Raw genomic sequence first — 55,628 nt, 5'->3', positions numbered from 1 at the left:
GTCGACAACCGCGACCTCGCCGCCCTGGACGCCCTGGTCGCCGACGACGCCGTGTTCTCGTCCCCCGCGGTCTTCACTCCGCAGGAAGGCAAGTCGAAGGTCCTGGCGTACCTCGGCGCCGCCCTCACCGTCTTCGACGGCACCGGGTTCCGGTACGTCGAGGAGTGGTACGGCGACCGTTCGGCGGTGCTGGAATTCGCCACCGAACTCGACGGCATCCACGTCAACGGCGTCGATCTGATCCACTGGAACGACCGCGACCAGATCACGTCGTTCAAGGTGATGATTCGACCCGTGAAAGGCCTGCAGGCGCTCATTCCCCGGATGGCCGCCCAGCTTTCCCAGTCGTAAAGCACTGCATTGCAATCAGATACCGCACCGAGGAGAAATTCATGAGCCTGCCCCCCATTCTGCAAGACCGGCTTCGCCTGCCCGTGGTCGCGTCGCCGATGTTCATCGTCTCCGGACCCGACCTGGTGATCGCCCAGTCGACCGCCGGCATCGTCGGGTCGTTCCCCTCCCTCAACGCGCGACCGCAGCCCGTCCTGCGCGAGTGGCTCACCCGGATCACCGAGGAACTCGCCAAGCACGACGCCAACAACCCCGAGACCCCGTCCGCCCCTTACGCGGTCAACCTGATCGTCCACAAGAGCAACGACCGCCTCGACGAGGACCTCGCCACCATCGTCGAATTCCAGGTGCCCATCGTCATCACCTCCCTCGGCGCCCGCGCCGACGTCAACGACGCCGTCCACTCCTACGGCGGCATCGTCCTCCACGACGTCATCAACAACAAGTTCGCGAAGAAGGCCGTCGAGAAGGGCGCCGACGGGCTCATCGCCGTCGCCGCCGGTGCGGGCGGGCACGCGGGCACCCTGTCCCCGTTCGCGTTGATCCAGGAGATCCGCGAATGGTTCGACGGCCCCCTGCTGCTGTCGGGCTCGATCGCGCACGGCCGCTCCGTCCTCGCCGCCCGCGCCGCCGGCGCCGACCTCGCCTACATCGGCTCCGCGTTCATCGCCACCGAAGAGGCCAACGCCGATCAGGGCTACAAGCAGATGATCGTCGACTCCACCGCCTCCGACATCGTCTACTCCAACCTGTTCACCGGCGTGCACGGCAACTACCTGCGCGGCAGCATCGAGGCCGCCGGACTCGACCCGCACAACCTCGCCGTGTCCGACCCGTCCGCCATGGACTTCGGCGTCGGTGAGGACGCCGACACCGCGGCGAAGTCGGAAGCCAAGCCGTGGCGCGACATCTGGGGCGCCGGGCAGGGCATCGGCGCCGTCGACGCGGTCGTCCCCGTCGCGGACATCGTCGAACGCCTCAGCCGCGAGTACGCCGACGCGAAGTCGTCCCTGGGGTAGGCGCTTCGCGCCCGTGCGCCTTTCTGGTTGTTCCAGCTACCAAAAAGGCGCACGGGCGGCGGAGCCGCCTACCCTGCCGCGATGTCGCGACCGATGATTTCCTTCATGATCTCGGTGGTTCCGCCGTAGATGGTCTGGATGCGACTGTCGACGTAGGCGCGGCCGATGGGGTACTCCATCATGTAGCCGTAGCCGCCGTGCAACTGGACGCAGCGGTCGACGACGCGCTTCTGCAGCTCACTGGCCCACCACTTCGCCTTGGACGCGTCGACGGCGGTGAGTTCGTCCGCGTTCAAGGCGAGTACGCACCGGTCGATGTGCGATTCGGTCACCTCGATCTCGGTGAGCATCTCCGCCAACGCGAACCGCGTGTTCTGCAGATCGCCGATCGGCTTGCCGAACGCCTTCCGCTCGAACACGTAGTCCCGGGTCCACCGGTATGCGGCCTTCGCCGCGGCGATCGCGTTGACCGCGATCGAAATACGTTCGAGAGGCAGGTTTTCCATGAGATGGACGAAGCCTCGCCCCTCGGTGCCGAGCAGATTGGCCGCGGGCACCCGGACGTCCTCGAACACGAGCTCGGCCGTGTCCTGGCCGGCGAGACCGACCTTGTGCAGCTTGCGGCCCCGGCTGAAGCCCGGCATACCCCGCTCCACGATGAGGAGCGAGAATCCCTTGGACCCGGCGTTCGGGTCGGTGCGCGCGACGACGATGATCAGGTCGGAGTGAATGCCGTTGGTGATGAACGTCTTCTGACCATTGATCACCCACTCGTCGCCGTCCCGCACCGCCGTGGTCTTGATGCCCTGCAGGTCGCTTCCGGTGCCGGGTTCGGTCATCGCGATCGCGCCGATCACCTCGCCGGCCGCCATGCCGGGCAGCCACCGCTGCTTCTGCTCGGCGGTTCCGAGCCCCACGATGTACGGGATGACGATGTCGTCGTGCACGCTGAGCCCGGACCCGAACGACGTCGTCGCGGTCCGCGCGATCTCCTCGGCGACGACGTACCGGAATCGGAAGTCGGTGACGCCGGAGCCGCCGAACTCCTCCGGCACGGCGAGCCCGACGATCCCGGACTTTCCGGCCGCCAGCCACGCCGAGCGGTCGATCAGCCGGTCGGCTTCCCACTGTTCGTAGTTCGGCTCGATCTCGCGGGCGAGGAACTCGCGCACCGTGTCCCGATACGCTTCGTGATCCTGTTCGAAGATGTTGCGCTGCATGGTTTCTCTCCTACCGAAGGGTCACGCGCTGACGGGCACGGTCAGGCCGGCGAGACGTTCTGCGATCAGCGCCTCCGCCTCGCCGACGATGCGTTCGACGAGTTCACCGGCCGTGGGGATGTCGTGGATGAGGCCCTGGACGGTGCCGACGGTCCAGATGCCCGCGTCGGGGTCGCCGTTCTCGAACACCGTGCGCCCGCGGGCACCGGCGACGAGGTCGCGGACGTCCTCGAACTTGCCGCCCCGATCGAGGATTTCCACCACCTCGCGGCTGACGGTGTTGCTCGCGACCCGCGCCGTGTTGCGCAGCGGCCGGAAGATCAACTCGGTGTCGGTCTCCGTGCCGGCGACGATGGCTTCCTTGATGTTCTGGTGAATCGGCGATTCGGCGGTGCACATGAAGCGGGTACCCATGTTGATGCCGTCGGCGCCGAGCGCCAGCGCCGCGACCAGCCCGCGTCCGTCCGCGAACCCGCCCGACGCGACCATCGGGATGGTGATCTGCTCGGCGGCGGCCGCGATGAGCACCAGGCCGGGGATGTCGTCCTCGCCGGGGTGTCCGGCGCATTCGAAGCCGTCGATGCTGATGCCGTCGACGCCGCTGTCCTGGGCCTTGATCGCGTGCCGCACGCTGGTGCACTTGTGCAGCACCTTCACGCCGGCGGCGTGGAAGTCGGGCAGGTGCGGCGCGGGGTTGGAGCCGGCCGTCTCGACGATCTTGACGCCGGACTCGATGATGACCTGCCGGTACTCCTCGTACGGGGGCGGTGTGATCGCCGGCAGGATCGTCAGGTTCACGCCGAAGGGCTGATCGGTGAGCTCGCGGGTGCGGGCGATCTCCTTGGCGAGGTCCTCGGGGGTGGGCTGGGTCAGTGCGGTGATCAGGCCGAGCGCACCGGCGTTGGCGACGGCGGCGACGAGTTCGGCGCGACCGACCCACTGCATGCCGCCTTGCACGATCGGGTGGCGGACGCCGAAGGTCTGGGTGAACGCTGTGGAGAGCATGGGACGGCTCCTCTGGGGCAACAGTCAGTGAGCGGGTAGGTACCCGACGGTGTGGAGGGCGATGTCGACGTAGCGTTCGGCGACTTGCCCGGGGGTCAGCGCCCCGCCGAGCTGGTACCACCGCGGAATCGACTGGAACATCCCGAGGAGAGCGCGCACGGTCTCGGGGACGTTCCGGCTGTGGAACACGTCGCGGTGGACGCCGTCGCCGACGAGGTCGATCATCATCAGCTCGAGCCGCTTTCGGGTCGCGGCGTAGCGACTGCGGCTGTCGGCCGAGACGTGCCGCAACTCGGTGTCGAGGGAGACGTGCCGCACCCGGTGCGTCATGTACAGGACGATCGCCTCGACGACGTTGACGAATTGCGCCACCACGTCGTCGCCGGCGTCGCGGGCGGCCGCCTCGGCGCGCTCGTTCAGCTCGCGCATCTGCAGTTCGAACAGCGCCACGAGAACGGCTTCCTTGCTCTCGTGGTGGTAGTACAGGGCGGGGACGGTCACCCCGACACGACGGGCGATCTGACGCACCGTCGTGCCGTGGTAGCCGTTCTCGTTGAACAGTTCCAGCGCCTGCTCGAGGATGGGCGTCAGCGGCAGGGCCTCGAAATTCCGCCAGTCGGCGTATGCCGATTCCGTGGTCGTCGGCCCGTCCTCGTGCAGAGTCACAGGTCGCCGATCAGCGCGGTGCCATGCGGATGGCGCCGTCGAGACGGATGGTCTCGCCGTTGAGCATCGGGTTCGACACGATGTGCGCGGCGAGTGCACCGTACTCGGACGGGTCACCGAGACGCGAGGGGTGCGGCACCTGGCCACCGAGGGACTGCTGGGCGGCCTCCGGCAGGGAGCCGAGCAGCGGCGTCTTGAACAGGCCGGGCGCGATCGTGTTGACGCGGATCAGCAGCGACGCGAGGTCGCGGGCGATCGGCAGGGTCATGCCGACGACGCCGCCCTTGGACGCGGAGTACGCGGCCTGACCGATCTGGCCCTCGTAGGCGGCGACGGAGGCGGTGTTGATGATGACGCCGCGCTCGCCGTCGATCGGCTCGTTCTTCGAGATGCGCTCGGCGGCAAGACGGATCACGTTGAACGTGCCGATCAGGTTGACGGTGACGATCTTGGTGAAGTCGGCCAGCGGGAACGCACCGTTCTTGCTGACGGTCTTGATGGCGTTGCCGATGCCGGCGCAGTTCACGGCGACCCGCAGCGGTCCGAGGGACTCCGCGACGTCGAGCGCGGCGGCCACGTCGGCCTCGCTGGTGACGTCGCCCGCGGCGAAGCGGACGCGGTCGCCGAGTTCCTTGGCGACGGTCTCACCGTTGGACGAGGGCAGGTCGACGATGACGACGCTGGCGCCGTCGGCGAGCAGGGCCTTGGTGGTGGCCAGGCCGAGGCCCGAGGCGCCACCGGTGACGAGGGCGACGCTGTCGTTGACGATCATGTGTATACCTTTCGAAGACAGTCTTTTTCGAGTGTGGGTGTCAGATGCGTTCGATGATGGTGGCGTTGGCCATGCCCGCGCCCTCGCACATCGTCTGCAGGCCGTAGCGTCCGCCGGTGGCCTCCAGGTTGTTCACCAGGGTGCTCAGCAGTCGGGTGCCCGACGAGCCGAGCGCGTGGCCCAGCGCGATGGCACCGCCCCACGGGTTGAGCTTGGCCGGGTCGGCGCCGAACTCGTGCGCCCACGCCAGCGGCACCGGTGCGAACGCCTCGTTGACCTCGTATGCGTCGATGTCGTCGATGCTCAGCCCCGACTTGGCGAGGATCTTCTTCGTCGCCGGGATCGGCGCGGTGAGCATGAAGACCGGGTCGTCACCGGCCACGGCGAACGAGTGGAACCGGGCCCGCGGGGTCAGACCCAGCTTCGACGCCATCTCCTCGCTCATGATCAGCGCCGCGGACGCGCCGTCGGTCAGCGGCGACGAGTTGCCCGGGGTGATGTGCCACTGCGCCTCCGGGAACCGGGCCGCGTACTTCTCGGAGTAGAACGAGGACTTCAGGCCCGACAGTCCCTCGGCGGTGGTGGAGGCGCGCACCGTCTCGTCGACCGTGTGCGTCACCGTCTCACCGGCAGCGTTGGTGACCGAGATCGGGACGATCTCCTTGTCGAACAACCCCTTCGACAGGGCGTCGGCGGCGCGCTGGTGCGACTGCGCGGAGAAACTGTCGAGGGTGTCGCGGTCGAACTTCCACTTCGCGGCGATCAGTTCCGCCGAGATGCCCTGGTTGACAAGGCCTTCGGGATAGCGGGCGGCGATGCTCGGGCCGGACGCGTCCTGGCCCATCGGCGAGGTGCCCATCGGGATGCGGGACATCGACTCCACACCGCAGGCGATGACCATGTCGTAGGCGCCGGCGATCACGCCCTGCGCGGCGAAGTGTGCCGCCTGCTGGCTCGAACCGCACTGACGGTCGACGGTGGTGGCCGGCACCGACTCCGGGAATCCGGCCGCCAGCAGCGCCGTCCGGGAGATGTTGAGGGCCTGCTCGCCGACCTGCTGAACGCACCCGCCGATGACGTCGTCGACCTGTGCGGGGTCGATGCCGTTGCGTTCGACGATGCTGCGCAGCACGTGCGCGAGCAGTTCCACCGGGTGCGTGCCGGACAGCGCACCGCCCGGCTTGCCCTTACCGGAGGCGAGGCGGACGACGTCCACGATGACAGCGTTGGTCATGATGTTCCCTTTCGATTATGTGTGTGCGGCTACGCCGCCCGTGAGTACTTGTCAACCGCCCGCGGTTAAGAAGTACTCACGGGTCAGCGGCCTTGCCAGACCGGTTCGCGCTTCTCGGCGAACGCCGTCGGCCCTTCTTTGGCGTCTGCACTGGAGAAGACGGTCTTGAATGCGGCGGTGTTCGCCGCCCATGCACCGTCTTCCCAGTCGGGCTCGGTGGCGGTGCGGTGGATCATGGCCTTCGATTCGCGCACCGACAGCGGGGCGTTCGCCGCGATCTGCTCGGCGAGTTCGAGTGCGACGGCCAACGCGGTGCCGGATGGCGCGACCCGGTTGACGAGGCCCAGTTCCTTCCCCTGCGCGGCCGTGATCGGCTCACCGGTCAACGCGATCTCCAACGCGACCTTCTTGGGAATCTGCTGCTGCAGGCGGATCACCCCGCCCGCGGCGGCGAAGAGTCCGCGCTTGACCTCGGGCAACCCGAGTTTCGCCTCCTCGTCCACGACCGCGAGGTCGCTGGCGAGGACGAGTTCGGTGCCGCCGCCCAGGGCGAATCCGTTGACCGCGGCGATGGTCGGCTTACTGATCCAGTGCTGCGCGTAGCCGGCGAATCCCCATTCGGGGTGGCCGTCCGCGGTGAGGTTCTGCCCGGTGGCGAGGGCCTTGAGGTCGGCGCCGGCGCAGAAGGCGCGGCCCGATCCGGTCACGACGACCACCCGCACGTCGGGGTCGTTCTCGGCCTGCTCGAGCAGATTGCCGACTGCGGTCGACAACGCACCGTTCACCGCGTTGAGCGCCTTGGGACGGTTCAGCGTGATGATGCCGATGCCTCCGCGCCGCTCCCACAGTGCGGCTGCCTCCGTCGTCTCCGTATGTTCTGGCACGTCTCATCCTCCGACTCGGCCTGATTACTGATCGCTCGTTAAAGTTAGTACCACGCCGCCGCCGACACGGTCAATGGCCGACTTTATCTAGCGCCCGTTCAGTAGCGTCTGGTATGGATAGTCAGGGACCGACGGAGGAGATCACCACGTGTATGCCCAGCAATTGACCGCAGTGTCCGGCCCTGCCGGAGTGCAGCTCGTCGAGATCGACGAACCCGACGGAACCGGTCTCGTGGTCGTCGACCTCCACGCCGCCGGTGTGTCGTTCCCTGATCTGCTGCAGACCACCGGCAGCTACCAGCTGGTCCGCGAACTGCCGTTCGTGCTCGGCGTCGAGGGCGCCGGAATCGTGCGCAGCGCACCCGCGGGCAGCGGCATCTCCGCCGGTCAGCGGGTGGCCGTCCTCGCGACGGACGGCGCGTGGCAGCAGACCGTCGCGGTGAAACCGGACTCGGTGTTCCCGCTCCCCGACTCGGTGTCCCTCGAGGCCGGCGCCGGTTTCCTGATGAACTACCTCACCGTGCACTTCGCGCTCGACGAACGCGCCCGGTACCGCGCCGGTGAGACCGTGCTGGTGCACGGCGCCGCCGGCGGTGTCGGAGTCGCCGCGCTGCAGGTGGCCGCCGCGCTGGGTCTCGAGACGATCGCCGTCGTCAGCACCGAGGAGAAGGCCGAGATCGCGAGGTCCCACCGCGCGACTCACGTCCTCATGGACGGCTGGAAGGACCGGGTCCGCGACCTCACCGGCGGCCGCGGGGTCGACATCATCCTCGACCCGGTGGGCGGCGATCGCTTCACCGACAGTCTGCGGAGCCTCGCACCCAACGGCCGGCTCGTGGTCCTCGGTTTCACCGGCGGCGAGATCCCCACCGTCAAGGTCAATCGGCTTCTGCTGCGTAACATCTCGGTCCTCGGCGCCGGCTGGGGTGAGTACGTGCGCACCCACCCCGGTTACACGGCCCGGCAGTGGTCGACGCTGGGCCCGCTCCTCGAGTCGGGCGCACTCCGGATCGCCGAACCGACCACCTACTCGTTCGAACACGCCGGCGACGCTCTGCGAACACTCGAAACCCGGTCCGCCACCGGCAAGATCGCCCTTTCCGTCCGCCCTTCCTGACAAAGGATCCTCATGAGTTCCGACCTTCCCGGCGTGGACACGACCGTCGACGACGGCGTCCTGCGCGTCACGCTGAACCGTCCCACCCGCATGAACGCGGTCACCACCGAAACCCTCGACGCCGTCGCCGACAGTTTCGACAAGTACGCGGGCGACGCCGCGGTCCGCGTCGCAATCCTCACCGGCACCGGCCGTGCCTTCTGCACGGGCGCGGACCTGGGTGGTGAGAACATTTCCGGGCCGCCGGACTCCGCGACCATCGATGCGGCGAACCGCACCGCCGCCGCGATCCGCGCGTTCCCGCGACCCGTGATCGGCGCGGTCAACGGTCCCGCCGCCGGAGTCGGCGTCTCCCTCGCGCTGGCCTGCGACCTCACCGTCGCCACCGAATCGAGCTACTTCCTGCTCGCGTTCGCGAAGGTGGGCCTGATGCCGGACGGCGGCGCCACCGCGCTCGTCGCGGCGTCGGTCGGTCGCGCCCGTGCACTGCGGCTGGCGCTGCTGGCCGAACGACTCCCCGCTCGTGAGGCACTCGCGTCCGGGTTGATCGCCGACGTGTTCTCCGACGACGAGTTCGCCGCATCCGTCGCCGCGCTCACCCGCCGCCTCGCCGACGGACCGTCGGAGGCGTTCCACCTCACCAAGGACGCCGTCAACGACGCGACCCTCATCGAACTCGACAACGCATTCGACCGTGAACGCACGGGGCAACTCGAACTCCTCGCCGCCGAGGACTACCGGGAGGGCGTCGCGGCGTTCCTGGAGAAGCGGCCCGCAGTGTTCGGCCGGGGATGAGCGCCCCGATGTCGGCGGCGTCACACGCGCAACCGTTCGCGTCCCGGCGCGCACACTGGGCCAATCATGTTGCCCGGCACGCCTTCGCGAAACCCGATGCGGTGGCGTTGCGGTTCCGGGGCGCCTCGACCACGTGGCGTGAGCTCGAGGACCGCAGCGCCCGGACGGCCGCGGTCCTCGCCGCCCGCGGTGTCGGCCCCGGCGACCGGGTGGTGCTGCTGCTGACCAACCGCCCGGAGTTCCTCGAGGTGATGCTGGCCGCCAATCGCCTCGGCGCGATCGCCGTTCCGGTCAATTTCCGGCTCAGTCCCGGCGAGGTGCGGTTCATCGTCGCCGACAGCGACGCCACCGTGGTGGTCGTCGAGGATTCGCTCGTCGACCTCGCCGCCGAGGTCGACGGCACGGTGCCGGTCCTGGTGGTCGGGGACGCCGCCGACGACGTCGCGCTCGAGACACTGCTGCGTGCCGCCGATCCCGGACTTCCCATCGCGGACGTGGCGGAAGACTCCCCCGCCGCCATTATGTACACCTCCGGCACCACCGGACGCCCCAAAGGCGCGGTGCTGTCGCATCTCAATCTCCAGGCACAGGCGCTGACCCTCATCCGCGGGTGGCGACTGTTCGACACCGAGTCCGAGGTCAACCTCGTGTCGTCGCCGCTGTTCCACATCGCCGCCCTCGGCAGTGTCGGGCCGTTCCTCCTGATCGGCGCCACCGTCGTGATCCACCCGACGGGCGCGTTCGACGCGACCGACGTGCTCGACTCGCTCGAGCGGGAGCGGGTGACCAGCGTGTTCATGGTCCCCACCCAGTGGCAGGCCATCCTCGACGGCATCGGCGCGGGCGGCCGGGACCTGGCGCTGCGGGTGCTGGGATGGGGCGCCGCGCCGGCCACCCCCACCCTGCTCGACCGCCTGTACGCCGCCTTCCCCGACGCCGCGATCGTCGCGTTCTTCGGCCAGACCGAGATGTCGCCCGTGACCTGCGTTCTCGACGGCAAGGACGCCGTGCGCAAGATCGGGTCGGTCGGGAAACCGATCGACACCGTGGCGATGCGCGTGGTCGACGAGGCGATGAACGACGTCGCCCCCGGCGAGATCGGTGAGATCGTCTACCGCGGACCGGGACTCATGGAGGGGTACTGGCGGAACCCGGAGGCCACCGCCGACGCGTTCGACGGCGGCTGGTTCCACTCCGGCGATCTCGTGCGGGTCGACTCCGAGGGCTTCGTGTACGTGGTGGATCGCAAGAAGGACATGATCATCTCGGGCGGGGAGAACATCTACTGCGCCGAGGTCGAGAATGCCCTGGCCGCCCACCCGGACATCGTCGACGTCGCCGTGATCGGGCGGTCCGACGAACGCTGGGGCGAGGTTCCCGTCGCCGTCGTCGTCCCGCGGGCCGGGACGGCGCTCGACGTAGAGGTGCTCGCGGAGTGGCTCGACGGCCGGGTCGCCCGCTACAAGCGGCCCAAGTTCGTCGAGATTCTGCCGCAACTGCCCCGCAACGCCAGCGGCAAGGTGGTCAAAGGTGTTCTGCGCGAACAGTTCGGCACCGTGACCCGCTAGAGCATCTCACGCCTCGCCGGCGGCAGGGTGCTCGACACCTGCACCCCCCCGAGTTTCGGCGGCCGCTCCGATACTCGGGTGGGTGGACTGACGAGTTCCTACGCGGTCGGTGACGGAAGCAGGTCGCGCACGTAGAGACCGGGTGCGTCGCCCAGGACGGTGTGCTCGTCGCTGCCCAGGCGTGCACTCGCGGCGATTCGCTCGCCGGCACGCTCCGAGACCCAGTCGGCCCACGGTTCCCACCAACTCCCGGTCTTCTTCGTCGCCGCGTCGAGCCACGCCTGCGGATCGGGTCCCGGCTCACCGCCTTCCCAGTAGTGGGACTTCGGGTTGCCGGGCGGGTTGACGAGGCTGGCGATGTGCCCGGAGAAGCTGAGCACGAACTTGCTGTCACCCGACAGCAACTGGGTTGTGCGGTAGCAGTTCTTCCAGTCCGTGAGGTGGTCGGCGATCGCGCCGGACACGAAGGTGGGCACGGTGATCCGGCCGAGGTCGACGGGCGTTCCCAGTACGGTCATCGCGTCCGGCGTCGCCAGGGTGTTGTCCTCGAAGATGTCCAGGAACTGGACGTGCAGCGCCCCGGGCAGGTTGGTGCCGTCGGCGTTCCAGGCGAGGATGTCGAAGGCCGGTGGCGTCCGCCCCATCAGGTAGTTGTTGACCAGGTAGTTGAAGACCAGATCGTTCGGCCGCATCCAGGTGAAGGCGCTGCCCATGTCCCGGGCGGAGATGATGCCGTTGCGCCGGGACCGGCCCTTGACCATCTTCAGCAGACCCGGTGCCGAGAACGCTGCGAGTCCCGCCGGGTTCGCGAAGTCGAGCATCGTCACGGCGTACGACATGCTGTGCACACGGGTGTCCCCGGTCGCGGCGAGGTGATTGAGCAGGGTGGTGGTGATGAGACCGCCGGCGCAGAACCCGATCACGTTGACGTCGTCGCTGCCGGTGATCTCCCGAACCTCGTCGATCGCGTCCGACACGCGTTGCGCATATGTGTCGAGGTCCCAATCTCCCTGTTCTGCTTCTGGATTGCGCCACGCCAGCATGAACGTCTGCAGTCCGCGGGAGACGGCGTGCTCGACGAAGCTGCGTCCGGGGCGCAGGTCGAGGAAGTAGTAGCGGCCGATCGGCGGCGGCACCACGAGCACCGGCCGCTCGTACACCGTCTCCGTGGTCGGCGTGTACTGCAGCACCTCGGCGACCTCGTCGCGGGCGACGACGGCGCCCGGCGTCACGGCGAGATCGACACCGACGGTGAAGGCGTCGGGATCGACCATCTGCGGCATCCCGCCGTTGCGGCGCAGGTCGGACACGTAGTTGCGGGCGCCGCGCACCAGGCTCATGCCGCCGGTGTCGAAGGCCTCTTTCACGGCCGCCGGGTTGGTGAGCAGGTAGTTCGTCGGTGCGAGCGCGCTGGTGAGGATGGTGGACGCGAACGCCGCTTCCTGCGCGTGGCGGTGGTCGACCCGTCGGCCCCACTCCTCGACGACGCCGTCGATCGCGTCGACGGACGCGAGATAGGTTTGCTGCACGCGGCGGTAGAACGGATTGCTCGTCCACGCCTGGTCGGTGAATCGCCGATCGCCCTCGGCCGACGCCACATCCGAGCTGCCCACCGCGATCTTCGTCAGCTCGCGCCCGAAACGGAGGGACTCGCGCAGGACCACCCGGCCCTGCCCGACGGCGCCCGTCAATGCGCTCACCGCGTCCCGCGCACCGAACCCGTCGGCGCGACCCTCCCCTTCTGGGGTGGCATCGGGTGTCACGAGTGCCATCTTCGTCTCCGCAGTCTTGGTCAACGGTTCTCCTCTGTCAGCACCTGGACCAGACACCCCCGTCGCGGGGATTCGTCCCTGTGTTGATCGGAGCATAAACACCAAGAATGGTTACTCGCGCGTAATGAATATTTCGAGCAAGATCATTTTCGACAGCGTGGGCGTCCGTGTCGAAAATGGAAACACGAGACGCATTTCTGATCGACATTCATTCAGCGGTAACTTTTTTCGGGTCGCGTGCCACGTGCATGCAACACCGTGGCGTTCCGGAGAAGGGTGCGGGATCAATGCGCGTGAAGCACTTCCCCGACCGGGGCAGTGTGCGTTACTGTGCGATTTCCAAGGGTGATGACGGAAGAAATTCGCCCATCATCGACGGGGGACCATGAACGCATCCAATTCGACGACGGGTGTCACCACCCACACACCGGCACGCAGTGTCACGATGGCGGAACTGCCGACGTTGGTCGGTACCCGGCTGGGCTCGTCCGGGACGTTCGTGGTCACGCAGGATCGCATCGACACCTTCGCCGAGGCCACCGACGATCGCCAGTGGATTCACGTCGACCGCGATCGTGCGCGGACCGGACCGTTCGGCACCACGATCGCGCACGGTTACCTCACGCTCTCGCTCGCGGTTCCCCTGCTGTGGGAGATCTTCGAGGTCTCCGACTGCGACCAGGTCGTCAACTACGGGCTGAACAAGGTGCGGTTTCCGGCACCCGTTCCCGTGGATTCGACACTCAGCGCGGTCGCCGACCTCGTGGCCGTCGAACCGTGCACCGGCGGATATCAGGCCACCATCGCCCTCACCTTCGACGTGGCGGGCGGCAGCCGTCCGGTCTGCGTCGCGGAGATACTGCTGCGATTCCTCACCGGTTAACCTGATGGAGTGGTCGACGAGGAAGCACGCTATCGCACCCTGGGGGAATTGATCCGGCGACAGCGGGAGCTGGCCGAGCTCCCGATGCGGCAGTTCGCTGCGATGGTCGGCATCTCCAATCCCTATCTCTCCCAGATCGAGCGCAACCTCCGCGAGCCGAGCGAACGCGTCCTCGACGCGATCGCCGAGCATCTGCAGATGTCGACCGACATGCTGCTCGGGCAGGTCCGGAACGAACCGCGAGCCGTGTCCGGGGTCGTCACCGCGATCGATCGGGACCCCGACCTGACGAACGCACAGCGCAAGGCCCTCACGGAAATGTACGAGGCGTTCCGTGAGGTCACCCGCGGCAAGCGCAAGCGAGGAAGGCCGGCCGCGGGCGACGACTCGAACGTCGACGACTGACCGGCCCCCGGCATCCGGCCTACTTCAGCAGTTCACGAGCCGCCGAGGTCGCCGCACCGCTCACCTTCCGCACCAGCGTGGCCTGAGCACCGGTGACGGTGCCGATCCACTCGAAGCTGCTGGCTTCGCCGAGGGTGGTGTGGAAGTCGAGGCCGCTGTCGAGGGCCTTCTCGTATACGTCGAGTGACAGGTTGCCCGCCTTCTTCGCGGCATCGACGAACTGCGAGCCGACGGACGAGATCTCCGTCTTTGCGCTGGCGGACTTGGGATTCGGGGTGGGCGTGGTCATGGCGGTCTCCTTCGCGACTGATTCGTTAGCAAAATAGCATGACGATTGCTAACGCGCCAGGCTCGGCGACGGACCGCCCGTCGGCTAGCCCGCCGGTGGACCGAGGTGACGGACGAGGAATTCGGTCTCGTCCGCGACAACCCGCTCGAACAGGGCGTCGAAGTAAGGGTCGAAATGACCGCCCGGATACAGGTGCACCTCGGCGCCGGGGGTCCTGGCCGCGGCCTTCTGCGCACTGCGGGTGAACGTGACGACGTCGTGATCGGCGATGGCGAAGAAGACCGGGCACGCGATCTTCTTCACCGTCGTCGTCGGCCGGTACAGCGCCGCCTGCAACGCCACCCGCCCGGGGGTTTCGTTGCGCCACGTCGACCCTGGCGGGTCCATCCCGTGATATCCGGCCTCCGCGTCGGGCGTGGTCATGGCCGCGAACGATCCCGGCGGACCGACGACGGGGAACATGTACGGCGGACGACGGCGCAACTGGGCGTACCGGTCTCGCAGGTAGGCGACGGCCATGTGGCCCAGTCCGGCCACGCCGAGGCGCGGAAGGTTCGTCAGACCGTCGACGTACGGGACCTGCGACACGACCGCGGCCACCCGCCGGTCCCGCGCGGCCGCCGTCAGAACCAGCCCGCCGGACAGCGACGTCCCCCAGAGCGCGACCCGGCCGGAGTCGAGGTCCGGGCGACTCCGGACGTAGGAGATCGCGCTCTGCCAGTCGTCGAGCTGACGGTCGATGTCGAGGAGTTGCCGGGGCTCTCCCTCGCTGGCACCGAAGTAGCGGTAGTCGAACACCAGCGCCGCGATTCCCGCGGCGGCGAACCGCTCCGCGAAGGCGTCCAGACGCTGTTCGCGGACTCCGCTCCAGCCGTGGGCGAGCACCACACATGCTGTCGGCGTCGAGGTGTCGGACGCTCGGTGGTACAACCAGGCGGCGAGCCGCTGTCCGCGGGAGGAGAACCAGACGTCTTCGCGGCGGACGTCGGGACACGACCGATCGGCGTCGACGGGTGTCGGCGAAGGATTCATGGGGGGCGCTTCCGAGAGGTGTGGGCACCGTCCAGTCTGGCGTCCTCGGCTCGGCGTCGGCAGCCACCCTAGGGTGACGAATCATCACCCTAGGGGTGAAAATCAGCCCTCGAGAGCAACTTTCATGCGCTCGAGGGTCTGCCGCATTCCATTCTGCATGAGCTGGTCCCGGTTGCTGCCCAGCACCTTCGACTTCTGCACCAGCCGCACCCACCAGACGGGCGTCGCGTAGATCTCCCGGGTCTCCGTGACGCGGGTGCCGGTTCCGGAGGGTTCGAGGTGATACGTCCACCGCGACTTCGGCTCGTCCGCCTCGAACGAAAACTTCTGTTCCGGAATCACGTCCACGACGGTGCAGTGGGTCTTCCAGCGCACCGGCCCGTGCCGGTTGGCGCCGACGAACCGCGCCCCCACCGTCGCCGGGGTGCCGGACCGCCACCGAGCCCCGGTGTTCTCGGGGCTGAAGCGGCCCATGCCTTCCACGTCGGTGACCACATCCCACACGGTCGCAGGCGGGACGTTGATCAGGATGCTCGCGCTGTCCACGGCTACCGTCCCGGGATCCACTGCAGCGCCTTCACGAACGGCGGCATGATCTTGGCCCACACCTTCGGCGACAATCCGCGCGGACCGCCGAGGTTGAGGATGCGGGTGGTCGCGATGGTCTGCGGTTCGGTGTACTTGAGCAGTCCGTCGTCGCCGTGGCGGCGGCCGACGCCGGACACTCCCATGCCGCCCATCGGCGCGCCGGTGCTGCCCCACGCCGGGGCGTACCCCTCGTCGACGTTGACGGTGCCGGCGTGGATCCGCGCGGCGATGGCCTCGCCCTCCGCCTTGGTGCCTGCCCACACGCTGGCGTTCAGGCCGTATTCGGTGTCGTTGGCGCGGTCGATCGCCTCGTCCACGTCGGCGACGGGGTAGATGGAGACCAGCGGCCCGAACGTCTCGTCGCGGTAGCACTCGGCGTCCTCGGGAACCCCGGTCAGCACGGTCGGCTCGTAGAACAGGGGCCCGAGGTCGGGGCGCGCCTTGCCGCCTGCGACTACGGTGGCGCCCTTGACGACGGCGTCGTCGACATGGCTGGAGACGGCCTTGACCTGCGCCTCGGAGACGAGGCTGCCCATTTCGATGCCGAAGTCGTAGCCGGCGCCGAGCTTCATGTTGCGGACGCGTTCGCCGAACATGCGGGTGAATTCGGGGGCGATGGATTCCTCGACGTAGATCCGCTCGATCGAGATGCACAGCTGCCCGGAGTTGGAGTAGCAGGCGCGGATGGCGGCGTCGGTGACCTCGCGAAGGTTCGCTCCGGCGGTGACGATCATCGGGTTCTTGCCGCCGAGTTCCGCGGAGAAGCCGATGAGGCGGCGCCCGGCCTGCTCGGCGAGCAGCTGACCGGTCGCGGACGACCCGGTGAACATCAGATACTCGGTGTTCTCGACGAGGGCGGTGCCGACCACCGACCCCGGTCCCGGGACCACGGCGAATAGGTCGCGGGGCAGACCCGCCTGGTACAGCAGGTCGACGCAGGCCAGGGCACAGTACGGGGTCTGGCTGTCGGGCTTGAGGACCACGGCGTTGCCGGCGAGGAGCGCGGCGACGGCGTCGGACACCGCGAGGGTCATGGGGTAGTTCCACGGCGAAATGACGCCGACGACGCCCTTCGGCTGGTACCGCACCACCGTCTTGGTGAGGCCGGGGAGCATGCCGGAGATGCGGCGCGGACGCAGCAGCTTGGGGGCGACGCGCGCGTAGTGGCGGGCGGTCATCGAGATGTCGAGGACCTCCTCCTGCGCGGCGGCACGGGACTTGCCCGTCTCGGCCTGGGCCATGTCCATCAGGGCGTCGCGGTTCTCCAGCACCAGGTCGCGGTAGCGGTGGAAGATCGCGGCGCGTTCGGTGACCGGGCGCTTGGCCCATTCCTTCTGCGCCACCCGGGCACGCGCGACGGCGTCCTTGGCGTCCTGAGCCGTGCCGACCGGGACGGTGGCCAGTTCCTTGCCCGTGAACGCCTCGACGACGGACCGCGTCGGGCGATCCGCCGCGTCCGGGATGGCGATGAGATCGGCGAGCCGCGCGAACGTGGCGGCGGTCGGAACAGGCATGTCGTACCCCTACTGGTTAGTAGTTTTTGCGGTTACACATAACTTACCCGCTCGGTGGGCTGTGTCACAGGGGCGGACGGATCAATGACGCTCCTCGAGCCCGACCGCGTCCCGCAGCTTCTCCTCCGCTTTCCTCAGCTCGGGGTCGTCCTGAGCGGACGAGTCGAGCAGGGCGGCGAGGGCCTCGGCGATGACGTTGAGTTTCTCCTGCAGCGCCTCGGCCGAGCGCCGGCCCGCGTTCTCGAGCAGAACCACGAGCAGCAACGTGAACACGGCGCCGATGGTGTGGATGGCGATCTGCCACTCGTGGAGGTCCTTCCACAGCGGAATGCTGACGACCCACAGGACCACGACGCCGGCGCAGATCCCGAAGAACGGCGCCTGGCTGACCCGGAGTTCGATCTGCTCGACGAACTTGTCGAACGTCGACCGTTGATCGGTGCGCTGCTCGCGTGCAGCCTTCGCACTGCGTTCCATCTTCGGAGTCTAGGCTCAGCCACTACTCCCGATATGCCCGTTTCAGCACATATGCCCGTTTTCAGCACATCACGACGTTGAGCGCGAGACCTCCCGTCGATGTCTCCTTGTATTTGGCGGACATGTCGAGGCCCGTCTGCCTCATCGTCTCGATGACGGTGTCGAGGGAGACGACATGGCTGCCGTCGCTGCCCAGGGCCATCCGGGCCGCGCTGAGTGCCGTGACCGCCGCGATGCCGTTGCGTTCGATGCAGGGGATCTGCACGAGCCCGCCGACGGGGTCGCACGTGAGTCCGAGGTGGTGTTCCATCGCGATCTCGGCGGCGTACTCCACCTGCGCCGGCCGCCCGCCGAGCACCGCGCACAGTGCCCCGGCCGCCATGGTGCACGCCGATCCGACCTCACCCTGACAGCCTGCCTCCGCTCCCGAGATGGACGCGTTCGCCTTGACCAGCGATCCGATGGCCGTGGCGGTGAGCAGGAACGCGCGGATGTCCGGCCTGCCGTCGGCGAGGAACTGCTCGTAGTACCGGCCGACGGCGGGGACGATCCCGGCGGCCCCGTTGGTGGGTGCGGTGACGACGCGCCCGCCGGCGGCGTTCTCCTCGTTGACGGCCATCGCGTACGTCTGCAGCCAGTCGATGGCATCGTGGCCCCCGGATCCGAGTCGCCGGAACAGGCCGGGCGCCCGCCTCGCGACGTCCAGTCCGCCCGGCAGCCGGCCCTCGGTGGACACCCCGGCGTCGATGCACGACACCATGGCCGACCAGATGCGGTCGACCGCCTCCGGAATCCGCTCGGCACCGATCAGCGCGGCCTCGTTCGCGTCCGCGACGTCGGCGATGCTCGTCCCGGTCTCGTCGCAGATCGCCAGCAGCTCACCCGCGGTCGTGAACGGGAACGGAACGGCGGGCCGGTCCCTGATCACGGGCTCGGCATCCTCCGGGACGACGAACCCGCCGCCGACCGAGTAGTACACCCGGTCGGCGACGGCATTACGGTCCGCGTCGAACGCCCGCAGCCGCAAGGCATTGGGGTGCAACGACATCCGGGTCAGCGGCGCGAACACGACGTCGCGTTCCCGCACGACCACCGGGTGCCGCCCGCCGAGGAGAACGGTGGCCCCGTCGCCGAGCCGTCGCCACGCACCCCGGACCTCGGCGGGGTCGCACGTCTCCGGCCGGGAGCCGGCCCACCCGGCGACGACGGCATCGGGCGTTCCGTGCCCGATGCCGGTCGCCGCCAGGGCGCCGTAGAGGACGCATTCCACCGACTCGATCCGGCCGAGTCGACCGGACCCGTGCAGTTCGTCGACGAAATCCGCTGCCGCGCGCATCGGGCCGACGGTGTGCGAACTGCTGGGACCGATGCCGAGCGAGAAGAGATCCGTCAGGGAGACGTACGCGCTCATGCCCAGTTCGCGGTCTGCGTGAATCCCGCGGGCCGTTCCGCCTGCAGGCGCAGCAGCTCACCGCGGACCTCGGTGTCGAGCGCGACGTCGAGGACCGTCCACGCGAGGGCCGTCGCACCGTCCAGGATCGCCGCGTCGGCCGCGGGAGTGGCTGCGGCGTCGGCGAAGTCGGCGTTGTGCGGGACGGCGGTGCTGCCGAGGACGGCGATCGCGGGATGGATGGCCGGCATCACCTGGGACACGTTGCCCATGTCGCTGGAACCGCCACCCAGCGAGGCGGACGTCAGCTCGCGACCGGTGGCCTGCAGGTTCCGGTCCCAGATCGCCGCGAGCACCGGGTCCTGGACCATCGGCGCGTACGGCGGTTCCGTTGCCGCGTAGGTCCATTCGCATCCCGTCGCGAGTGCGCCCGCCTCGAAGCAGGCGAGGACGCGTTCCTTCACCTCGCGCCATTCCGCGATCTCCGGTGCACGCACCTCGACCTGCACGACCGTCCGGGCCGGGATGATGTTGGTGACCTCGCCGCCGTGCGACACGAACGCGTTGACGCGCGTCTTCGCCCGGAACTGCTGACGGACCAGTCCGAGGGCGTTCAGTGCGATCGTCGCGGCGGCACCGGCGTTGATCCCGTGCTCGGGTGCGCCGGCGGCATGGGCGGCGCGGCCGGTGAACGTGACCTCGAACCGGTCGACCGCCTGCATCCACAGCGAGGCGCATGGCATGTCCGTTCCCGACGCGCCGTGGACCATCAGGGACAGCGTGGCATCCTCCCACGCACCGGCTTCGAGCATGGGGATCTTGCCGCCGCCGTGCTCCTCGGCGGGCGTGCCGAGGAGCTTGATCCGGAGACCGGCGTCGTCCGCGACCGCCGCGAGCGCGAGGGCCGCGCCGACACCGGCAGCGGCGATCATGTTGTGCCCGCACGCGTGTCCGACCTCGGGCAGTGCGTCGTACTCGGCGCAGATCGCGACGGTGAGGTCGCCGCTGCCGTAAGTCGCTTCGACGGCCGTGTCGAGCCCGTACACCCCGACCGTGGTGTCGAAACCGGCGTCCCGGAGAGCGTCACCGACGAGCGCCGCGGCGCGATGCTCCTCGAACGCGATCTCGGGCGCGTCGTGGATGCGGTGGCTGAGTTCGAGCAGGCCGGCCTCGTGGCTCCGGAGTACCTGCGCCGCAGTCTCCTTCAGCGATCCGGTACGCGCGTCGGTGATGTCGCCTGCGGAGGTGGCGAGAGTCATGGGTGGGTTCCTTCCTGGAAGTTGAGAACGACGATCACGGAGCGACGACAGCGCCACGCAGGGGCGGGGCGACGATGTCGCCGGGAAGCGGTGAGTCGTACGGGGTCTCGGACGTGCGGGTGGTGAACTCCTTGCGCGCCGAGGCCAGCAGTTCGGCGTCCGTCAGGAGGTCGACGGCGGTCGCGGCCATGATCTTCGCGGCGTGGATCATTCCCTTGTGCGCGGCGGGAAGCTTGCCCTGTGCGACCATCTGCCACGAGTGGGCGGCGGTGCCGACGCCGACGCACGCGGTGGCGCACTGCACGAGCGGTGTCACCCAGCTGACGTCGCCGAGGTCGCTGGAACCGGTCATCGTCGGCCGCGGCGAGCGCGCGTCGAACGTGGCGATCCCGGTGTGCAGAGCGCTGCCGTCGCCCTCGAATTCACCGCCGAGCGTGCTCGCCGTGCGCCCCGACGCCGTCTTCGTGACGAACGCTTCGGCGGACGCGAGGTCGCCGGCGTCGAAGGGGACCGGCCCGAGTTCGCGGAGCCGCTCCTGCATCGAGTCCTCGAGCACGACGTTGGGCAGGATGTCGGAGCAGCCGCCGTCGATCTCGATCTCGACGGACGTCTCGGTCATCAGCGCGGCACCTTCGGCGATCTTCGTCACGCGGGCGAACAGCTCGCGCATGCCGGCCACGTCGGGCGACCGCACCAGGTAGTACGCCTCGGCGGTCGCCTGGACGACGTTGGGTGAGCGGCCGCCGGTGTCGAGGATCGCGTAGTGGATCCGGCAGTCGGACGGCATGTGCTCCCGCAGGAAGTTGGTGCCCACGTTCATCAGTTCGAGGGCGTCGAGTGCGCTGCGTCCCCGTTCGGGGGACACCCCGGCGTGCGCGGCGATGCCGGTGAACCGGACGTACGCCTGGATGTAGGCGAGCGTCCGGATCCGTTGCACGGTAGTGGTGTCACCGGGGTGCCACGACACGGCCGCGTCGACGTCGGCGAATCCACCCTCCTTGACCATGAACGTCTTTCCCGCTGCCGCCTCTTCCGCAGGACAGCCGTAGTAGCGGACGGTTCCCGGGAGCCCGTTCGCCGCGAGGTACCGCTTGACCGCGGTCGCGGCGAGGAGGGAACCGCCGCCCAGAAGGTGGTGCCCACAACCCTGCCCGTTTCCGGACTCGTTGCCGGGATCCGGTTCCGGCACCGCGCTTCCCGACTTCTGGCTGAGCCCGGCGAGGGCGTCGTACTCGCCGACGATCGCGATCACCGGCGCACCGCTGCCGGCCTCGGCGCTGAACGCGGTCGGGATACCGGCGACCGACCGGGTGATCGTGAACCCCTCCGATTCGGCGACGGCGATCTGCGCGTCGACGGATGCGTGTTCCTCCCACCGCAATTCGGGGTCGTCCCAGATGGCGTCGCTCAGCGCGGAGTACTGCGGGCCGAGTTCGTCGATGGCAGCGAGGAGATTCGGGTCGATTGACACGGGTGGTCCTTTCGTTCGGGGTAATGGGGGATGTCAGGCGCGCACTTGCTCGTCGCCGGCAACCGGCGCGGTGTCGTTCTCGGTGGCCGGCGCGGGTGTCCGCAGTTTCCGCGCCAGGAGGGCCGTGGCGACGCACAGCGCCGCGCACACTCCCCACACCACGTGATACGCACCCAGCGAGGGGATCTGCTTGCCGGCGGCGGTGAGCGACGGGGTGACCATCGACGACATCAGGAGCGCGAACACGGCGCCGGCCACCGCTCCCGCGGCGGTCCGGGACGTGTTGTAGAGGCCGGACGCGATGCCGACGGAATCCGGCGGGGCCTGCTGCACGATGACGGTGGGCAGCACCCCGACCACTACTCCGCCGCCGAGCCCCGCGACGACCAGCCACAGGGCGAACGTCACGGGGGTCCCCGGCACGAAGATCATCAGCACGTAGGCGACCGCCGCCAGGACCGCGCCCAGTGCGAGCGATCCGGGCACGGTGAGCGCCGATCGGGCGAGCCGGTCGCTCGCCGACGCGCCGACGAACATGGCGAGCGCGAACAGCGCCAGGATCAGCCCGGTGATCGACGCGGTGACGCCCATCCCGTAGCCGTTGGTCGCCGGGGTGGCGCGGAGGAACAGGGCGCTGGGGGTCTGGACGCCGAACAACTGTGCGCCGAACAGCAACGCCATCAGCATCGGTATCCGCATCCCACCTCCGACGACCTCGAGATCCACGAGGGGGTGCCGGACTCGTCGTTCCACGAACACCCACAGGACGAGAACCGCGGTCCCGACCCCGATGGCAGACCAGGTCAGGGCGCTCGTCCAACCCCAGGTGCTCGCGTTGGACACCCCGCCCAGCACACCGAGCAGACCCACCGTGAGCAGTACCGCACCTGCCCAGTCGACGGTGCCCGCCTTGCGTACGGTCGTTTCCGGGACGAGGAAGTACACCACGGCCAGGCAGATCGTCATGAGGACGGCGGGAACGAGGAGCACGACCTTCACGTCGTCGATCACGGAGTCCAGGAGGAACCCGGACAGCAGACCGCCGACGGCGGCGCCCAGCGTCAGCGACCCGACGAGGCGGCCGATGCTCCGGCCCGCCGTGGCGGCGTTGCGGTCCCGCACGATCGCGAACTCGAGCGGAAGAAACGCCGCGAGGGGTGCCTGCAGGGCCCGGCCGACGAGCAGCCAGGCGAACGACGGCGCCAGCGCGACAACGAACGAACCGAGCGCCACGGACGTGGTGGCGACGACGAGAAGACGCTTGTGCCCGAAGAGATCACCGAGTTTCGCGATCAGCGGGACGCAGGCGGCCGTTCCCAGCAGATACATCGCGCTCACCCAGTTCAATGCTGCGGACGACGCGTCGAAGCGTTCGCCGATGGCGGGGAGCAGCGGGGAGAACCACCCCTGCAACAGACCGCTGGCGAACTCCATGACCACGAGGAATCCGACCGCTGCCGTGGCCGCGTCGCCTCCCCGGATGTGTCGCGAAGAACTCATGTCGACTCCAAGAGGATGAGTGGAAAGTGACTGGTGGAAGAGTGACGCCCCCTGGATTCCGTCGTGTAAATTTGCAGCATTCTCGGCAATGAAGGACAGGACATGCAGGATTACGAGCCAGATGACGTCGATTTCGCGCTCATGCATGCATTGCAGATCGAACCGCGGGCATCCTGGAAGGCGCTGGCACCGATCCTCGCCGTCGACCCGGTGACGCTGTCGCGGCGGTATCAACGGCTCCGTGACGCCGGTCTGATCTGGATCACCGGCTACGACGCGGGGGTGCCGGGGCGCGGCGCCCTGATCGAAATCGACTGCGCACCCGGTCGATCCGTCAGCACAGCGCAGGCGATGGCGGACGATCCCATGGTCTCCGGCATCGACTTCACCGCGGGTGGGCGCGACCTCCTGCTCACGTTGATGGCGGAGGATTCGGCGGACACCTCGCGATTTCTGCTGCATCGGCTCGGGGAGTACCCGGCGATCCGGCGGGCCCGCACCCACCTCATCACCGAGGTGCTGTTCGAGGCCGGGAACTGGCGCTTGCGCACCCTGTCCGCGGCGCAGGCCGCGCAGGTTCCCGGCGCCAGAGCGCCGCGCCCCCGCGCCGCGCGGACGGTCTCCCCCGCCCTGAAACGCGTGATCCACCACGAACTCGGCCTCGACGGCCGCGCACCGGCCACGGCGATCGCCGAGCGCGCCGGCGTCAGCAACCAGCGCATCACCGACGCGATCGCGACGATGCGGCGGGACGGTTCCCTCCGGCTGCGCACCGACATCGCCCGGGCGTACTCCGAGTGGCCGATCTACGCGTGGTACTTCATGCAGGTTCCCGCTCCGCTGGTCGAACGGCTGCGCACGTCGCTCGGCAGGATCGAGGAGGTGCGGTTGGCGGTGCTCGTGGCCAGCGAATACAACCTCATCATGGCCGTGTGGTTGCGCACCCTGAACGACGTCCACCGGTTCGAACTGCTACTCGAGAAGCTCCTGCCCGGGGCACGGGTGGCGGATCGATCGGTGGTCATGCAGATCGGGAAGCACCTGGGACACATCCTGGACGACCAGGGACGCGCCACGGGTCCCGTCGTGTCCATGACGCCGCCGACCGAAGCCTGACGGATTCTCAGACGGTCCTCAGAAACGTCACAACTCGACGTCCTATCGTTGCCGCGGCAAACAACCCCACGGGAGGACACGACATGAACGTTTCACGAGCACGTCTGCACTTCGGCATCGCAGCGGTCGGCGCAATCTCCGCCACCCTCCTGCTCCCCGCTCTCGCCTCCGCCGATCCGGTCGACTCCGATTCCGGCCGCCTCGTGAACTCCACCTGCAGCTTCGCGCAGATCGATGCGGCGATGCACGACGTGACCCCGCAGCTCGCCGCACGCCTGGACCAGGCGCCCGAGCGGAAGGCGCAGCTCGCGGACTTCTTCTCGAAGTCGCCTGCCGACCGCCAGGCCGTCCTCGACGCGCATCCGCAGCTGAAGAGCCGCCTCGAGACGGTGCCGACGGAGGGACCGGCGGTCGAGTGGCGCGCGAAGGCGCTGACGATCGCCGACACCTGCGGCAACTACTGACGCACCCTCAGCCGGGGCGGACCACCCGCAGGACCGTCCGCCCCGTGTCGAGGCGGCGGATGTTGTCGGTGATGTCGCCGACGCGTCCGACGAACGTGTGGTCGGTGACGCCCGACGAGTGCGGCGTCATCAGGACGTTCGGCAGGTCGCGGAAGGGCAGCGCACTGGGCGCACCGGCACCGTCGGCGTCGGGGTACGAGTACCAGACGTCGATGGCCGCAGCCGAAATGCCGCGTGCGGCCAGCGCGTCGAACAGCGGCTGTTCCTGCACGAGCGGTCCGCGTCCGACGTTGATCAGCACGCCGTCGGGCCCGAGCGCCCCGAGTTCCGCGGCGCCGATCATGCCGCGGGTGTGGTCGTTGAGCGGCGCCGACACCACCACCACGTCGGATTCCGACATCAGGCGGGTGAGCGACGTGTTGTCCCCCGCCCACGCGAGCCCCTCGGCGCCCGCGTCGAGGGTGCCGCGACCGGTCACCGCGCAGCCGTCGGCGCCGAACGCGCGCAGCAGGTTCCACGCCCGACTGCCGATGTGGCCGAAGCCGACGAATCCGACGCGGGCACCGCGCATCGACCGGGACTGCGCGAGGCCGTCGTCGTACACCGAGGTGGCCCATCGGTCACCGCGCAGCGCACGATCCTGAGCCAGGAACCCGCGGCGCAGCATCAGCGCCGCCGACACGATGTACTCGGCGATGGAATCCTCGTGGTGAAAGGTGTTGGCCACCACGGTGTCGGCGGGGAGGGCGGCGAATTCCACCTTGTCCGTTCCCGCGCCCGCCACGTGCAGCAGGCGGAGTTTCGGCGCAGCCGCCGCCATCGCGGCGGTGAACCGGCCGCCCACATAGACGTCGGCGTCGCTCAGGTCGGCGACGATCGCCGCCTCGTCGAACGCCCGATGCCAGGACACCACAGCCCCCGACGGCAGACCGGATTCGAACAGGTCCCGGTGCGGCAGCAGGTTCCGGTCGCCGACGACGACCTTCATCAGGCGCGCACCAGCGCGGGCTTCTTGCTGTCGAACGTCCAGTTCGGCACCAGGAACTGCATGCCGACCGAATCGTCGCGGGCGCCGAGACCCTTCTGCCGGTACAGCTCGTGGGCGGCCTCGACGCGGTCCATGTCGAGTTCCACACCGAGACCCGGCGTCGTCGGCACCGTGAGGTAGCCGCCGTCGATCTCGTAGGGCGCCTTCGTGATCCGCTGACCGTCCTGCCAGATCCAGTGCGTGTCGATGGCGGTGATGTCGCCGGGCGCCGCCGCCGCGACGTGGGTGAACATGGCGAGGGACACGTCGAAGTGGTTGTTGGAATGCGAACCCCACGTGAGGCCCCACGCGTCGCACAGCTGCGCCACCCGGACGGAACCGTTCATCGTCCAGAAGTGCGGGTCGGCGAGCGGGATGTCGACGGCGCCGGAGCGGATGGTGTGCCCCATCTCGCGCCAGTCGGTGGCGATCATGTTGGTGGCCGTGGGCAGTCCGGTGGCGCGCTTGAACTCGCTCATCACCTCGCGGCCGGAGAAGCTGCCCTCGGGACCGACGGGGTCTTCGGCATACGCGAGAACGTCTTTCAGGCCGCGGCACGTCTCGATGGCCTCGGACAGCAGCCAGCCGCCGTTCGGGTCGAGGGTGACCCGCGCGTCGGGGAACCGTTCGGCCAGTGCCGTGACCGCGGCCGCCTCGTCGCGGGGTGCGAGCACACCGCCCTTGAGCTTGAAGTCCGCGAACCCGTACCGGGCGTGGGCCGCCTCGGCGAGTCGCACGACGGCATCGGGGGTGAGGGCCTCCTCGTGCCGCAGGCGCAGCCAGTCGTCCGACTCCCCTTCGCCCGACTGGTAGTCGAGGTCGGTCTTGTTCCGGTCGCCGACGAAGAACAGGTAGCCGAGCGCCTGCACCTTCTCGCGCTGCTGTCCGTCGCCCAGGAGGGCCGCGACGGGGACGCCGAGGTGCTGCCCGAGAACGTCGAGGAGCGCCGACTCGACCGCGGTGACCGCGTGGATCGCGATCCGGAGGTCGAACGTCTGGTTCCCGCGGCCGGCGGCGTCCCGGTCGGCGAACGCGCGGCGCAGGTCGGCGAGCACGCCGTTGTACTCGCCGATGCTGCGCCCGGTCACGATCGCGCGGGCGTCCTCGAGGGTGCGGCGGATCGGCTCACCGCCGGGCACCTCACCGACACCGGTGTTGCCGTCGGAGTCGGTGAGGATCACCAGGTTCCGGGTGAAGTAGGGGGCATGCGCGCCGGACAGGTTCAGGAGCATGCTGTCGTGGCCCGCGATCGGGACCACGCGCATGTCGGTGACCACCGGGGTGCTCGATGTACTCATTTCCGAAAACCTTCCTTCACAGCGCAGCGCCGCCCGTGAGGCGCCTCACAACGAAAACTCTAAGTGGCTCGATTGATACATGTCCAAGACTTGTTGAGCATCGACCGATGCAGACTCTGCATCACAGAAGTTGTTGCCCGATCAGCATCACCGCACCCACACAGGACACGGCGATGGACGCCCGGCGCAGGCGAGCCGCGTCCAGGTGACGGTTCACGAACCGTGACGCCACGTAGCCGAGCACCGTCGCCGGGATCAGCATCAGGAACGCCACCGCCGACTCGCGGTGCACCGACCCGGTGACCGCGAGAACGGCAACCGACAGCGACGAGCCCACCAGGAAGAACGCGCTCATGTTGCCGCGCAACTGGGCGCCCTTCGCCCCCTGCATCACCAGGGCCATCGGTGGACCGCCGATCGACGTGGCCGTGCCCAGCAGACCCGACGCCGCGCCCGCGACCGCGAGGTTCCGGCGTCGGGGCGGCGGCGCCCAGCCCAGCGACGCGAACACCACCCCCGCCAGCACCACGGCCGCCAGCAGCAGCGACAGCCCCCGTTCCGGCAACGACACCAGGAGCAGCGCCCCCGCGATCGTGCCCGGCACCCGACCGGCGAGGGCCCACCCGGTGCCGGTCAGATCCAGGGCCTCGCGCTCCCGCCACACCACCATCACGGTGACGACCGTCGCCGTCATGATCAGCGTCCCCGGCAGCAGACTCGGATCGACGAGCGCGACGACGGGTGCCGCGAGCATGCCCATCCCGAACCCGATCGACGCCTGCATGCAGGACGCGAGGAACACCGCCGACGCGATGATCGCGAACTCGGCCCCGCTCACCCGACCATGACCGGGACGCCGAGTGCGACCGGGCGTCGTGGGTGATGGCATTCGGCGACGTGGCCGCTCTCGCGCTCGTCGACCGCCGCCGGCGGAACGGTGCTCGCGCAGATGTCCGTCGCGTGGGCGCAGCGGGTGCGGAACCGGCAACCCGACGGCGGGTCGAGCGGGGAGGGCACCTCACCGTCGAGAATGATGCGCCTGCCCCGGGATTCGGCGTCCAGTTTCGGCGCCGCCGACATCAACGCCTCGGTGTACGGGTGGGCGGGGCGGTCGAACACGGCGTCCGTCGCACCCGTCTCCACGATCCGGCCGAGATACATCACGGCGACGCGGTCGGCGACGTGCCGGACCACGGACAGGTCGTGGGAGATGAACACGTACGAGATGCCGAGTTGCTTCTGCAGGTCGTTGAGCAGGTTGAGCACCTGCGCCTGCACCGACAGGTCGAGCGCCGACACGGGTTCGTCGCAGATGACGACGCTCGGGTTCAACGCCAGCGCGCGGGCGATGCCGAGACGCTGACGCTGACCGCCGGAGAACTCCTGCGGGTACCGGTGCTCGTCGCTGGGCCGCAGACCCACCAGGTGCAGGAGTTCGCGCACCCGGGCCGCCCGGTCACGGCTCGTCTTGTACATCGTCTTGTGGGTGCGCCACGGCTCGGCGATGATGTCGGCCGCCGACATCCGAGAGTTGAGCGACGCGTACGGGTCCTGGAACACCATCTGCACCCGGCGGCGCAGGGCCAGCAGATCCTTGCCCTTCAGGGAGAACGGGTCGACGCCGTCCCACGTCACCGAACCGGAGTCGGGCCGCTCGAGCATCATCAGCGTGCGGGCGAGAGTGGACTTGCCGCAACCCGATTCGCCGACGAGTCCGAGGGTCTCGCCGCGGGCCAGGTCGAGGTCGATGCCGTCGAGCGCGCGCAGCTGATTCTTGCCCGCCTTGTTCGCGGGCACCTTGAACGTCTTGGTGAGGTCCCGCACCTTCAGGATCGACTCGGACATGTCAGACCTCCTCGGGGAAGTGGCAGGCGGAACGCCGGCCTGCGGCGACGTCGGCGAGCGGCGGGCGGGTGGTCCGGCACAGGTCGCGGGCCAGCGGGCAGCGCGCCTGGTAGACGCAGCCGGACGGGATGGAATGCAGATCGGGTGGGGTGCCGCCGATGGACTTCAGGTCCTCGCCGCGGACCGCGTGCACCGGAACCGAATCGAGCAATCCCTTCGTGTACGGGTGCTGCGGCGAGGAGAAGACCTCGGCGACCGGCCCGGTCTCGACGACGTTGCCCGCGTACATGATCGCGACCCGGTCGGCCTCCTCCGCGACCAGCGCCAGGTCGTGGGTGATGAGGATGACGGCCATGTCGTGTTCGGTGCGGAGGTCCCGCAGCAGCGACATGATCTGGGCCTGCACCGTGACGTCGAGTGCCGTCGTCGGCTCGTCGGCGAGTAGCACCGTGGGACTCAGCGCGACCGCCATCGCGATCAGCAGTCGCTGCCGCATGCCGCCGGAGAACTGGTGCGGGTAGGAATCGACCCGCGACTCCGGTTCGGGAATCCCGACCCGCTGCATCAGCGAGACCGCTTCCCGGCGAGCTTCTTTCGCGGACATGCCGCGGTGGATCCGGAACGGCTCGGCCAATTGTTTGCCGACGGTGTACACCGGGTTGAGCGCGGTGAGCGCGTCCTGGAACACGATGGCGAGTTCGGTGGCGGCGAGGGTGCGGCGGGTCCGGGCCTTGGCCGTCACCAGGTCGACGTCGCCGAGGTGGACCGAACCGTCCGTGACGTCGGCGATCGGTTCGAGCAGGCCGACCAGCGCCTGCGCGGTCATCGACTTGCCACACCCCGACTCGCCGAGCAGCGCGAGCGTCTCGCCGCGCCGGGCGGTGAACGACACGTGGTCGACGGCGCGGACGGTGCCCGCGGGGGTGCGGAGGTCGACCGTCAGGTCGGCGACCTCCAGTGCGACGCGGTCGGTGTCGGCGATGCCTCGGGTGTCGACGGCCGGTGCAGGTGCACTCATGAGACGACCTTTCGGGTGGGGAACAGCCGGGAGCGGCGCGACCGCGGGACGGTCAGGCGCCAGCGCTGGGCGGGGTCGGTGGCGATCCGCGCCCACGCGGCGAGCACGGTCGCCGACACGGTGGTGATCACGATGGCGAGACCGGGGAAGAACGACAGCCACCACGCCGTCTGCAGGTAGGTGCGGCCCTGCGACACCATCAGGCCCCAGCTGATCTCGGGCGGCTGAATGCCGATGCCGAGGAAGCTGAGCGAAGACTCGGCGAGCATCACGTAGCAGAAGTCGAGGGTCGCGACGGTCAGCAGGGTGGGCAGCAGGATCGGGAACACGTGCCTGCGGATCACCGCGCCGCTGCGGGCACCGAAAGTGCGTGCGGCGTCGACGAACAACCGGCTCTGCAGTTCCGCCGATTCCGCGCGGGCGGTGCGCAGGTAGATCGGGATTCGGGTGATCGCCAGCACCAGAACGATGTTCGCGGCGCTCGGTGAGAACACGTACAGCACGACGACGGCCATGAGCAGCGACGGGAAGCTCATGATCACGTCGGCGACCCGCATCGCCGTCGTCTCCCGCCAGCCGCGGTGGTAGCCGGCCCACATGCCGATGAGCGACCCGATGATGCAGGACAGTGCGACCGCGGGCAGCGCCACCAGGAGTGTGGTGCGGCACGCGACGATCAACCGGGCCAGCATGCTGCGGCCCAGCGGATCGGTGCCGAGGATGTTCATCCATCCGTTGGCCACGTCGAACGGCGCGAGGGTGGACCGGTCGAGGTTCTGATCGGTCGCGGCGTCGCCGACGAGCCACGGGCCGAAGACGGCCACGAGGAACACGAACACCAGGATCGCGGCCGCCGTCGTGGCCATCCGGTCGCGCAGGAGCAGACGCCACAGCGGGGTCTTGCTCCGCGGTGGCCGCGGCGGGACGGCGTCGTCGGCGGGATCGGCGAGGTCCGGGGTCTCGCCGGGGCTCGTGAGGGCCTCGCCGGCCCCGCCCAGGCGGGGAGCGTTGTCTATGGACATGTCGGCGGCCTCCTAGACCTTGGTCTTCTCGCGCACACGCGCGTCGAGAAGCGCGTAACCCGCGTCGATCAGGATGTTGAGAACGAAGATGCTGACCGCGGTCAGGAGCACGGCCGCCTGCAGGACCGCGAAGTCGCGCTGCAGGATCGCGTCGATCATCAGTTTGCCGATGCCGGGCCATCCGAAGATCGCCTCGACGACGACGGCGCCGTTGACCAGGCCGACGGTGAGGTCACCGGCCACGGTCAGCGCCGGGGCGGCGGCGTTGCGGAGGGCGTGATGCGTGACGACCCGCAGGTCGCCGGCGCCCTTGCTGCGGGCAAGACGTACGTATGGTGCCGACAGCGCCGACACCATCGCACCACGAACCACCTGCGTGAGCACGCCGAGCGGACGGATCAGCAGCGTCGCGATCGGCAGGATCCACGACAGCGCGCTACCGGTGCCGGACGTCGGGAGCACCCCGAGCACGACCGCGAAGATCCACACGCCGGTGATCGCGAACCAGAAGTCGGGGATGCTGGCCGCGGTCATCGACAGCAGGCTGGAGATCCGGTCGGCGAGCGAGTTCGGCCGGTACGCCGCCCAGCAGCCGATCACGACGGCGCCGATGATCGCGAGCAGCATCGTGAAGAACGCCAGTTGCAGGGTGGCGGGGAACGCGCGCAGGGCCATCGTCGCGGCGGATTCGCCGGTCCGCAGCGACTCCCCGAAGTCGAGGTGCGCGACCCCCGACAGGTAGTCGGCCATCTGACTCAGGACCGGCTTGTCGAGGCCGTTCTCGGCGGCGAACTCGGCGCGCTGGTCCGGTGTCGCGGACACCGGCAGGTAGAGGTTGGTCGGGTCGCCGGTGAGCCGGGCGAGCAGAAACACTCCGAAGAGCACGACGAGCAGGGGGACGAGGCTGGTATAGATCCGACGACGCAGGAAGGCGAACATCGCTCACCGCCTTCGGATCGGGTGCGGATGGGACATCATGGTTCCTCCGGGTGGGCTGGGAAGAGGGCTAACCGTTCGCGGGTGCGTCCGCGTGCGTCATCTCGCTCAGGCGCATCTCGTCGCCGGTCGCGGAGTTGGGGGTGTAGGCCACGGTCGGGGACTTCGCGAGGACACCGTTCATGTGAGCGATGTACGCGAACTGCCGGACGTCGTTCGGTTCGTTCGCCAGGACGGCGGCGAACGCGTCCTGCCGGGCTTCGCCGACCGCGTTCTCGGCCGCATCGATCTGCGCGTCGTAACCGGGGGTGCCGAAGTAACTCTGGTACCCGTCGCTGCGCATGTACTGGTCGACGGTGAACTGCGCGTCGCCGGCCTGGTTGCCGTGCTGGATCACCAGCATCACCGGCCCGCTCTGCGGGTACGGCCGCACCTGGTACTGCAACTGCGCGGCCGTGTCCATCATCTCGATCTTCACGTCGAGTCCCGCCTTGCTCAGCGAATTCTGGATCACCTCGACGGTCTCGTTGATCTTGGGGAACTGCCCGGTGCGCCCGATCAGCCGGATCTGCCGGTCGACGGGCACACCGTCGGCCTTGGCCTCCGCCACGAGCTGCGCGGCGCGGTCGGGGTCGTACGGCGTCGGTTCGAGGTCGGGATCGAACCCGACGATGCTGCTCCCGACGAGTTGCCCGGCCGGCTCACCGAGACCCTGGAACAGGGCCTTGACGATGCCGGCCCGGTTGACGGACAGGTCGATGGCCTCCCGGACGCGGTAGTCGTCGAGCGGCGCCTGGGTGCCGTCGATGCGCAGCGCGGTGGTCTCGTTGTTGGGATATGCGGCGCCGAGGTCGCCGGCACCGTCCTCCGGGCCGAGGGACGTGGCGAGTTCGGCCTCGCCGTTCACCACCATCGCCGCCCGCACGCTGCCCTCGGTGCGCCACTGGTAGATCGCCCGCGCGTACTCGGGAGCCGTACCCCAGTAGGTGTCGTTGCGTACCAGGGACAGTCGCTGCCCGTGGTCCCAGTAGTCGACCTTGTAGGGGCCGGTGCCGATCGGGTCGCGCACCTTGTCGTCGGGGCTCGTCGTCGTCGGCACCATCTCCACGAAGGAGATCCGCAGCGGCAGGATGGGATCGGCGGCCGGGGTCTCGACCGTCACCGTCATCGGGTCGACGGCCTTCGCGACCAGTGCGTCGTCGCCGAAGACGTAGCCGTCGACGTCGCAGCCGATCGACGAGTTGACCGTCCGGTCGATGGAGAACGCGGCGTCCTCGGCGTCGAACGCGCTGCCGTCGCTGAACGAGACTCCCGGGTGGATCCGGAACGTCCACACGGTGGGCGAGGTCTGCACCCACGAATCGGCGAGCTTGGGTTCGAGGTCGCCCGTGTCGGCGTTGCGCTCGACGAGCGGTTCGGTGATGTTCGAGCGCACCACGACGCCGGTGGACGTGAGGGACGCGTCGCACGGTTCGAGCGTGGGGGGCTCCTGCGGGAGCACGATGCGCAGGGTGTCGGGGCTGGCGGCATCGCTGTGGCTCGAGTTGGCCACCGAGCAACCGGTGACCAGAGCCGGCACCGTGATTGCGGCGGTGGCCGCGACGACGACGCGATAACGGGTTCCCTGCTGCAGCGAACGTGCAGGGCTCATGGTGTCCTCCGTAGGGATGTGTCGTACTCGACGCGAGTGAAGAGGGCCCGCCTGTGACGGTAGACACACGCTATGAGCGGCCCGGAGGGGCGTCAACAGCGGGAAACGGCGCGAAACCGTCCGTGAGGGCAGTCACAGGCACATTCCGGGGAGAGCGCGATCACTCCCGCACGTCTCTGACCGGCACGTTCGGGACACTTCGGCATCTGCGCACGTCAGCGGGCCGGCAACCCATGCAGTTTGGGTATCGATCCATGTTATTTACGTGTTGGACAGCCGTTCCGAGCGCCGCATACCGTACGGGTAACCGGCGGTGCGTAGAGTCGTGCCGCCACTCGTCAGGAGGCACGATGGTGACCGCAGAGGCGTCCGTGAAAGAAGCTGCCGTACAGACCGTTTCGGGCGGTCGCGTCCTGAAGGTCGGGCCGCTGAAGCCGTCCCTCGCCGCAACGCTGTCGGAGAAGTACGACGCCCTCGACCTTCCCCTCGGCGACGGCCGCGCCGACTTCCTCGCCGAGCACGCCGACGCCGTCACCACCGTCGTGACGTCCGGCCGCACCGGCGTCGACGCCGTGCTGATGACCGCCCTGCCGAACCTCGGCGCCATCGTCCACTTCGGAGTCGGTTACGACACAACCGATGTCGCGCTCGCCGAGGAACTCGGCATCGGGGTGAGCAACACCCCAGACGTCCTCACCGACTGCGTCGCCGACACCGCCCTCGGCTTGCTGATCGACACCCTCCGCGGATTCTCCGCCGCCGACCGCTTCGTGCGCGCAGGCCGGTGGCCCGCCGAAGGCAACTCACCCCTCACCCGGAAGGTGAGCGGCACCCGCGTCGGCATCGTCGGGCTCGGCCGCATCGGCTCCGCCATCGCCGCCCGGCTCACCGGCTTCGGATGCACGATCTCCTACCACAATCGGCGCGAGGTGCCCGATTCCCCGTTCGCGTACGTCGATTCGGCGGTGGAACTCGCGGCCGGGGTCGACGTGCTGATCGTCGCCGCCGCCGGAGGCAAGGGCACCGCGAAGCTGGTCGACCGCGACGTCCTCGAGGCACTAGGCCCCGACGGCTACCTGATCAACGTGGCACGCGGAAGCGTCGTCGACGAGGACGCACTCGTCGAACTGCTCACCGAGCGCAGGCTCGCCGGCGCCGGACTGGACGTGTTCGCCCGGGAACCGCAGGTCCCCGAGGCGCTCCTCGCACTCGACACCGTCGTCCTGCTTCCCCACGTCGGAAGCGGCACCACCCAGACCCGGGCCGCGATGGAGGCCCTCACCCTGCAGAACCTCGACGAGTACCTCGCCGACGGCACCCTCACCACCCCCGTACTCGAGCCGAGGTCACGATGAGCGTCATTCTCAGCTACGCCCCGACGGTCGAAGGCCGCGGGGCACTGTCCTTCGGTTTCGCCGAAGCCCGCATGCGCGCAACCGATCTCGTCGTGATCGCCGACGGCGACAGCGCCTCGGATTCCGGGTTCGACGCCGAATTGCTCTCTGCCCGAGAAGAAGCGGACGCGGCCGGAGTCGACTTCTCCGTCGCACGCAACGAACCCGACCGCTCCCACGCCGACAACCTCATCGATGCGTCCTACGACTCCGCGGCCGAACTTCTCGTCCTCGGCATGCGACGACGCTCCCCCGTCGGCAAACTCCTCATGGGCAGCGTCGCCCAGCGGGTCCTCCTCGAGGCGCAGTGCCCGGTGGTCGGGGTCAAGCCGCCCGTCGCGGCCGAGGTCTGAACCATCCGCTCGTAGCGCCCGAACCGCGGCGAATCGTGTCGTGACCGCTGTACTCTTCCCGGCACGTGCTATGAGAGGACTGCCGATGCGTCTGTCACCGTTCGCCAGAATCGGCCGGCGGGCGGCCGTCGCCACCGGCGCATTGCTACTCGCCACCGCGGCGGCCGCGTCCCCGTTCGCCGCGGCCGTCCCGGTCACGGGCACGCTCTACGTCACCGAGAACGGCACCGGTTCCGTCCTATCCCTGCCCGCCGCCGGTGGCACGCCCGCCGCGATCGCCACCGGCATCAGCGGACCGGGCGGGATCGCGGCGACGCACGACACCCTGTTCGTCACCGCCGGGGCCTCGGTCGTGTCGGTGCCCGCGGCGGGCGGCACTCCCACCACCCTCGCCACCGGGCTCGGCAACGCCTTCGATGTGGCGGTGTCCGGCGGAACGCTGTACGTCACCGAATTCGACGCAGGCACCGTGGTCTCGCTGCCTGCCACCGGCGGTACGCCCGTTCCCGTCGTCGCCGGTCTCGAGCAGCCCGTCGGGGTCGCCGTCTCCGGCGGCACCCTGTACGTCACGATTGCCGGCGACGCGTCACCGGGCAGCGGTTCGGTGGTCTCCGTTCCCGTCGCCGGGGGCACGCCCACCACCCTCGCGACCGGACTCTCGCTTCCGGCGGGGATCGACGTCGCCGGAGGCACCCTCTACGTCGCCGTTGCCGGCGACGGTACCGTGGTGTCCCTGCCCGTCACCGGCGGCACCCCCACCGTCCTCACCACCGGTCTCACCCGGCCGTTCGGTCTCTCCGTCTCCGAGGGCACCGTCTACGTCGCCGCCGCGGGCGACTCGGGCGCGGTGAACGGCACGGTGGTCTCCCTGCCCGCTACCGGCGGCAGCCCCACCGTCCTGGCCGCGGGCCTCGACGAGCCGTTTTCCGTCACCACCGCCGCGTCGAATTGCACAGGATCACTGTGCATTCCGTTCGGCAGCTAGCCGACGCTCGGCGAACCCGCGCCCGGGTCACCGAGTTCTCCGCCCGGGTGCAACTCCACCGCACCGACCCCGGCCCGCTCGGCGTGATGGACGAACTCGGCGCCCGGACCGAAGAACAACCGGGGGCGCACGGCGTCGAGGCCGAGCGGCCACAGCGTGCCGAAGTGGATCGGCACCGCCAGGCCCGCCTCCACCTGCCGCGCCACGACCGCGGCCCGGGGCGGGTCGAGATGCCCCTTGCCGAGGGTCGGACCCCAGCCCCCGACCGGTAGCAGCGCGACGTCCACCGGGCCGACGTGGTCGGCGAGGTCCGGGTACAGGTCGGTGTCGCCGGCGAAATACGTCCGCCGGTCCCCTTCGACGACGTACCCGACCGCCGGCGCGACCTCCGGGCCGCGCCGCCAGCGCCGGCCGTCGTGACGCGCGGGCACGGCGCGCACGGTGACCGTGCCGATCCTCGTCTCCTCGCCGGGCCGCAGCAGCACCAGGCGGTCCGCGAACTGGCGCAGCGCGGGCAGGCCGTCGACCGCCCGCCACGGGGCCACGATCGGGACGTCCGGATCCAGCAGCCGCAACGACGGCAGGTGGGTGTGGTCGGCATGCAGGTGGGAGAGCAGAACGGCGTCCGGGTTGCGCACGCGCGGCCCGATCGGAGAGGGCCCCCGGCGGCGGCGCAGGTGCGCCACCCGGTCGGCCAGCACCGGATCGGTGAGGACGACGGTCCCCCGGTCCGCGATCAGCGCGCTGGCATGCCCGAGCCAGCGCACACCGAATGCGGCGGCATTCGAACCCGGAGTCGCGCTCACCACCCTTACGATTCCAGACGAGGAGAGGCGGTGCGATGCGCACGGTGGGCGGCGTGGTGCGGGTGCTCGTCGAGTTCCTCGTGCTCTGGGGGTCGTCCGCGCTCGCGCTCATCGTGCTCGACCGCATCCTCGGCGGCATCACACTGGACCGGTCGAGCTTCACGGCGCTGCCGACGCTCCCGGCCGCGCTGGCGCTCGCATTGGTGTTCGGCCTGCTCAACGCAGCGCTGTGGCCGGTGATGATGCGGTTCATGTCGTGGATCGGCCCGGTGCTGCTGTTCGTCGGGGTGTTCTTCGCCGGCGGGGTGATCATGCTGTTGACGCTCTACCTGGTGCCGGTCGCGTCGGTGGATCAGATGAGCGATGCCTTCGTCCTCGCGGCGCTGCTCTCGCTGTTCACCTCCGTCGTCTCGGGCGCGATCGCGTCCCGCTCCGACACCGCGTACCGGCTGATGCAGGTGCGACGACAGCGGTTCCGGTTGCGTCGCAATGCCGCGCTCGTGGACGCGTCCCCGGGGCTGCTGTGCATCCAGATCGACGGCCTCGGATACGACGTGCTGCGTCGCGCGATCGCCGACGGCGTCACGCCCGGGCTGGCGAAGTTGGTGCGCGAAACCCACCGGTTGGTGCCGTGGCACACCGACTGGAGCAGTCAGACGGGTGCCACCCAGTTGGGCGTGCTGCACGGTTCCAATCACAACGTGCCCGCGTTCCGCTGGTACGACAAGACGACCGAGCGGATCTCGGTGTTCAGCAACCCCGCCGACAACGAAGAGCGTGAACTCGAACGATCCGACATCCCCGGCCTGCTGGCGCACGACGGTGCCAGCCGGGGCAACCTGTTCACCGGCGGCGCGCACGACAATGTGCTCGTCGTCAGCCGCATGCGCGGTGCCCGCCTCGGTGGCGGTGCCGGCTACAGCAGCTATTTCGCCGACCCGGCCAGCGCGTTGCGCACGTTCATCCGGATGTTCGCGGAACTGCAACGGGAACTACGCCAGTCACTGCGACAGAAGCGAAAGGACGTCCGGCCACGAGTGCCGCGCGGCGGGGTCTATCCCCTCGTGCGGGCGTTCGCGACCGTGCTCGCCACCGATGTGTCCGCCGCCGCGGTGGTCGGCGATCTGATCAGGGGACGCAGCGTCGTCTACGTCGACCTGATCGGCTACGACGAGGTGTCGCACCACTCCGGCATCTCCCGGCCCGAAACGCTCGCGGTGCTCGCCAAACTCGACGACGTCATCGAGATGCTGCTCGCCGTGGTGGATCAGGCCGATCGGACCTACCGCGTCGTCGTGCTGTCCGACCACGGGCAGAGTCAGGGCGCGACGTTCCTGCAGCGCTACGGGGAAACGTTGGGACAGTTGGTCGTCCGGCTTGCCGCGCGACGCGAACCGACCGAGGTGAAGCGGCACTGGTACGAGCGCGAATCCGACGTCTCCCCACAACCCGGGGCGGAGGGGCGCGGTTACGCCGCGGCCAGCGTGCACTCGCCGACCGCCGGCGAGGAGACGCATACCGCCGCGGGCGAGCCGATCGTGCTCGGCTCGGGCAACCTCGGCCTCGTCTACTTCCCCCAGTTACCCGGACGCGCCGACGTGAACGCGATCGAGGCCGCCCACCCCGGGCTGCTCACCGGGCTGCGCGAGCATCCCGGGATCGGCTTCCTGCTCGTTGCCGCCCCCGGCGGTTCGGTGGTGCTCGGCCCGCACGGGCAGATCGTCGTGACCACCGGCGAGGTCACCGGACAGAACCCGCTCGCGGCGATGGGCCCGGACGCGCTGGCGAAGATCCGGCGCACCGACACCTTCGACAACGTCGCCGACATCATGGTCGGCGGCGCGTACTGGCCTGAGACCGACGAGGTCGCGGCGTTCGAGGAGCAGGTCGGCTCGCACGGCGGCATGGGCGGACCGCAGAGCACCCCGTTTCTCGTCTACCCCGCCGACCTGCCCGCACCCCCCGACCCGTTGCACGGCGCCGAAGCTGTGCATCAGGTGCTCGTCGGCTGGCGAGATCTCGACCGAGCCGGGGCGGCCGTGACGAGGCAGGACGCGACCACCCGCGCGGACAACCCGTGACGACTCCTGCGCGCTGACGGATCCGCCCTCCCTCTCCGTGAGGGCCAGTCACCACCCCTAGTGTGATCTGTGATCTAATCTGGTGCCCTCGAAACTCGGTAGTTCGCCTCGTTCACCTCGTTCGCCTCGGTTCGACGACCGCGAAGGCCTACTTCGACAAGGAAACACTCGATGACGACGACACACGCCCTCGACGACGCCCCGCTGTCCGCATTTCACAAGCGACTGGCGTTCTCCGCTTCGGGCGGCCCCTTCCTCGACGGTTACGTGCTGTCGATCATCGGGGTCGCCATGGTCCATGTGTCCACCGAGTGGGGATTGACCACCGCCGCGCAGGGCGTGGTCGGGATCTCGTCGATGCTGGGCATCTTCGTCGGGGGCATCCTCGGCGGCCGGATCTCCGACCTGTTCGGTCGGAGAATCCCGTTCACGGTGACCGTCGGCTCGATCGCTGCCCTGTCACTTCTCCAGTTCTTCGTCGACGAGTTCGTCTGGCTGCTCGTGCTTCGGGTTCTCATCGGTGTGGCCATCGGGGCCGACTATCCGATCGCAACTTCGCTGTTGACCGAGTTCTCACCGAACAAGCATCGGGGGCGCGTCCTCGGTTTCTTCGTCGTCATGTGGTTCGTCGGTGCCGCCGCCGCGTACGTGTGCGGACAACTACTGACATCGCTCGGCGAAAACAACTGGCGCTGGATGCTCGTGAGCTCGGCGGCCCCAGCCGTACTCTTCCTGCTCGCCCGAGCCGGGACACCGGAATCCCCTCGATGGCTCGCCGGCAAGGGCCGGGCCGACCGTGCGAACGACGCCCTGCGGACAGCATTCGGACCCGATGTCACGGTCGCGGACCTTCCCGACGAGCAGGCGACGAACGCCGATCTTCGTGCCCTTCTGCGATCCGGATACGGCGGTCGATTGTTGTTCGTCACGGCGTACTGGACTGCCTCGATCGTTCCTCTCTTCGCTGTCTACGCATTCGCCCCGGTGATCCTCGACGGTCTCGGTTTCGGGGACAGCATGAGGCAGATCGGGTCCGCCGTCATCACTGTGACGTTCATGGTGGGATGCATTCTGGCTGCGTTCCTGGTGAACAAGATCGGGCGTCGCCCACTCATGATCCACAGCTTTCTGTGGTCGGCGTTCGCACTGTTGTTCCTCGGCCTGTTCCCGAACGCGTCGACCGTGACGGTCATGGTGTTGTTCCTCGCATACGCCATCTTCATCGGTGGGACTCAGATCATGCAGCAGGTCTATCCGAACGAGCTGTTCCCTACCGAAATTCGAAGCTCCGCCAACGGCCTGGCTACCTCGCTCACCCGAATCGGAGCTGCGATCGGCACCTATTTGGTGCCCGTCTCGCTCACGTCGCTGGGGATCGGGACGACCATGCTCCTCGGCGCCGCCATCACAGCTTTCGGTGTAGTGATCTCGGTTTTGTGGGCCCCGGAGACTCGGGGATTGTCGTTGTCCGAGAGTTCGGGGCTGTCCACCCCGCAACAGTCCTAGCCGGAACCCGTGCCCGTGCTCACGAACCGCCGCGACGGCATGCCGGCGCGGCGGCAGGAGTAGCTCCTGTCGCCGAGTCGGCTCGGCGCTCTGTTGTCGTGCGGTCAGGAGGCTCTCGGCCCGGCCCGGTTGTGGGCGGGGATGGGTTTCCGCTCCCAGTCGACCTGCCGCGGCGGAATGAACGTGGGATGCCGATCGGCCCCCATCTCGATCTCCCAATCACTGTGGTGCAGTAGTCGGTGGTGAAATCCGCAGAGCAGCACGAGGTTACCCATATCGGATGGCCCACCGTCGGACCAGTGGACGATATGGTGTCCTTCGCACCAGGACGGTGGCGCACCGCATCCGGGGAACGCGCATCCGCGATCCCTCGCGACCAACGCTTTTCGCTGTCTCTTGGTCACGGTTCGGGTGGAGATGCCGAGGTCGAGTGGCGCCCCGTCGTCGTCGAGCACGATCGGCGTATAGATCGAATCGCAACTCAGGAGGCGGGCCGTCTTGATACTCAGCGGTCCCATCCATTCCGTCCACGCCACCCCGTCGACCGCGAACAGTCCACCGTCGGTCGCTGCGGCGGCACTCTCCTCGCCTCGCCCACCGCTGTTCGTGTGTTCGGCGAGATCCCGAATGTTCACGTGGAGTGAGACGTGCGGCCGTTCGCCGCCTTCCTCACCGGCGACGCCGGAGTCGAGGTAGCGGCGCAGCAATTCGGCAAACCCGTCGGCCCGCCGCTGTCCGGGGGTGCGACTGTCCTTGGTTCCGTCCTGCGCGGGCCGCGGCTTGGACAGGCCGGAGAGAGCGGAAAGCAGCATTTCGCCGGTCACCGCATCCAGATCGCCCTTCACCGCGACGCGCCCGTTGAGCGTCTTCGAGGCATGAAATTCGTTGAGATCGGTGTCTTCGCTGGGTGGCGGGTCGTCGGATTCGAAGGCGCGTTCCAGCCGTGCGATCACGGCGCGCACCGCGTCCGAATTGGCAGACGGTCCGGATGCGGCAAGCAGCAATGCATTTCGGCACGAATCGAGCGCCTCGACCGGCATCCCCTTGGGTGGCCTCTCACAGAACTTCATGACGAGCGCGGCGTGCTCCGCCGAGATGTGGGTGCCATAGAATTCTTCCGCGATCTCCGGCTGGAGCCGCAAACCTCTGCCCAGCATCACGATTCGCCCCGCCGCTCCCACCTCGAGCAACGTCTTGGAGGCCAGCCACATCTTGGCGTTCCGGAATCCCAGCACATCGACCGTGCAGCGGCGGTCGACCGCACCCATGAGTTTGACCCGCAGCGCCTCGAGCTTCTGAATCTCGTCCGAGACACGAACGACCGAGTCGAGCAACTCAGCCTCCGCAAGACGCCACGCGTCACCGACCGCGGTCGCCAGAATCTCGTCCGACAATGCCCCCTGGATATCCTCCCCGATCCCCATGCGCTAATTTTAGTTCGAACATCAGTTCGAGTCAATGACGAATGTCAATGACGAATATGGTCACGCCCGGCCCCATCCGCAATCGTGACGGCGCCGAATACCTGCCGTGGGAATGCGGACCGACGGGACCGACGACGGTGCACAGCTGGGCGGTCGCCTGCTGACTTTGGTGGGCGAACGAGACTTCCACGCGCTCGCCCCCGCAATCTCGCAGATCGCGCACGACGGAAGCGACCGATCGGCGTTCACCGCGGTGGTGACGTGGATGGTCACCACCATCGCCGACCTCATCGCGGACCCTACCGCCAGCGTCGACGACGCCGTCGACAGTTTCATCAGCGTCGTCCCCGTCGTGCACGACACCACCGAATTCGACGAGGAACTGCCCCCGCCGGCCGAGTGGTTGTTCACCGCCGTCGTGCGGCACCTGCAGAGCAGGCACCGCACCGGATCCATCCTCCCGCCGCCGGCACCGGCCGACTCCGCCCTCACCCGCACGCAGGCCCTCGTCGAAGCATTGCTGTGGCTCGACGCACTCCTCGATCGCGGTCACGGCTTTGCAGGCGAGCTCGGGTAGTGGCGTACCGATGTGACCCTGCCGGGTCGGACGCGCTCTCGTGGTGACGGCCGTCTCAATTCGGAATAGGCCCCACCATATGCCCGTTGCCCCAGTGGATCCCGAACGCGCGCGGCGACCCGGAATGCGGGCCCGCGACAACAACCTAGAGAAAGTACTCATGCCTGTGAATCTCTTCTCCCCCTTGACAGTCGGCGAACTGGAGCTGCCCAACCGGGTCGTGATGGCACCCCTGACCCGCGTTCGATCGGGGCGTGACGGCGTGCCCGGACCGCTGGTGGTGGAGCACTACCGGCAGCGCGCATCCCTCGGCCTGATCGTCGGCGAAGGCACATATCCCAGCCTCGCCGGCCAGGGCTTCCCCGGCCAGCCGGGGCTGGTGACACCCGAGCAGGTCGCCGGGTGGGCGAACGTCGCCGAGGCGGTCCATGCGGCCGGCGGGCGAATCGTCGCGCAGGTCATGCATGCCGGTCGTGTCACCCACGAGGGAACCACCGGCGGCCACGAGGTCGTCGCCCCCAGCGCGATCGCCATCGAGGGTGAGACCCGCACCTACGACGGGAAGGAGCCGTACCCGGTCCCGCGCGCCCTGCGGACCGAAGAGATTTCCGCCGTCGTCGAGGAGTTCGTCCAGGCGTCGAGGAACGCGGTCGAGGCCGGACTGGACGGCGTCGAGATCCACGCCGCCAACGGCTACCTGCTGCACGAGTTCCTGTCGCCGGCGTCCAACCAGCGCGAAGACGCATACGGCGGCTCTCCCGCGAACCGGGCGCGCGTCGTGATCGAGGTGGTCCGGGCCGTTGCCGACGCGATCGGCGCAGGCCGGGTGGGTATCCGCATTTCGCCAGAACACAACATCCAAGACGCCCTTGAATCGGATCCCGACGACGTTCGCGCCACCTACGGCGCACTCGTCGATGCGATCGCGCCGCTGAAGCCGGCCTATCTGAGCATTCTGCACAAGGACCCGGCCGGTCCCCTCGTGCAGGACCTGCGGACGCGCTTCGGCGGTCCCACACTGGTCAACAGCGGTTTCTCGGCCGTCACCACCCGGGACGAAGCTCTGACGCTGCTCGATGACGGCCACGCCGACGCCGTCGTCGTCGGACGACCCGCCATCGCGAACCCCGACCTGGTGCGGCGCTGGCAGGAAGACCTGCCGCTCAACACGCCGGATCCGCTCACCTTCTACTCCGAGGGCGCGAAGGGGTACACCGATTACCCGGTGTTGCAGCGCTGACCACGCCTGACGCGACCCCGTGTCGCATATGTCGGTCCCGACCCGTACGGTGAGTCGCAGTTGAGTACACAGCTACCGAGTTCACGGGACGTCCGACGTGTCCGTGCTCCGTTCTGGCGTCGCGCTCGCGCACAGTGCGCGAGGACGCCCCTTCAATTCGAACTTCTCGTGATCTGCCGGAAGTGTGTTCTTCCGGACCATCGATCTCCGGGGTGCCTGCATGACGAAGACCGCGGGCGGCGCGACGGTCACAACAGTCGAAAGGCACCGTTCATGCCACTCACCGAGCAGCACACCACCCGTTACGCCGACGCCCTGATGACCCTCGCGCTGGCGGCTCGCCGGCCGGCGAGCGTCGTCAACACCGGCATCGGATATGCCGTCAGGGTCGATTTCGAGCACAGCATCCATTTGCTGGCCACCAATGCGCCGGGGGATCTCAGCTCCGATCCCGACGCTCAGCACCCGTGGACCGTGCGTTTCGTTCAGAGGCAGGCGGACGGCGCGGACACCCAGTTGGTCGAGGTGACCGGGGAGTGGCTCGCCGACGCCTTCGACCGCGCCCTCGCGGCCCTGCCGATCCCCGGAATCGGCGACGACCCCGAGACGGAACTCTCGTCACCGGCCGGCTGCGTAGCGCCGACCCCCTCCGGGTAGGCGGTCCGCGAGCCTGCCCAATCGCTCGACCGCGGGCAGTGCGTGCGCGATCTTCTCCGCATCACGGGCGATGATCTCGGCGCTCTGGTCGATGCCCTTCGCGCTCGCGGCGAGGCCTTCGGCGGTCTCGGCGATCTGCTGGGCCGCGTCGAGCAGCTCGGACAGGTCGTCGAGCGCCGGTCCCAGGCGGTCGATCAGAACGCCGATCTGCTGGATCCGGAGCGCGACCGTCGTGACGACGCGTTCCCACTCGCGCAGTTCGCCGGCACCGTAGACGACGAGACGTTCCGGCCAGGTCAGCGGATTCGAGACGTGCTGCATGATCTTGATGTGGGACTCCCCTTCCGGTGCTCAGCGGCGATGCCTCCGAAGTGGGTCCAATCTATCTGTTACTTTCGGTTGCGTGCACGGCGCCGGGGTCGTGACCGGTGGCCGCGCGGGCATAGGAATGAATACTGGCGATCACCTCGCCGCGCGTGCGGCGTCCGGCCAGCACCTCCATCTGGTAGCCGTCCTCCATGGCCACGAAGTTGGCGGCGAGTAGGCGCGGCGGGTCGGTGAGCACGAAATGGCCCTGAGCCTGTCCGAGAACGAGAATGCCGGAGTAGACGGCGATTTGGCGCTCGGTGAGGGAACTGTCCAGGGCGGCCGCCTTGGCGTCGCGTAGAGTTCTCGGCCAGCACTCGAACAGGAGGCGGACCAGTTCGTCGTCCGGTCCGCCGGCAACGCCGTGGTCGATGCAGGCCCGGAGGCGGTCGCGCGCGTCGGGGAATTGCTCGGCGACGCGTTCGCGCTCCTGACTGAAGCGCTCGATCGCCCGCTGATACGTGTCGTAGATGAGGGCATCCAGATCGCCGTAGTAGAGCACCGCGGCGGGGGTGACGCCGGCCTGCTCCGCGATGTCGCGAAGACGCACCCCCTCCAGGCCGCGCGCGAGTACCGCACGCTGGACGGCCTCGCCGAGTTCGGCCCGGCGGGCCCCCTGATCCTTCTTCCGTGCCACTGCCGTCGCCCCTGTTCGCCCTGATTCTTATATGGAGATTTAGAGAATACCTGCCCAGCTGTTGACAGGTAGATCACACTTCTCTTAAATTTCTATTTAACGAATTCATCGCGAGCTCAGGAGCCACCGTGCCAACCAATCCCATTGACGCCGAGACCAGCCTCGACCCACCACCAACCCCCACCGGGAAGGGACTCCGCGGAGGCTCCGTCGGCCTGCTCGCCGCGGTCGCGCTCGGCCTGTCCTCGGTCGCGCCGGCCTACAGCATCGCGGTCACCCTCGGCTTCGTGACGATGGTCGTCGGCAACCTCGCGCCCGCCGCCCTGCTTCTCGGTTTCGTGCCGATCCTCCTCACGGCGTTCGCCTTTCGTGAGCTGAACCGGGAGATGCCGGACTGCGGCACCACCTTCGTCTGGACCACGCGCGCGTTCGGGCCGCACACGGGGTGGCTGTCCGGCGGGTGGGTGGTGCAGATCGCCACTCTCATCGCGATGACGGCACTCGCCCGCGTCGGAGCCGGCTACCTCCTGGCCCTGCTGGGCCTGGACTCGTTGGCGTCCAACGGTTTCGCCGTCGTCGTCACGGCCGTCCTGCTCGTCGCCGCGGTCACCACGATCGCCTACCGCGGTCTGCAACTCGCCGCGTCCGTCCAATACGTCCTGCTGGGATTGCAGTTGATCGCCCTGTTCGGTTTCGGTGCCGCGGCATTCGCCCGCGGCGGGGCCTCCGCGCCGAGCCTGTCCTGGCTCAACCCGCTGGCGTTCGGCGGTTTCGGACCGTTCGCCGAGGCCGTGTTGCTGTGCCTGTTCATCTACTGGGGCTGGGACGCGCTGATCACCGTCAACGAGGAGACCCGCGACAGCGATCGCATCCCCGGCCAGGCCGCGGTGATCTCCACCGTCGTCCTGCTGGGGACATACCTCTTCACAGGCTTCGCCGCGATCAGCTTCGCCGGCACCGGCACCGACGGGCTCGGCCTGAGCAACGCCGACAACGCCGCCGACATCCTCGCCACGCTGGCGCCGCCGGTGCTCGGCACGGGACTGTCGAAGGTCGTCGAACTCGCCATCTGCGTGTCCGCGATTTCCGCGCTGCTCACCTGCGTGATCGGTGGCTCGCGGGCTACCCTCTCCATGGGGGCGCACGGCGCGCTCCCCCGGGCCTTCACCCGGATCCACCCCACCTACCGCACGCCCGCGTTCGGCACCCTGTTCTTCGGCGCGGCCGCCGCCGTGCTGCTCACCGGGCTCACTCTCGTGTCGGACAATTTCCTCGGCGACGCGATCCTGTCGATCGGCCTGCTGATCGCCTTCTATTACGGCGTCACCGGCCTCGCCTGCGTGTGGTACTTCCGCCACCGGTTGAACGATTCGCCGCGCGACCTGTTCCTCCGGGGCATCCTGCCCGCACTGGGCGCGGCGATCATGCTCGCCGCGTTCGCACGCAGCGCCCACGACATGCTCGACCCGGACTACGGGGCCACCTCGTTCCACGGCATCGGCGGAGTGTTCCTGCTCGGTGTCGGTTCGATCGCCGTCGGCGCCGTGGTGATGGCGCTCGCCCGCACCCGCTTCCGCCGCTTCTTCCGGGACGGCCGCACCGCCGTCACCGAACTGACCGTCACAGAGGACTGAACCATGCGCACACTGACCATCGCCGCGATCCAGACCGCCCCGATCCCGTTCGACGTAGAGGCCACCTGGCAGCGGTTCGCCGACCAGGTCCGCGCCGTACGCGACACGTTCCCCCACGTCGAACTCGTCGTGGTCCCCGAACTCATGCTCGCCGCCGAGGCGCCGCTCCTGCAGGCCCGCGCCGACTGGATGGAGGAGGTGGCGCGGCCGCTCACCGGCCCGCACATCGACCGGATCTGTTCACTCGCCGTGGAGACCGGGCTGTGGCTCGTCCCGGGAAGCCTCTACGAGCGAGACGACGACAAAATCTACAACACCGCCGTCGCCGTGTCGCCGCTCGGCGAGGTCGTGGCCCGCTACCGCAAGATCTTCCCGTGGCAGCCGTACGAACAGACGTCCCCCGGCAGCGAGTTCGTGGTCTTCGACATTCCCGGCACCGGCCGGATCGGTCTCGCCATCTGCTACGATGGCTCTTTCCCCGAAACCGCCCGTCAACTGGCGTGGCTCGGCGCGGACGTCATCATCCAGCCCACCCTCACCACCACCCGTGACCGCGAGATGGAACTCGTCTGCTCCCGGGCCAACGCCTGGACCAACCAGGTCTACGTCGTCAACGTCAACGGCGCCGACCCTGCCGGTGTCGGTGCCAGCGTCGTCGTCGACCCCGAGGGCGTCATCCGCCAGCAGGCGGGGTCGGGCGAAGAAGTCCTCGTCGACACACTCGACCTCGACGCGGTGACCCGGGTCCGCGCCTACGGCACGTTCGGCCTCAACCGTCCGTGGGATCAGCTCGCGCGGCACGGCGCACAGATACACCTCCCGATGTACGGCGCGGCCATTCGGACGCCGGCGTGGCACGGCGACACAGTCGCGACCCCGGCGTCTCCCGCCCACTGACGGCTTGCCGGGAGGGGTGGTTGTCGAGAGACCCACCCCTTCCGTGGCCGGACCTGGATAATTGCCAGAGTGAGGCCCCTCGCGTCTTCGTCCGTCGATACGGTCCTGCAGGACTATCAGCCGCGCATCCTGCGCCGCTACCTGTGGATCACGTCTGCGGTGCACGTCGCAGGCTTCGTCTTGCCTCCCATGGTCGGTCTGTCGATCCGGCCGGAGACCGCCGCCGCCCGCAGCGCGGGGGTTCTTCTCGGACTGTTCGCACTCGTCGTGCTGTACCGGGCCGGGCGCAGACCGAGTCGCCGTGCGTACCAGGTCAGCACCGCGGCCGCCCTGCTCGCAACGCCCGTCGTGATGTCCGGACTCGTCCTCGCCGTCGCCCAACTGCTCTGTGCGATCGCCGCGATGTTTCTCGCGATGTACTTCGTCGTGTTCTACCCGAAAATCCAGGCGAGGCTCCTCGTCGGCGCGCTCACCGCGTTGATGGTGGTCGGCGTGGCCGTCGCGCCCACCGCCTTCACCCTGGTGCCGGTCGAGGTGAACACGGTGACGGTGAAGGCCGCCGTTCTCGTCGTGGGTGTGGCGTGTGTGCTCGGCGCCGCCGAGATGTTCGGATCCCTGACCCGGACCCTGATCGAGTCGGCCAGCACCGACGCGCTGACGGCCCTGCTCAATCGCGCCGGTTTCGAACTCGCGTTCCGGCACGCGCTCGAAGGAGCGGGATCGGGGCCGATCTCCGTGACGTTGGCGCTCATCGACGTCGACCAGTTCAAGTCGACGAACGATCAGTTCGGTCACGCCGCCGGTGACGCCGTGCTGGTCGACCTGGCCCACTACCTCTCCGCGAGCATGCCCCGCGGCGGCCTGCTCGCCCGCGTCGGCGGCGACGAGTTCGTCGCCTGCGTGGTCGGCGAACACCACGCCGAATTACCCACCGTGGTCGCGCGACTCGCCCGGCGCAGCCCGACCCCGTTCAGCTTCGGGACCGCGTCGTGCACCGGTGATCCCGACCCGCTCACCACGCTGTACCGGCGCGCCGACCGCGCGCTGTACGCGGCGAAGCAGAGACACCGGCCACCCGAACCGCCTGCCGACGACCCCTGGTTGCGGACGCGGTGGAACGCCTGACCGAGCCGCCACTCATCACGAACAGTCAATAGTCGCGACGTCGAACCCGTAGCATCCCTACCATGTTGAGCCTGGATCGTCTCCGCGCGTTGTGCGCGGTCGCCGAACACGGATCGATCGGAGCGGCCGCCCGGGCGCTGCACGTCACGCCGTCCGGGGTCTCGCAGCAACTCGGCAAATTCGAGCGGGAGGTCGGCGTCCCGCTCCTGCTGCCCGCGGGCCGCGGCGTTCAGCTCACCGACGCGGGCCGGCTCCTGGCACGGCGCGGGCAGGAGGTGATATCACTCCTGGCACGGGCCGAATCCGAGGTCGTCTCACTCGATCGCGACGTGGTGGGCGAACTCAGGGTCGGATCCTTCTCCTCCGCGGGCCGGGTGGTCGTGCCCACCGCCGTGGCGACGCTGCGCAGGCGGCACCCGCAGCTCCGGGTCAGCTTCATCGTCGGCGAGACCGAGGAACTCATCCCGGCGATCGTCCGCCGCGAACTCGACCTCGCCATCGTCGACAGCTGGGTCACCATGCCGCTGCAACTCCCCGAGGACGCGGTTCACACCCTGGTGCACCGGGACGCCGCCGACGTCGCGCTGCCCCGGGACCATCCGCTGGCCTCCCGCGAACACGTCGATCTCGACGAGATCGCGGACATGCCGTGGACCACCTGGAAGACGGGCGCGGTCTTCCACACCTGGCTGGTGCAGACGCTGCGCAACCGCGGCATCGAACCACAGATCAGATACGAGGTCCCCGAATTCGCGGCCCAGCTCCAGTTCGTCGCGCACGGTCTCGCCGCCGCCCTCGTGCCGCGGCTGGCACGGGTCTGGGTACCGGACGACGTGGCGATCGTCCAGGTCCGTCCGACGCTCGAACGCGAGATCTACGCCCTCCGCCGCGCCGACAACGACCGTCCCACGGTTCGCGCGGGAATCGACGCACTGACCGAGGCGTTCGCCGACATCGGAGCGTGACGCCTCCTTCCCGTCCGCCGTGGAAAACAAGGGGCCATAAGCCCTACACGTGCAGGCGTTTCGGTTGCACAATGGTGGTGGGCAATCACCGGAGGTGCGTGATGAGCCAGACGAGTGCAGCACCGATACGCCTGTGGCGACTGGGGCCGTGGAGCCGGAACCCGCTCATGCGCGGGTGCGACCGGCTGCAGTCCGTGATGGTCATCCTGGGTGTGTTGTTCGTCCTCATGATGGTGCCGCTCGCCGCCGCCTACGGAACCGCGACGTACAGCCGGCTCGATCAGCAGACGCAGGCCGAACTCGCCAGCCGGCACGCGGTGCCCGCGACGCTCGTCGAGGATTCGCACAACGGAAACGCAAGCGAACCGTTGCCCGCCTCACCCCAGTATCAGGATCATGCGAAGGTGCAATGGTCGGTGGACGGGGTCACGCACACCGCCGACGTTCCGACCGCGGCGGGCACGAAGTCGGGTCAGACCGTCACCGTCTGGCTGGACCCCAGCGGCAGCGTCGTCGCCGCACCGGAGACCGGTTCGCAGAACGCCGCCACCGCGGTGAGCGTCGCGTGCGGGATCTGGGTGACGGCGGCCGGCGGCTACAGTCTCCTGTTCTTGATCGTCCATCTGATGGCCGCCCGCCACCACCAGGCTCAGTTGACCCGCGAATGGAACGAACTCGACCGGCCACCCGGGTGGCACGTCAGCTGACGACGGCTACCGTCCCGGCGCGCCCATCGGCGGCTGTCCGCCGCCCCCGCCCGGACCGCTCGGCGCGGACTGCGTGTTCGCCGACTTCTCGGCGACGCCGACGGTGATCGAGATCGTCATCCCGCTCGCCGGTTCACCCGACACGGTCGCCAACTCGGCGTCCCAGCCGTCACCGAACACGTTGTCGGAATCCAGGGACACCTGCGACAGGTTGCGGACGCTGTTCGCGTAGCCACTGTCGTAGGCGAAGACGGTGGCGCACGCGTCCTGCGGCACGGCGATCTGCGACGTCAAGCGGGCGTCCTCACCGGCGACCGCGGATTCCAGCGAGTCGAACACCTCGAAGTGAATGTGCGGCCACCGCCCCGAATAGCAGGCCGGGAAGATCGACGTGAACGACACCGTGCCGGCGGAGTCGGCCACTTGGACGCCGCGCAGGTAGTTCTGCTCGGTGACGCCCTGGCCGTACATCGAGTACTCGCCGTCCCGGTTGCAGTGCCACACGTAGACGGCCATGCCCTCACCGGCGGCGCAGTCCTTCGTCAGGTCCTGCAGCGTCAGTTCGATCGTCGTCGCGACGCCCTCCGCCGTCCCGGAGTACGCGCCGAAGCTGCTCCGGATGTCCTGCCGGACGATGCCCGACTCGATCAGAACGTTCGGGCCGTTGGACCCGTCGCCGGGATACGGTCCCGCCGTTTCCTGCGGCGCCGCGGCCACGCACGTGCCGTCGCTCACCGTCTTCGCGGTGGCCGCCGCTGCCGCCTCGGTCGTCGACGACGAGGCCGCCGTGGACCCGGCGGTCGAGCAGGCGGCGAGCGCGGTGGCACCCGCCGCGCCGAATACGAACAGTGCTCGGCGGCGCGACAGCATCGACTTCAGGTCGTGGCTGAGACCGCGGTCGTGCTCGTGTACGTCGTCGGTACGGTGACGCGGGCTGTTCGTCATGAGTTCTCTCCAGGGCTCTTCCGGTGTTGCGTCCATACAAACGGTCGCCGGTGCGAGGACCCTGGAGAGTGGCTGTGGAGTCGCTGTGAGAGAAACTCTCACACCGATCCGGCATCAGCTGTGCCGGAACGCGTCTCGGTGTCGGAAAGTGTCGCGGTGCCGGAGTCGTGCGCGAAGGCGATACCGAGGGCAGCGAGCAGCATCCGGCAATCGTCGGCGTCGATCGAGTGATGGGCGACGGTCCGTCGAGCCTTACGGACGGACTCTTCGTCGAGGTCCCGTTCGCTCTCGAAGATAGAAGCATCCCTGTCGGACATGGCTCCCACCTTTCGTCGGGATTACCTGGATAACCCGAAGTGAGTCCGCCGAAACCGCCGCGCAGCGGCGGTGAGAATCAGCGACTGTAGGTCGCGAACAGCCTGCTGAGGCTCTCGTCCCAGTACTGCTGGCGGCGACGTTCGACCGCGCGAGCGCACAGCGCCCACACCGCACCGAGCAGCAGCGCACCCGCGCCGAGCGAGACGAGCACTCCCGCGACAGCGGAGCTCACGACGTCGGAGGTGGTGATCCGCGGACCGGCCCAGTTTCCGTCCGCATCGACGACGATGCGCTTCTCGGTCCCCGCCGGCGTACCGGACGGCACCTCGATGGTCTCGGTGTGGACCTCGGACTGCCACATCCACGTCGACTCCACCACCGGAGTGGTCCGGACGGACCCGCGGGGCGACATCGTGATCGGGGCATCGGCGCTGGTGACAGCCTCGACGACGGTCGTGGTGGCATGTTGCTGCGCGACCCGCTGGCCGGCTTCCTGCCACTGCCAGGTGCCGACCACACCGGCGAGCACGATCAGGATGCCCGCGCACGTGACGACGACGGTTCGCAGCGTGGCCGCGAAGCGGTCGACCGGTCGCGCGAACGGGTTGGACGGTCGACCCGACACCGAGTACGTCACGGTTGCCTTCGAGCGACCCAACACCATTCACCTCATTATTTCGTTCACGTTAAAAGTCTGCATCAACAGTGTCACCGCTGATCAGGCCGCAGGGAAACCCAAAACGGCAAACTTGACGAGTCTCACACTCGTGCGACACGCCCGGGAACGAAGGTCGGCGGGCCGGACCCGTGGCTCGCGTCACCCGGCGATTCGCGCGTGCATCTCCCAGACGATGATCTCGGCGCCGGTGTCGGTGGTCAGCTGCTGACCGCCGCCACCGCTGAGCCGGACGGCGTCACCCTCGGCGAGGAGGCCGACCCCTTCCATCGACGCTTCGCCGCGCGCGACGAACACGTGCAGGAACGGGGCGTCGGGCAGGGTGATCGGCGCCTGCCCCGGCTGCAGGCGGGCGACATGCATTGCGGCGTACTTGTTCTTGATCCGGATCGCCGAGTGGTCGGCGTGGTCGGGGATGCCCGACGCGACGGGAACGAGGCCCCCGGCGAGCAATTCGTGGTCGATTTCCAATTGCTCGTAGCCGGGGGTGATGCCGGCTTCGTCGGGCACGACCCACATCTGGATGAAGTGGACCGGATCGCTGTGCTCGTCCGCGTGCTCACCGGTGACACCGTCCAGTCGCCACGAGTCGTTCTTCTCCGAGTGCAGGATTCCGGTTCCCGCGCTCATGCGCTGGGCCAGTCCCGGGTAGATGACGCCGGAGTGACCCATCGAGTCCTGGTGCACCAGCGAACCCTGGAGCACCCAGGTGACGATCTCCATGTCCTGGTGGGGGTGGGTGTCGAATCCCCGCCCCGGGACGACGATGTCGTCGTTGTTGACCATGAGCACCCCGTGGTGGGTGTTGGCCGGGTCGTAGTGGTTGCTGAACGAGAACGAATGCTTGGAATCGAGCCAGCCCGCCCGGGTCTTGAAGCGGTCGTCGGCCCGGCGGACGTCGACGCGGGGAGCCGTGGTGGCAGCAGTCATGAGTGAAGCCTTTCCAGGGAGGTCACAGAACGTGTGAGCCGTACATTTCGCCGAGTGGGTCGGCGATGAGTTCGAGGCGGGCGCCGTCGGGGTCGCGGAAGTACATCGACACCTCACTGTGTTCGATCAGGTCGACGCCGGCGTCGACCAGCTTCGTGCGCAGGTGATTCCACCGCTCGGGTTCGACGCTGATCGCGATGTGGTGGAGGCCCCCGAGCACTTCCTGGTACGGGCCGACGTCGAGACCCGGGAAATCGAAGAATGCCAGCAGGTTGCCGTTGCCGATGTCGAAGAAGAAATGCGAAGACCCGGGGTAGTCCCGGTTCTCGATCAGTTCGGTCAGCGGGAACTCGAGCAAATCCTGGTAGAACCGGACGGTGCGCTCGACGTCACTGCTGACGAGCGCCGTGTGATGGAGTCCGCGGGCCGACGAAGCGGGCCTCGACGACACCGGCTTCAGATGCTCGGCGCGGATCCGGTCGCGCTGCTCCGCGAACCTCTGCGAACGCTCCTGCTCGTCTGTGGTGCCCATGTGTCCTGCCCCTCTCCGCGGAGCGCAGTAATTGCGCTTTCAACTAACTCCAGATTACACCAAGTCGTTGCGCTGTCAACTACTTGGGCTATGCTGATCCCGTGGAACCGACCCGATGGCTCAGCGCCGAAGAACAGAACACCTGGCGTGCCTACCTGGACGCCACGCGCCTGCTCCTACAGGCACTCGATCGACAGCTCACCCGCGATGCCGGCATCTCGTTCACGGACTTCGAACTCCTGGTGGTGCTGTCGGAGGCGCCCCGTCGTCGGCTGCGAATGCGTGAACTCGCCGACGCGGTGACGACCACCCGCAGCGGCGTGACCCGGGCCATCAGCCGCCTGGTCGATGCCGGCTGCGTGCGGCGCGTCGAGTGCGAGGACGACAAGCGCGGAACACTCGCCGAACTGACCGACGCCGGCGTCGAGACGCTCGCGGCCGCCAGCCCCGGACACGTGGCCGAGGTGCGCCGGAGCATGTTCGACCTGCTCAGCCCGCGCGACGTCGCCATCCTCGGCCACGACTTCAGCGAGATGCGCGCCCACCTGCTGGAAAACTCCTGAGCCACCCCCAGAGACGCCCACCGAAAGGCCCGTCATGAGCAGCACGTCAGCGGAGAACACCTACGTCCACATCGACAGGCAGATCCCCGCCGTCTACCAGGCGCAGATCGCCGTCGCCAAGGCCATCCGCCACGCGACCACCGAGGCCGGGATGGACCGGAAGTTCGTCGAGTTGATCAACGTGCGGGTGTCCCAGATCAACCGCTGCGCCTACTGCCTGGACGTCCACGTCGCCGCGGCGCTCGCTGCCGGCGAGTCACAGCAGCGCCTCGCGGTTCTGCCCGCCTGGCGGGAGACGACCCTCTTCTCCGACCGGGAGGTCGCGGCCCTCACGCTGGCCGAGTCGATCACCACGCTCCCGGACGCGCGCGCCCAGGAGGCCGATTACGCCTTCGCGCGGCGGTTCCTGTCCGAGCAGGACATTGCCACGGTGAGCTGGATCGCCGTCACCATGAACGCCTTCAATCGGATCTCCATCGTCAGCCGTCATCCGGTGCGGCCGAAGCCGTAACACCGCAGCTCTCCACCGTTCGTCAAGTTTTTAGTTGACTTCGCAACGACTTCGGTTTAACGTAGTAGTTGCAGATTCAATTATTTCATTGTTTCGAGTGTTCGTTCGCCAGCCCAAGGAGTTTTCATGACCACCGCCACCACCACCCTGCCCAACCTCACCGCCGGAACCTGGGCCATCGACTCGGTCCACTCCACCGTCGGCTTCTCCG

At 68.5% G+C, this 55,628-nt stretch carries 57 protein-coding genes (1 of these 57 running past the window's edge); 24 read left to right on the top strand and 33 right to left on the bottom strand.

Translation table 11 applies throughout. From position 1 onward, the window contains the following. Together ACFTWF_RS40855 and ACFTWF_RS40850 are read left to right on the top strand one after the other, a co-directional pair. A protein-coding gene (locus tag ACFTWF_RS40855; RefSeq protein WP_378466777.1) for a nuclear transport factor 2 family protein crosses the window boundary here: on the top strand, positions 1-351 show its 3' portion. It extends 54 nt beyond the left edge of the window; only the last 351 of its 405 coding nucleotides appear in the window; its start codon lies beyond the left edge, outside the window; the stop codon is at positions 349-351. A gap of 41 nt (positions 352-392) precedes the next feature. After that, a complete protein-coding gene (locus ACFTWF_RS40850; protein WP_378466776.1) occupies positions 393-1,370 on the top strand; it encodes an NAD(P)H-dependent flavin oxidoreductase in 978 nt (325 codons plus the stop codon). Between the two features lie 68 nt (positions 1,371-1,438). Here the strand turns inward: ACFTWF_RS40850 and ACFTWF_RS40845 are convergent, their stop codons facing one another. The 6 genes from ACFTWF_RS40845 to ACFTWF_RS40820 form a co-directional block, all read right to left on the bottom strand. Beyond that, on the bottom strand, positions 1,439-2,590 hold the full coding sequence (locus ACFTWF_RS40845; protein WP_378466775.1) for an acyl-CoA dehydrogenase family protein: 1,152 nt from the start codon (positions 2,588-2,590) through the stop codon (positions 1,439-1,441). A gap of 21 nt (positions 2,591-2,611) precedes the next feature. Further along, entirely contained in the window at positions 2,612-3,595 is a 984-nt protein-coding gene (locus ACFTWF_RS40840) for an NAD(P)H-dependent flavin oxidoreductase (RefSeq protein WP_378466774.1), read from the bottom strand. A 24-nt stretch (positions 3,596-3,619) separates the two neighbouring features. Beyond that, positions 3,620-4,261 carry a TetR/AcrR family transcriptional regulator gene (locus tag ACFTWF_RS40835; RefSeq protein WP_378466773.1) on the bottom strand — a complete coding sequence of 214 codons (642 nt, stop codon included), beginning with the start codon at positions 4,259-4,261 and terminating at the stop codon, positions 3,620-3,622. Positions 4,262-4,271: 10 nt separating this feature from the next. Further along, positions 4,272-5,033 carry a 3-hydroxyacyl-CoA dehydrogenase gene (locus tag ACFTWF_RS40830; RefSeq protein ID WP_012691007.1) on the bottom strand — a complete coding sequence of 254 codons (762 nt, stop codon included), beginning with the start codon at positions 5,031-5,033 and terminating at the stop codon, positions 4,272-4,274. Between the two features lie 40 nt (positions 5,034-5,073). Next, the gene (locus ACFTWF_RS40825) at positions 5,074-6,267 is read right to left on the bottom strand and encodes a thiolase family protein (RefSeq protein WP_378466772.1); all 1,194 of its coding nucleotides are present in this window, start codon (positions 6,265-6,267) and stop codon (positions 5,074-5,076) included. Positions 6,268-6,350: 83 nt separating this feature from the next. After that, entirely contained in the window at positions 6,351-7,151 is an 801-nt protein-coding gene (locus ACFTWF_RS40820) for a crotonase/enoyl-CoA hydratase family protein (RefSeq protein WP_378466771.1), read from the bottom strand. Positions 7,152-7,299: 148 nt separating this feature from the next. Between ACFTWF_RS40820 and ACFTWF_RS40815 the strand changes: the two genes are divergently transcribed. From ACFTWF_RS40815 to ACFTWF_RS40805, 3 genes are read left to right on the top strand one after another with little or no spacing between them, the layout of a single operon-like run. After that, entirely contained in the window at positions 7,300-8,268 is a 969-nt protein-coding gene (locus ACFTWF_RS40815; protein ID WP_378466770.1) for an NADPH:quinone oxidoreductase family protein, read from the top strand. A 12-nt stretch (positions 8,269-8,280) separates the two neighbouring features. Then, positions 8,281-9,063, top strand: a complete 783-nt coding sequence (locus ACFTWF_RS40810) for an enoyl-CoA hydratase (protein WP_378466769.1) — start codon at positions 8,281-8,283, stop codon at positions 9,061-9,063. Positions 9,064-9,071: 8 nt separating this feature from the next. Next, entirely contained in the window at positions 9,072-10,631 is a 1,560-nt protein-coding gene (locus ACFTWF_RS40805) for a long-chain-fatty-acid--CoA ligase (RefSeq protein ID WP_378466768.1), read from the top strand. 98 nt (positions 10,632-10,729) lie between these two features. Here ACFTWF_RS40805 and ACFTWF_RS40800 read toward each other — a convergent pair whose 3' ends face one another. Next, positions 10,730-12,427 carry a PHA/PHB synthase family protein gene (locus tag ACFTWF_RS40800; RefSeq protein ID WP_378466767.1) on the bottom strand — a complete coding sequence of 566 codons (1,698 nt, stop codon included), beginning with the start codon at positions 12,425-12,427 and terminating at the stop codon, positions 10,730-10,732. Positions 12,428-12,788: 361 nt separating this feature from the next. On the opposite strand from ACFTWF_RS40800, the gene ACFTWF_RS40795 reads away from it, so the two are divergent. Continuing rightward, on the top strand, positions 12,789-13,286 hold the full coding sequence (locus ACFTWF_RS40795; RefSeq protein ID WP_378466766.1) for a MaoC family dehydratase: 498 nt from the start codon (positions 12,789-12,791) through the stop codon (positions 13,284-13,286). Between the two features lie 9 nt (positions 13,287-13,295). Further along, a complete protein-coding gene (locus ACFTWF_RS40790) occupies positions 13,296-13,691 on the top strand; it encodes a helix-turn-helix domain-containing protein (protein WP_378466765.1) in 396 nt (131 codons plus the stop codon). A gap of 19 nt (positions 13,692-13,710) precedes the next feature. On the opposite strand, the gene ACFTWF_RS40785 is transcribed toward ACFTWF_RS40790, so the two are convergent. The 9 genes from ACFTWF_RS40785 to ACFTWF_RS40745 all read right to left on the bottom strand — a co-directional run bounded on the left by ACFTWF_RS40785 (position 13,711) and on the right by ACFTWF_RS40745 (position 23,211). Continuing rightward, positions 13,711-13,980 carry a hypothetical protein gene (locus tag ACFTWF_RS40785; RefSeq protein WP_378466764.1) on the bottom strand — a complete coding sequence of 90 codons (270 nt, stop codon included), beginning with the start codon at positions 13,978-13,980 and terminating at the stop codon, positions 13,711-13,713. 84 nt (positions 13,981-14,064) lie between these two features. Beyond that, positions 14,065-15,012 (bottom strand): alpha/beta hydrolase, encoded by a 948-nt coding sequence (locus ACFTWF_RS40780; protein ID WP_378466763.1) that lies wholly within the window; start codon positions 15,010-15,012, stop codon positions 14,065-14,067. Positions 15,013-15,114: 102 nt separating this feature from the next. Continuing rightward, positions 15,115-15,558, bottom strand: a complete 444-nt coding sequence (locus ACFTWF_RS40775; RefSeq protein WP_378466780.1) for an SRPBCC family protein — start codon at positions 15,556-15,558, stop codon at positions 15,115-15,117. 2 nt (positions 15,559-15,560) lie between these two features. Continuing rightward, entirely contained in the window at positions 15,561-17,114 is a 1,554-nt protein-coding gene (locus tag ACFTWF_RS40770; protein WP_378466762.1) for a succinic semialdehyde dehydrogenase, read from the bottom strand. An 81-nt stretch (positions 17,115-17,195) separates the two neighbouring features. Next, positions 17,196-17,591: a low affinity iron permease family protein gene (locus tag ACFTWF_RS40765; RefSeq protein ID WP_378466761.1), complete on the bottom strand. Its 396-nt coding sequence runs from the start codon at positions 17,589-17,591 to the stop codon at positions 17,196-17,198. 61 nt (positions 17,592-17,652) lie between these two features. Beyond that, positions 17,653-19,002 carry an L-serine ammonia-lyase gene (locus ACFTWF_RS40760; protein ID WP_378466760.1) on the bottom strand — a complete coding sequence of 450 codons (1,350 nt, stop codon included), beginning with the start codon at positions 19,000-19,002 and terminating at the stop codon, positions 17,653-17,655. Further along, positions 18,999-20,240 (bottom strand): amidohydrolase, encoded by a 1,242-nt coding sequence (locus ACFTWF_RS40755; protein WP_378466759.1) that lies wholly within the window; start codon positions 20,238-20,240, stop codon positions 18,999-19,001. The genes ACFTWF_RS40760 and ACFTWF_RS40755 overlap by 4 nt, the downstream gene beginning before the upstream one ends. Before the next feature lie 34 nt (positions 20,241-20,274). Next, positions 20,275-21,711 carry an amidohydrolase gene (locus ACFTWF_RS40750; RefSeq protein ID WP_378466758.1) on the bottom strand — a complete coding sequence of 479 codons (1,437 nt, stop codon included), beginning with the start codon at positions 21,709-21,711 and terminating at the stop codon, positions 20,275-20,277. A 33-nt stretch (positions 21,712-21,744) separates the two neighbouring features. Then, entirely contained in the window at positions 21,745-23,211 is a 1,467-nt protein-coding gene (locus tag ACFTWF_RS40745) for an MFS transporter (protein ID WP_378466757.1), read from the bottom strand. A gap of 102 nt (positions 23,212-23,313) precedes the next feature. Between ACFTWF_RS40745 and ACFTWF_RS40740 the strand changes: the two genes are divergently transcribed. Both ACFTWF_RS40740 and ACFTWF_RS40735 read left to right on the top strand, forming a co-directional pair. Beyond that, on the top strand, positions 23,314-24,327 hold the full coding sequence (locus tag ACFTWF_RS40740; RefSeq protein WP_378466756.1) for an Lrp/AsnC family transcriptional regulator: 1,014 nt from the start codon (positions 23,314-23,316) through the stop codon (positions 24,325-24,327). Between the two features lie 83 nt (positions 24,328-24,410). Next, positions 24,411-24,791: a hemophore-related protein gene (locus ACFTWF_RS40735; protein ID WP_378466755.1), complete on the top strand. Its 381-nt coding sequence runs from the start codon at positions 24,411-24,413 to the stop codon at positions 24,789-24,791. 7 nt (positions 24,792-24,798) lie between these two features. On the opposite strand, the gene ACFTWF_RS40730 is transcribed toward ACFTWF_RS40735, so the two are convergent. From ACFTWF_RS40730 to ACFTWF_RS40695, 8 genes are all read right to left on the bottom strand, one after another. Further along, entirely contained in the window at positions 24,799-25,779 is a 981-nt protein-coding gene (locus tag ACFTWF_RS40730; protein ID WP_378466754.1) for a 2-hydroxyacid dehydrogenase, read from the bottom strand. After that, positions 25,779-27,116, bottom strand: a complete 1,338-nt coding sequence (gene gudD, locus ACFTWF_RS40725; protein WP_378466753.1) for a glucarate dehydratase — start codon at positions 27,114-27,116, stop codon at positions 25,779-25,781. The genes ACFTWF_RS40730 and gudD overlap by 1 nt, the downstream gene beginning before the upstream one ends. Before the next feature lie 121 nt (positions 27,117-27,237). Next, positions 27,238-27,954 (bottom strand): sulfite exporter TauE/SafE family protein, encoded by a 717-nt coding sequence (locus ACFTWF_RS40720; protein WP_378466752.1) that lies wholly within the window; start codon positions 27,952-27,954, stop codon positions 27,238-27,240. Continuing rightward, positions 27,951-28,961: an ABC transporter ATP-binding protein gene (locus tag ACFTWF_RS40715; RefSeq protein WP_378466751.1), complete on the bottom strand. Its 1,011-nt coding sequence runs from the start codon at positions 28,959-28,961 to the stop codon at positions 27,951-27,953. The genes ACFTWF_RS40720 and ACFTWF_RS40715 overlap by 4 nt, the downstream gene beginning before the upstream one ends. Position 28,962: 1 nt before the next feature. Continuing rightward, positions 28,963-29,979, bottom strand: a complete 1,017-nt coding sequence (locus ACFTWF_RS40710; RefSeq protein ID WP_378466750.1) for an ABC transporter ATP-binding protein — start codon at positions 29,977-29,979, stop codon at positions 28,963-28,965. Then, positions 29,976-31,001, bottom strand: coding sequence for an ABC transporter permease (locus ACFTWF_RS40705; protein ID WP_378466749.1), 1,026 nt, complete (start codon positions 30,999-31,001; stop codon positions 29,976-29,978). The genes ACFTWF_RS40710 and ACFTWF_RS40705 overlap by 4 nt, the downstream gene beginning before the upstream one ends. A 12-nt stretch (positions 31,002-31,013) precedes the next feature. Beyond that, positions 31,014-31,940: an ABC transporter permease gene (locus ACFTWF_RS40700; protein ID WP_378466748.1), complete on the bottom strand. Its 927-nt coding sequence runs from the start codon at positions 31,938-31,940 to the stop codon at positions 31,014-31,016. A gap of 67 nt (positions 31,941-32,007) precedes the next feature. After that, positions 32,008-33,588, bottom strand: a complete 1,581-nt coding sequence (locus ACFTWF_RS40695) for an ABC transporter substrate-binding protein (protein WP_378466747.1) — start codon at positions 33,586-33,588, stop codon at positions 32,008-32,010. A 350-nt stretch (positions 33,589-33,938) separates the two neighbouring features. On the opposite strand from ACFTWF_RS40695, the gene ACFTWF_RS40690 reads away from it, so the two are divergent. The 3 genes from ACFTWF_RS40690 to ACFTWF_RS40680 all read left to right on the top strand — a co-directional run bounded on the left by ACFTWF_RS40690 (position 33,939) and on the right by ACFTWF_RS40680 (position 36,320). Next, positions 33,939-34,943, top strand: coding sequence for a 2-hydroxyacid dehydrogenase (locus ACFTWF_RS40690; RefSeq protein WP_378466746.1), 1,005 nt, complete (start codon positions 33,939-33,941; stop codon positions 34,941-34,943). Next, on the top strand, positions 34,940-35,335 hold the full coding sequence (locus ACFTWF_RS40685; protein WP_378466745.1) for a universal stress protein: 396 nt from the start codon (positions 34,940-34,942) through the stop codon (positions 35,333-35,335). Before ACFTWF_RS40690 ends, ACFTWF_RS40685 begins: the two co-directional genes overlap by 4 nt. Before the next feature lie 85 nt (positions 35,336-35,420). Further along, positions 35,421-36,320 carry a hypothetical protein gene (locus ACFTWF_RS40680; RefSeq protein ID WP_378466744.1) on the top strand — a complete coding sequence of 300 codons (900 nt, stop codon included), beginning with the start codon at positions 35,421-35,423 and terminating at the stop codon, positions 36,318-36,320. Here the strand turns inward: ACFTWF_RS40680 and ACFTWF_RS40675 are convergent. Then, complete coding sequence (locus ACFTWF_RS40675) at positions 36,317-37,126, bottom strand: MBL fold metallo-hydrolase (RefSeq protein WP_378466743.1); 810 nt, start codon at positions 37,124-37,126, stop codon at positions 36,317-36,319. The genes ACFTWF_RS40680 and ACFTWF_RS40675 overlap by 4 nt on opposite strands. A gap of 35 nt (positions 37,127-37,161) precedes the next feature. On the opposite strand from ACFTWF_RS40675, the gene ACFTWF_RS40670 reads away from it, so the two are divergent. Next, positions 37,162-39,207, top strand: coding sequence for an alkaline phosphatase family protein (locus ACFTWF_RS40670; protein ID WP_378466742.1), 2,046 nt, complete (start codon positions 37,162-37,164; stop codon positions 39,205-39,207). A 171-nt stretch (positions 39,208-39,378) separates the two neighbouring features. After that, the gene (locus ACFTWF_RS40665) at positions 39,379-40,713 is read left to right on the top strand and encodes an MFS transporter (protein ID WP_378466741.1); all 1,335 of its coding nucleotides are present in this window, start codon (positions 39,379-39,381) and stop codon (positions 40,711-40,713) included. Positions 40,714-40,817: 104 nt separating this feature from the next. Here ACFTWF_RS40665 and ACFTWF_RS40660 read toward each other — a convergent pair whose 3' ends face one another. Then, positions 40,818-42,137: a DUF222 domain-containing protein gene (locus tag ACFTWF_RS40660; RefSeq protein ID WP_378466740.1), complete on the bottom strand. Its 1,320-nt coding sequence runs from the start codon at positions 42,135-42,137 to the stop codon at positions 40,818-40,820. 112 nt (positions 42,138-42,249) lie between these two features. Between ACFTWF_RS40660 and ACFTWF_RS40655 the strand changes: the two genes are divergently transcribed. The 3 genes from ACFTWF_RS40655 (at position 42,250) to ACFTWF_RS40645 (ending at position 44,611) form a co-directional block, all read left to right on the top strand. After that, entirely contained in the window at positions 42,250-42,714 is a 465-nt protein-coding gene (locus ACFTWF_RS40655; RefSeq protein ID WP_378466779.1) for a hypothetical protein, read from the top strand. 166 nt (positions 42,715-42,880) lie between these two features. Further along, positions 42,881-43,954, top strand: a complete 1,074-nt coding sequence (locus ACFTWF_RS40650) for an alkene reductase (RefSeq protein ID WP_378466778.1) — start codon at positions 42,881-42,883, stop codon at positions 43,952-43,954. Between the two features lie 273 nt (positions 43,955-44,227). After that, a complete protein-coding gene (locus ACFTWF_RS40645; protein WP_378466739.1) occupies positions 44,228-44,611 on the top strand; it encodes a hypothetical protein in 384 nt (127 codons plus the stop codon). Here ACFTWF_RS40645 and ACFTWF_RS40640 read toward each other — a convergent pair. Both ACFTWF_RS40640 and ACFTWF_RS40635 read right to left on the bottom strand, forming a co-directional pair. Next, entirely contained in the window at positions 44,573-44,932 is a 360-nt protein-coding gene (locus tag ACFTWF_RS40640; RefSeq protein ID WP_378466738.1) for a hypothetical protein, read from the bottom strand. The genes ACFTWF_RS40645 and ACFTWF_RS40640 overlap by 39 nt on opposite strands. A 61-nt stretch (positions 44,933-44,993) precedes the next feature. Then, positions 44,994-45,614 (bottom strand): TetR/AcrR family transcriptional regulator, encoded by a 621-nt coding sequence (locus ACFTWF_RS40635; protein ID WP_378466737.1) that lies wholly within the window; start codon positions 45,612-45,614, stop codon positions 44,994-44,996. 128 nt (positions 45,615-45,742) lie between these two features. Between ACFTWF_RS40635 and ACFTWF_RS40630 the strand changes: the two genes are divergently transcribed. From ACFTWF_RS40630 to ACFTWF_RS40610, 5 genes are all read left to right on the top strand, one after another. Then, the gene (locus ACFTWF_RS40630) at positions 45,743-47,248 is read left to right on the top strand and encodes an APC family permease (protein WP_378466736.1); all 1,506 of its coding nucleotides are present in this window, start codon (positions 45,743-45,745) and stop codon (positions 47,246-47,248) included. 3 nt (positions 47,249-47,251) lie between these two features. Beyond that, complete coding sequence (locus ACFTWF_RS40625; RefSeq protein ID WP_378466735.1) at positions 47,252-48,145, top strand: carbon-nitrogen hydrolase family protein; 894 nt, start codon at positions 47,252-47,254, stop codon at positions 48,143-48,145. Between the two features lie 69 nt (positions 48,146-48,214). Next, positions 48,215-49,270: a diguanylate cyclase domain-containing protein gene (locus tag ACFTWF_RS40620; RefSeq protein ID WP_378466734.1), complete on the top strand. Its 1,056-nt coding sequence runs from the start codon at positions 48,215-48,217 to the stop codon at positions 49,268-49,270. A gap of 62 nt (positions 49,271-49,332) precedes the next feature. Then, the gene (locus tag ACFTWF_RS40615) at positions 49,333-50,235 is read left to right on the top strand and encodes a LysR family transcriptional regulator (RefSeq protein ID WP_378466733.1); all 903 of its coding nucleotides are present in this window, start codon (positions 49,333-49,335) and stop codon (positions 50,233-50,235) included. A 101-nt stretch (positions 50,236-50,336) separates the two neighbouring features. Further along, positions 50,337-50,942 (top strand): hypothetical protein, encoded by a 606-nt coding sequence (locus ACFTWF_RS40610; RefSeq protein ID WP_378466732.1) that lies wholly within the window; start codon positions 50,337-50,339, stop codon positions 50,940-50,942. Positions 50,943-50,948: 6 nt separating this feature from the next. Here ACFTWF_RS40610 and ACFTWF_RS40605 read toward each other — a convergent pair whose 3' ends face one another. The 5 genes from ACFTWF_RS40605 to ACFTWF_RS40585 form a co-directional block, all read right to left on the bottom strand. Next, entirely contained in the window at positions 50,949-51,887 is a 939-nt protein-coding gene (locus ACFTWF_RS40605) for a dioxygenase (protein ID WP_378466731.1), read from the bottom strand. Positions 51,888-51,985: 98 nt separating this feature from the next. Beyond that, positions 51,986-52,204, bottom strand: a complete 219-nt coding sequence (locus tag ACFTWF_RS40600) for a hypothetical protein (RefSeq protein WP_378466730.1) — start codon at positions 52,202-52,204, stop codon at positions 51,986-51,988. A gap of 77 nt (positions 52,205-52,281) precedes the next feature. Continuing rightward, the gene (locus tag ACFTWF_RS40595) at positions 52,282-52,869 is read right to left on the bottom strand and encodes a hypothetical protein (protein ID WP_378466729.1); all 588 of its coding nucleotides are present in this window, start codon (positions 52,867-52,869) and stop codon (positions 52,282-52,284) included. A gap of 153 nt (positions 52,870-53,022) precedes the next feature. Continuing rightward, positions 53,023-53,811 (bottom strand): pirin family protein, encoded by a 789-nt coding sequence (locus ACFTWF_RS40590; protein WP_378466728.1) that lies wholly within the window; start codon positions 53,809-53,811, stop codon positions 53,023-53,025. A 22-nt stretch (positions 53,812-53,833) separates the two neighbouring features. After that, entirely contained in the window at positions 53,834-54,343 is a 510-nt protein-coding gene (locus tag ACFTWF_RS40585) for a VOC family protein (protein WP_378466727.1), read from the bottom strand. A 101-nt stretch (positions 54,344-54,444) separates the two neighbouring features. On the opposite strand from ACFTWF_RS40585, the gene ACFTWF_RS40580 reads away from it, so the two are divergent. Further along, the gene (locus ACFTWF_RS40580; RefSeq protein WP_378466726.1) at positions 54,445-54,906 is read left to right on the top strand and encodes a MarR family winged helix-turn-helix transcriptional regulator; all 462 of its coding nucleotides are present in this window, start codon (positions 54,445-54,447) and stop codon (positions 54,904-54,906) included. A 34-nt stretch (positions 54,907-54,940) separates the two neighbouring features. Then, complete coding sequence (locus tag ACFTWF_RS40575) at positions 54,941-55,417, top strand: carboxymuconolactone decarboxylase family protein (protein WP_378466725.1); 477 nt, start codon at positions 54,941-54,943, stop codon at positions 55,415-55,417. Positions 55,418-55,628: the final 211 nt, after the last annotated feature.

This window comes from Rhodococcus sp. NPDC056960 (assembly GCF_042674125.1).
In the GTDB taxonomy this organism is placed as follows: domain Bacteria; phylum Actinomycetota; class Actinomycetes; order Mycobacteriales; family Mycobacteriaceae; genus Rhodococcus_F.
Note: the sequence above shows the minus strand (reverse complement) of the source record. Positions and strands in the feature narration are given on the sequence as shown.

Coding starts and splice junctions, on each gene's coding strand:
- ACFTWF_RS40850 (WP_378466776.1), top strand. CDS start 393: ATGAGCCTGCCCCCCATTCTGCAAGACCGGCTTCGCCTGCCCGTGGTC.
- ACFTWF_RS40845 (WP_378466775.1), bottom strand. CDS start 2,590: ATGCAGCGCAACATCTTCGAACAGGATCACGAAGCGTATCGGGACACG.
- ACFTWF_RS40840 (WP_378466774.1), bottom strand. CDS start 3,595: ATGCTCTCCACAGCGTTCACCCAGACCTTCGGCGTCCGCCACCCGATC.
- ACFTWF_RS40830 (WP_012691007.1), bottom strand. CDS start 5,033: ATGATCGTCAACGACAGCGTCGCCCTCGTCACCGGTGGCGCCTCGGGC.
- ACFTWF_RS40825 (WP_378466772.1), bottom strand. CDS start 6,267: ATGACCAACGCTGTCATCGTGGACGTCGTCCGCCTCGCCTCCGGTAAG.
- ACFTWF_RS40810 (WP_378466769.1), top strand. CDS start 8,281: ATGAGTTCCGACCTTCCCGGCGTGGACACGACCGTCGACGACGGCGTC.
- ACFTWF_RS40805 (WP_378466768.1), top strand. CDS start 9,072: ATGTCGGCGGCGTCACACGCGCAACCGTTCGCGTCCCGGCGCGCACAC.
- ACFTWF_RS40795 (WP_378466766.1), top strand. CDS start 12,789: ATGAACGCATCCAATTCGACGACGGGTGTCACCACCCACACACCGGCA.
- ACFTWF_RS40785 (WP_378466764.1), bottom strand. CDS start 13,980: ATGACCACGCCCACCCCGAATCCCAAGTCCGCCAGCGCAAAGACGGAG.
- ACFTWF_RS40780 (WP_378466763.1), bottom strand. CDS start 15,012: ATGAATCCTTCGCCGACACCCGTCGACGCCGATCGGTCGTGTCCCGAC.
- ACFTWF_RS40770 (WP_378466762.1), bottom strand. CDS start 17,114: ATGCCTGTTCCGACCGCCGCCACGTTCGCGCGGCTCGCCGATCTCATC.
- ACFTWF_RS40765 (WP_378466761.1), bottom strand. CDS start 17,591: ATGGAACGCAGTGCGAAGGCTGCACGCGAGCAGCGCACCGATCAACGG.
- ACFTWF_RS40760 (WP_378466760.1), bottom strand. CDS start 19,002: ATGAGCGCGTACGTCTCCCTGACGGATCTCTTCTCGCTCGGCATCGGT.
- ACFTWF_RS40755 (WP_378466759.1), bottom strand. CDS start 20,240: ATGACTCTCGCCACCTCCGCAGGCGACATCACCGACGCGCGTACCGGA.
- ACFTWF_RS40745 (WP_378466757.1), bottom strand. CDS start 23,211: ATGAGTTCTTCGCGACACATCCGGGGAGGCGACGCGGCCACGGCAGCG.
- ACFTWF_RS40740 (WP_378466756.1), top strand. CDS start 23,314: ATGCAGGATTACGAGCCAGATGACGTCGATTTCGCGCTCATGCATGCA.
- ACFTWF_RS40735 (WP_378466755.1), top strand. CDS start 24,411: ATGAACGTTTCACGAGCACGTCTGCACTTCGGCATCGCAGCGGTCGGC.
- ACFTWF_RS40730 (WP_378466754.1), bottom strand. CDS start 25,779: ATGAAGGTCGTCGTCGGCGACCGGAACCTGCTGCCGCACCGGGACCTG.
- gudD (WP_378466753.1), bottom strand. CDS start 27,116: ATGAGTACATCGAGCACCCCGGTGGTCACCGACATGCGCGTGGTCCCG.
- ACFTWF_RS40715 (WP_378466751.1), bottom strand. CDS start 28,961: ATGTCCGAGTCGATCCTGAAGGTGCGGGACCTCACCAAGACGTTCAAG.
- ACFTWF_RS40710 (WP_378466750.1), bottom strand. CDS start 29,979: ATGAGTGCACCTGCACCGGCCGTCGACACCCGAGGCATCGCCGACACC.
- ACFTWF_RS40705 (WP_378466749.1), bottom strand. CDS start 31,001: ATGTCCATAGACAACGCTCCCCGCCTGGGCGGGGCCGGCGAGGCCCTC.
- ACFTWF_RS40700 (WP_378466748.1), bottom strand. CDS start 31,940: ATGTTCGCCTTCCTGCGTCGTCGGATCTATACCAGCCTCGTCCCCCTG.
- ACFTWF_RS40695 (WP_378466747.1), bottom strand. CDS start 33,588: ATGAGCCCTGCACGTTCGCTGCAGCAGGGAACCCGTTATCGCGTCGTC.
- ACFTWF_RS40690 (WP_378466746.1), top strand. CDS start 33,939: ATGGTGACCGCAGAGGCGTCCGTGAAAGAAGCTGCCGTACAGACCGTT.
- ACFTWF_RS40685 (WP_378466745.1), top strand. CDS start 34,940: ATGAGCGTCATTCTCAGCTACGCCCCGACGGTCGAAGGCCGCGGGGCA.
- ACFTWF_RS40680 (WP_378466744.1), top strand. CDS start 35,421: ATGCGTCTGTCACCGTTCGCCAGAATCGGCCGGCGGGCGGCCGTCGCC.
- ACFTWF_RS40670 (WP_378466742.1), top strand. CDS start 37,162: ATGCGCACGGTGGGCGGCGTGGTGCGGGTGCTCGTCGAGTTCCTCGTG.
- ACFTWF_RS40665 (WP_378466741.1), top strand. CDS start 39,379: ATGACGACGACACACGCCCTCGACGACGCCCCGCTGTCCGCATTTCAC.
- ACFTWF_RS40660 (WP_378466740.1), bottom strand. CDS start 42,137: ATGGGGATCGGGGAGGATATCCAGGGGGCATTGTCGGACGAGATTCTG.
- ACFTWF_RS40655 (WP_378466779.1), top strand. CDS start 42,250: ATGCGGACCGACGGGACCGACGACGGTGCACAGCTGGGCGGTCGCCTG.
- ACFTWF_RS40645 (WP_378466739.1), top strand. CDS start 44,228: ATGCCACTCACCGAGCAGCACACCACCCGTTACGCCGACGCCCTGATG.
- ACFTWF_RS40640 (WP_378466738.1), bottom strand. CDS start 44,932: ATGCAGCACGTCTCGAATCCGCTGACCTGGCCGGAACGTCTCGTCGTC.
- ACFTWF_RS40625 (WP_378466735.1), top strand. CDS start 47,252: ATGCGCACACTGACCATCGCCGCGATCCAGACCGCCCCGATCCCGTTC.
- ACFTWF_RS40615 (WP_378466733.1), top strand. CDS start 49,333: ATGTTGAGCCTGGATCGTCTCCGCGCGTTGTGCGCGGTCGCCGAACAC.
- ACFTWF_RS40610 (WP_378466732.1), top strand. CDS start 50,337: ATGAGCCAGACGAGTGCAGCACCGATACGCCTGTGGCGACTGGGGCCG.
- ACFTWF_RS40605 (WP_378466731.1), bottom strand. CDS start 51,887: ATGACGAACAGCCCGCGTCACCGTACCGACGACGTACACGAGCACGAC.
- ACFTWF_RS40600 (WP_378466730.1), bottom strand. CDS start 52,204: ATGTCCGACAGGGATGCTTCTATCTTCGAGAGCGAACGGGACCTCGAC.
- ACFTWF_RS40595 (WP_378466729.1), bottom strand. CDS start 52,869: ATGGTGTTGGGTCGCTCGAAGGCAACCGTGACGTACTCGGTGTCGGGT.
- ACFTWF_RS40590 (WP_378466728.1), bottom strand. CDS start 53,811: ATGACTGCTGCCACCACGGCTCCCCGCGTCGACGTCCGCCGGGCCGAC.
- ACFTWF_RS40585 (WP_378466727.1), bottom strand. CDS start 54,343: ATGGGCACCACAGACGAGCAGGAGCGTTCGCAGAGGTTCGCGGAGCAG.
- ACFTWF_RS40575 (WP_378466725.1), top strand. CDS start 54,941: ATGAGCAGCACGTCAGCGGAGAACACCTACGTCCACATCGACAGGCAG.